This window comes from Sphingomonas quercus (assembly GCF_018863195.1).
GTDB lineage: Bacteria > Pseudomonadota > Alphaproteobacteria > Sphingomonadales > Sphingomonadaceae > Solisphingomonas > Solisphingomonas quercus.
Genome location: NZ_JAHKRT010000003.1, coordinates 114,764 through 172,129, shown reverse-complemented (window position 1 = coordinate 172,129; position 57,366 = coordinate 114,764). Strand labels below are relative to the sequence as shown.

Below are 57,366 nucleotides of genomic sequence, written 5' to 3'. Positions count from 1 at the left end.
GTCGCGATCTGCGATCCCGATCTGACTGTGACCTGCCCGCCCTATCTCACCGCCTGCTCAGGCGCGGACGCGCTGACCCATGCGGTGGAGGCCTATACCACGCTGGCGCGGCCGGCCGACCCGCTGCTCACCGAGCAGCACGTCTTCGTCGGCAAGAACCTGCTGTCGGACCAGTTCGCACAGCTCGCCGTGGTCAACATCTTCCGCTTCCTGGAACGCGCCTATCGCGACGGCGACGACATCGAGGCGCGCGAGGGGCTGATGCTGGCGGCGCTGGCGGCCGGCTGCGCGTTCGGCACGGCGGGGACGGCGGCGGCGCATGCGCTGCAATATCCCGTCGGCAATCTGACCCACACTGCGCATGGCGATGGCGTGGCGACGCTGCTACCTTATGTCATGCAGTTCAACCGCCCGGCCTGCGCCCCCGCTTTCGCCGAGCTGGCGCGGGCGATCGGCCTGCCGGCCGGACCGGTGGAGGAAACCTCGCAGGCGTTCATCGACGCGGTGGCGACCTTGCTGGCCGCGGTGCACATTCCCGGCTCTCTCGCCGAGCTCGGCCTCGAGGCCGATCAACAGGATTATGTCGCCAAGACTGCGTTGAACTCGGCGCGGCTGGTCAAGAACAATCCCCGCCCTCTCGATCTGTCGGCTATGCAGAGCATCACCCGGGCTGCCTTCGCCGGCGACCGGGCGGCGCTGCATTCCATTTGAGCTCCCCAAGTCAGGCCCTTCCCATGACCAGCAACAGCTTCACCTGCGCGACCACCGATGGCCAGTCCGGGCCGTTTCCCATTCCCACCGACCTGCTGATCGGCGACGCCTGGCGGCCCGCCGCCAGCGGCGAGCGCATCGACATCCTCAATCCCGCCACCGAGGCGGTGTTGACCTCGGTCGCCGATGCCAGCCCGGCCGAGGGCATAGCCGCCGTCGACGCCGCCGCCGCCGCGGCCGCGGCATGGGCGGCGACGCCGCCGCGCAAGCGCGCGGAGATCCTGCTCGCCTGCTTCCACGCGATGATGGCCGAGCAGGAATGGCTGGCGCAGCTCATCTCGCTGGAGAACGGCAAGGCGCTGTCCGACGCGCGCGGCGAGGTGGCCTATGCCGCCGAATTCTTCCGCTGGTATGCCGAAGAGGCGGTGCGCATCAACGGCGAGATCAGCATCGCGCCGTCCGGCGCCAACCGCATCATGGTGCAATATCAGCCGATCGGCATCGCGCTGCTGATCACGCCTTGGAATTTCCCGGCGGCGATGGCAACGCGCAAGATCGCCCCGGCGCTCGCGGCCGGCTGCACATGCATCGTCAAGCCGGCCGAGGAAACCCCGCTGACCGCGCTCGCCGTCGCCGAGATCATGCGCCGCGCGGGCGTGCCGGCCGGCGTCGTCAACGTCATCAACACCAGCGCCCCGGGCCCGGTATGCAGCGCCATCCTGCACGATCCGCGCGTGCGCAAGCTGTCCTTCACCGGGTCGACCGAGGTCGGCCGCATCCTGCTGCGCGAGGCGGCGGACCAGGTCATCAGCTCATCCATGGAGCTGGGCGGCAACGCGCCGTTCCTGGTCCTCGACGACGCTGATCTCGACGAGGCGATCGAGGGCGCGATGATCGCCAAGATGCGCAATGCCGGCGAGGCCTGCACCGCGGCCAACCGCTTCTATGTCCAGCGCGGCATTCACGACGCGTTCGTCGCCAAGCTGGTCGAGCGGATGGGCGCGCTGCGCCTCGGCCCCGGCGTGGACGGCGCCACCCAGTGCGGGGCGATGATCAATCGCCAGTCGATCGACAAGATCGAGGAGCTGGTATCCGACGCGCTTGGCCGCGGCGCCGAGGTGCGGCTCGGCTGCAAGACGCCGGACGGCGCGGGCTTCTTCTATCCGCCGTCGGTGATCGCCAATGTCCAGCCCGGCTCGAAGATCCTCGAGACCGAGGTGTTCGGTCCGGTGGCGGCGGTGATCCCGTTCGACGATGCGGACGAGGCTGTGGCGCTCGCCAACGCCACCGAATATGGCCTGGCCGCCTACGTCTATACCGGCGACCTCAAGAAGGGCCTGCAGATTTCCGAACGCATCGAGTGCGGCATGATCGCGCTGAACCGCGGCCTCGTCTCCGACGCGGCGGCGCCGTTCGGCGGCGTCAAGCAGAGCGGACTCGGCCGGGAAGGGGCCCATCACGGCATGCTCGATTACTGCGAAGCCAAGTATATCGCGGTGAGCTGGTAATCGAGATCCGCCGCCAACATAGTATATAAGAGAGGGATCCCGAGGCGAAATGTATGAGATATCCCGACGCAACCTGCTAGGCGGCACCGCTGCCGCCGTCGCTGCCATCGGCCTCGATCCGGTGCGCAGGGCGGCAGTGGCGGCCGTCCCGCCCGGCGGGCCGGACACCGAATGGCGCCATTACGGGGCCAATCAGGCCAATACGCGCTATTCGCCGCTCGATCAGATCAACGCCGACAATTTCGGCGATCTGCAGGTTGCGTGGAGTTTCAAGACGGACGTGCTCGGCGCCCGCAAGGAATATCAGTTCGAGGCGACGCCGCTGCTGATCAAGGGCCGGCTGTTCCTCACCGCCGGATCGCGGCGCGACTGCATCGCCATCGACGCGGCCACCGGCGAGCTCCTCTGGATGTATCGGAAGGAGGAGGGCAAGCGCGCCCAGAATGCGCCGCGCCAGCTCTCCGGCCATGGCTGCTCCTATTGGACGGATGGGACCAAGGAACGCATCCTGTTCGTCACCATCGGCTATCAGCTCGTCTGTCTCGACGCCGAGACGGGGGATCCGGATCCCGCCTTCGGCGTCAACGGGGTCGTCGACCTGAAGAAGGATTTCGACCAGGAGATCGACCTCGAAACCTCCGATGTCGGCCTGCATTCAACGCCGCTGATCGCGCGCGACACGGTTATCGTCGGGGCGGCGCACACCGCAGGTGACGTGCCCGCGGTTCGCCGCAACGTGAAGGGCTATGTGCGCGGCTTCGACGTGCGCACCGGCAAGCGCAAATGGATTTTCCACACCATCCCGCGCAAGGGCGAGTTCGGTTACGACAGCTGGATCAACGCCGGCGACGCCGAGGCGGCCGGCAATGGCGGTGTCTGGGCGGAAATGTCCGCGGACGAGGAACTCGGCCTCGCCTATCTGCCGGTGGAGCTGCCGACCGGCGACGAAATGGGCATCTATCGCCACGGCAATGCTCTGTTCGGCGAGTCCATCGTCGCGGTGGACATCGAGACGGGCGAGCGGCGCTGGCATTACCAGCTCGTCCATCACGGCATCTGGGACAGCGACATTCCCTGCGCGCCGATCCTGTGCGACATCCCGGTCAACGGCAAGATCGTCAAGGCGCTCGCCCAGCCGACCAAGTATAATTTCCTGTTCGTGCTCGATCGTACAAACGGCAAGCCGATCTGGCCGATCGTCGAGCGCAAGGTGGAGAAGGGCGACGTGCCCGGCGAATGGTATTCGCCGACCCAGCCGTTCCCGACCAAGCCGCCGGCTTATGGCGCGCAGGGCGTGTCGATCGACGATCTGATCGATTTCACGCCGGAGCTGCGCGCCCAGGCCGTCGAAATGGTCAAGCGCTACAAGATCGGCCCGCTGTTCACACCGCCGACGGTCAGCACCCCGGAGCGCTGGGGGACGATCAGCGTCCCCGGCGTGCAGGGCGGCACCAACTGGCCGGGCGGCTGCTACGATCCCGAAACCCACACCGTCTTTGTCTATTCGAAGACCCAGCCGTCGCTGATGGGCATCGTCCCCAACACCAACACCAAGGTCTCCGAGTTCGAGCAGGTCCACGGCGTCGCCGGCGCGGAGGTGCGCAGCCAGACGCTGATGGGCGCGGCGCCGCCCGGTGGGGCGAGGCCTGCGCCGCGCCCGCGCGCCAATGCCGCGCCGGCGCAGTCGCCCGGCCTGCTGACGGTGCAGGGGCTGCCGCTGATCAAGCCGCCCTATGGCCGCATCGCCGCCATCGATCTCACCAAGGGCGACCTGAAGTGGACGATCGCCCATGGCGAGACGCCGGACGATGTTCGCAATCACCCGGCGCTCAAGGGCCTCAAGATCCCGCGCACCGGCCGTGCCGGCAATGTCGGGCCGCTTGCCACCAAGACGCTGGTGATCTGCGGCGAGCCGGGTTTCTACACCAATGAATACGGCGTGCGCGGCGCCATGCTGCGCGCTTATGACAAGGCCACCGGGGTCGAGAAGGGCGCGGTCTACATGCCCGCGCCGCAGAGCGGTTCGCCGATGACCTATATGCTGAAGGGCCGCCAATATCTCGTCGTCGCTATCGGCGGCGGCAATTACAGCGCCGAATTGCTGGCGTTCCGTCTGCCGGGAGCTGCGTGATGAAGCGAATGTACTTGATGCTGGGCGCGGCGGCTCTGGCGCTGGGCGGCGCGGCGATCGTCGGCGCGCAGATGCCGGAACGCAACGTCTGGGGCGGAGCCTATACCGCCGAGCAGGCGGAGCGTGGCAAGGCCGCCTATGCCGAGAATTGCGCCGCCTGCCATGGCGAAACCCTGTCAGGCATCGACGTCGCTCCGGCGCTGGTCGGCTCGACCTTCCTCAGCAACTGGAACAACACCTCTGCCGCCGACCTGTTCGAGCGCATCCAGATGACCATGCCGCTCAACGCGCCCGGTACGCTCGGCGGACGGACGGTGGCCGACATCGAAGCATTCATCTTCCAGTCCAACGGCTTCCCGACCGGCCAGCTCGCCCTGCCGCCGACGCCGCAGATGATGACCAATGTGAGGATTTCCGCGCAAAAGCCCGGCGGATAAAAAGGCCGGCGAATTTGATTTCGCCGGCCAGTCGGGAGCTTGTGAGCGGGGCGGTCACACCGCCTGCAGGCCATGCGTCCTGATCTTGTTGATCAGTTCGCGGTGGCGGGGCAGGCTGGCGCGCAGCCTTTCGGTGTGGGTGATGTTCTCGCGCACGGCGCGATCGGCCTGCCGGGCATCGCCGGCCAGCGCTTCGGGCTCCACTTCGGTGCGGAAGTCCATGCCGTAGAGCACATATTGATAGCTGGCGGGGGGGAACACCTCTTCCACCCGGTCGAACTCGTCATGGAACCAGGGCGACTGGTATTTCCACAGAAGCAGCAGATCCTGCAGGCGATCGGGGACCGTCTCCGGGCGGACGTTATCGCGCCAGAAGTCGCTGTCCTCGCGCTTGGTCAGCACGTAATGGAGCTTGAGGAAGTCGATGATCCGCCCCCAGCGATAATGAGTGGTGGCGTTGAAGCGCGCGGCGACGACGTCCATGACCTCGCGGCAGACCGGCATCTGTTCGGCGATCATCTTGGCGGACAGCTCGATGAGCACGATCGCCGAGGATTCGAGCGGCTCGAGGAAGCCGGCCGCCAGCCCCACCGCCACGCAATTGCCCTTCCAGAAGGTTTCGCGGTGGCCGGAGCGGATGCCGATCTTGCGCACCGCGAGGCCGTCCGCCGCCGGCCCGATATAGGCGCGCAGCTGCCGCTCGGCCTCGTCATCGGAGATATGGCTGCTGGAATAGACATGGCCGGTGCCGCGCCGCGTCGGCAGGCCGATATCCCAGATCCACCCGGCCGGTTGCGCGGTGGAGATGGTGTGGCTGGCGATCGGGCTGATCTCGCTGTCATATGGAATCTGCACGGCAAGCGCGGTGTCGCAGAACAGCACGTCGCTGCAGCTCTTGAAGGGTACGCCGAGCGCTTCGCCGAGCAGCAGCGAGCGGAAGCCGGTGCAATCGACGAACAGGTCGCCCTCGATCTCGCCGGCCTGCTCGGTGAGGATGGCGCGGATATCGCCGTCCTCCTTCAGCAACACCTCGCGCACATCAGCGCGGACGTGGCGCACGCCCAGCTTCTCGCAGCAATGCTTCTGGAGGAAGGGCGCGAACTTGCCGGCGTCGAGGTGATAGGCATAGTTGGCCAAGGCCTCATATTCGGGCGTCGTGATCGTCTTCGGCGCGAGGCCGTCGTCGCACACCCGGCCCTGCGGGCAGACCATGTCGCAAAAGCTCCGTCCGTCGCCGCCGGCCAGCCAGTGCGGCACGAGATTGAGCTGGGAAAAGCCCTGCGGAAGCATCAACGGGTGATAATAGGCGTCGTCCGCCGTGCCGGTGGTCCAGCGGGCGAATTTGGCGCCCTGCTTGAAGCTGGCATCGCATTCGCGGAAGAGATCGGTCTCCGAAACCCCGATCCTCGCCAACGTCGAGCGCAAGGTCGGCCAGGTTCCCTCGCCGACGCCGATGATCGGGGTATTCGGGGATTCAACGAGGGTCACCGTGAAGCCGGCGGCGCTGCGGCTCAGATGCTTCGCGGCGATGACGCCGGCGGTGAGCCACCCCGCCGTGCCGCCGCCGACGATGACGATGTTCCTGACCGGATGCATTCAACCTCTCTCCCGGGAATATACCGGGAGCGCCGTCGCCGGCGCCCCCGGCCTGTAGCTAGAAGTGGAAACGCGCGCCGGCGGTGAAACGCCGGCCATAGCGAAACACCTCCAGCAACTGATTGTCGAAGCGACCGTGCGTGCTGTACGTTTCGTTATTCAGATTGAGCGCCTCGAAGAACACAGTCAATTGCTTCGTCACGTCATAGCTGGTGCTGAAGTCGATTTGCATGCTCGGGTTGACGAAGATGGGCTCCGATCCGAACAGCGTGCCGCTGGCCTGCGGCTGGCCGAACTGGAGCAGATATTCCCCGCGATAATTGAGCGCGACGCGCGCCTCGAACCCATATTTGTCGAAGAAGCCGACGAAGTTCGCCGAGTTGGCGAGGCCCGTCACCGCGAAGCCGGTCGTCGTGCGATCGAACTTGTCATAGGGCTTGTTGGTGTTGACCAGGGTGGCGTTGGCGGTGAGGCCGAAGCCGCTGTTGCCGAACACATGCTGGAGGGCGATCTCGACGCCGCGCACGGTGGCGTCCGGGCCATTGACCTGTTGCGTCACCGTGAACACGGCGGGCTGCCCGGTGGTCGGGTCGATCACCGGTGTCCCGCTCGGCGTGTTGATGGTCTGCCGGGAAGTGCCGCCGACGACGAAGTTCGACACGTTCTTCACGAAGAAATTGACCGACAGATAGGAATTGGCCCGGTAATACCATTCGGCGGCAAGATCGAAATTGTCGGCAAGATAGGGCTTGAGCAGCGGGTTGCCGCCCGATGCGGAGAGCGCGCCGGTACGCGGACCGGTCGGCACGCTCAGCACCGGGTTGAGCACGTTGAGCGCCGGCCGGGTCAGCGTCCGCGATGCGTCGAAGCGCAGATGCAGGCGATCGGTCAGCTCCAGCTTCATGTCGACCGCCGGCAGCAGATAGCCATAGTCGTTCTTGGTGGTGATCGGCGAGGCCGCGCTCAGCGTGACCGTCATCAGGGTCGGGTCGCCCGGGTTTACCCGCATGCTCACCGGCAGGAGCGAGAAGCCCGACGACGACAGGTTGGTGTGTTCGTTGCGAACGCCGGCGTTGAAGTGGAACGGCCGGCCGGCGATCTCCGTGTCGAATTTCGCGCGCAGGAACAGGCTCCACGTCTTTTCCCGGATGTCGCGGAGTGCGGCAGGGTTCACCGACAGGCTGAACTGGCCGCGATAGGTCGGCACGCCGCCATAGCTGAAGCCCGGGATATTCGTCGCCTGCGGATTGCCGAGCGCCTCCAGCGCGGCGAGATAGGCATAGCCGCTATAGACCAGCACGTCCGGCGGCAGCGATCCGGAATAGCCAGGGATGAAGTTCTTGCCGAGATTGACGGTGCCGGTGAACAGGCTGGGGCTCATCGCCACGCCGGCGAGCTGGCCGGTCGTCTGGTATAACTGGCCGAACGGCCCGTAGCCGGCATATGCCTGGCTGAAGTTACTGGTGCCGAAGCCCCACGGTGTCATCGTGTAGCGATCCTTGAGGTAATCGCCGCCGAACTTGATGGTGACGTCGTCCTGCTTCCATTCGGCGCTGAGGCGGACTTGCTTGACGTCGTCGGTGTTCTTGTTGCGGGCGCGACCGGCGACGTGCGAACCCATGAAGTCGGTCGGTGCCCAGCGCGTCGGGTCGCCGCCGATGCCGTAGTTATGCAGTTCCGGGATCGAATCGCTGCTGTCGCCGCCGACCCTGAGGCCGAAATTGGGATCCATGAGTTTGAACCCGTAGCCGACGTCCCCGCTCGCCGTGCCGCCCTTCTTGTTGCCGGGGTTGGTGAGGCTCTTTGCCCAGGAGCCGTCGGCTTCCACGGTGAGATTGTCGGTCGCCTCCCATTTGACGTTGAGGCCGACCTGATTCATCTGGGTGATGTCGCCGCCGTTGGTAGCGTCTAGATCAGTCTGCGACACGCCCGGCTGGGTGAAGTCGAGCATCGCGCCATTTTCATCAAGCTGGACGTTGCGCAAATTGGCCTGATTGAACCATACGCCGAATCCGTAATTATCGTTGTTGATCCTCTGGCGTGTGAAGTTGTCATCAAGAGTGATCAGCAGGCTGTCCGCCGGCTGCCATTGCAGCGCCAGACGGCCGTCGTAGCGGGTGTCGCGGACGTTGTTCTGATAGGCGCCATATTGCTGCGGGAACCAGCCGACGATGTTCCGGTTGGCGGCGGCAAGTGCGCCCGGCGCGGCGCAATTCGGGTCGGCCGATTTCGAGATCTGACACGGCGCGAAATTCTGCGCGATCCAGCCGGCGACGTAGACGCGGTTACTTTGCGTGTCGTGGCGGGTGTACATCGCATCGACGAGGATGCCGAACGTATCGTCCGCGAACGTATCGCTGATCAGCAGGCCGCCAGCCGGCACGACATGGCCGGCCCCGTCCTGGATCGAGCCCGAGCCAGAGGCGGCGATTCTGAGCCCGGGGCGATCGAACGGCTTGGCGTACTGGATGTTGAGGGTGGCGCCGATCGAGCTGGACGAGAGCGACACGTCCGGCGTCTTGTAGACGCTGAGCCCGCCGACGAAGTCCGAGCCGACGGTGCTGAAATCGACCGAACGGTTGCCAGTCGCGGTCGAGATGCGCCGCCCGTCGACCAGCGTCGTGTTGAAGTCACCGCCAAAGCCGCGCACCGTGATGCCGGTCGGTTCGCCGCGCGCGCCGTTGCGCTGGATCGAGACGCCAGGCAGGCGTTGCAGCGAGGCCGCGACGTTGGAGTCAGGGAATTTGCCGATATCCTCGGCGGAGATCACGTCGACGACTCCGGATGCCTCGCGCTTGGCATCCAGGTTGCGTTGCAGCGAGCCGCGGATGCCGGTGACCACGATCTCGTCCTGTGGCCCGCCGGCCGGCTGGCTCTGGGCCGTCGCCGGGGCGCCGAGCGTCAACGCCGCCAGGCTCGATGCGCCCATGAATACGGCTCTTCCTGCGCGACGCCCTCGGCGCGCGCGCCCGTTCTCCTGAAATGCTGTCATTGCCCTTCATCCCCTATTGCTCGACATCGCTGCTGTCCGAAAACGGCCAGCCTCCCGCGTCTCCGCAATCAATGTTGCGGCTGTTGTTCTTGAGCTGATGTGGAAGCCTTCGCAGTTGCGGAAGGAAACTTCCCCCTAGAAATCATATCTGATATGATAGATACAGACATTTATAGCGCCATCAAGGGTCTTTTGCGGCTGGTTTTGTATGCAAGAACGGATCATGGTGACGGGAAACGGCGTTAGTCTCGGGATGGTTTTGCCGGGTGGCCGCGCGGGGGGAGCGGGCGAAGAATAGCGGACGAATAGGGGAAGGACGCAGAGCGGTGACGGAATTGCAAATGTTGAACGCCGCGGACCATGGCGGCCTGCGGCTGCGGCGCCGGGATTCGACGGCGACCCATTTCGTCCAGATCGTCACCGGCGAGTTTGCCGCAGCGGCCACGGCCTGCCCGATCCTGCTCACCAAGAAGGCTGCAACCGGCGCCTTCTTCGCCGGGGCGATGTTCGGATTCAGGCCGGGCGAGAATCTGCTTGGCGCCACCACTGGCGGAAGGGACGTGTTCTGGCCGCTCGATCTGGAGCGGCAGGCCTTCTATATCGCTGGTGACGGCATCGCCATTGATCGCCACCACCCGCGCATCGACGAGGCGGACGGAGATCCGCTGTTCGACGAGGAGGGGCAACCCAGCCCCCGGTTGCGCCGCATCCAGCGCATCCTCGGCCAGCTCAAATCAGGGCTGGAGGAGACGGATCGCTTCATCGCGACGCTGCTCGCGCATCGGCTGGTCGAGCCGATCGACATCGGCATGCGCTTCGACGACGGCGAGCGGATCGAGCTGAACGGGCTCTATACGGTCAGCCTCGACGCGCTCCACGAGCTGGATGACGCCACTGCGCTGGCGCTGTTCCGCAACGGCTATTTACAACTCGCCTATTGCATGGCGGGCTCGCTCAAGCAGATTCCGCTGCTTGCCGAGCGGCGCAACGCGCGACTGGCGCACGGCGCCTGAGCGGGCGGATGCTGCGCGAGATCGACGCCACCGGGCCGCTCGATGCGGCCACCTTCCTGCGCAGCGTCGCTGAGCCTTGCGCGCCGGTCATCCTGCGCGGGCTATGCCGGACGTGGCCGGCCCGTCACGCGGGGGAGCGTTCGGCCGCAGAACTCTGCGCCTATCTGCGCCGCTTCGACAGCGGCGCGCCGGCCCAGGCATTCATCGGGCCGCCGGCACTGGCCGGCCGCTATTTCTATGGCGATGGCCCGGACGGCTTCAATTTCGCGCGCGAGACGCTGGATCTGTCGGAGGCGTTGCCGCGCATGCTCGCCGCCGCCGCCGATGCGACATTGCCCAGCGTCTATATGGGTTCGGTGCCGGTGGACAGCCAGGTGCCCGGCTTTGCCGAGGAGAACGGGCTGAGCCTGCTGCCCCCGGCGGTAAGGCCGCGCATCTGGCTCGGCAACGCATCGCTCGTCGCCTGCCATTATGACGCCTATGACAATATCGCCTGCGTCGTCGCCGGGCGGCGGCGTTTCACCCTCTATCCGCCGGATGCGATCGGCGACCTTTATGTCGGGCGGATCGACCATACGCTGGCCGGGCAGCCGGTGTCGCTGGCCGCGAGCGCCGCGGAGGGCGATCCGCGCTATCCACGCTTCCCGGCGGCGCGGGCGCGCGCGCTGATCGCCGATCTCGCCCCTGGCGACGCACTCTTTCTGCCCAAATTGTGGTGGCACGAGGTCGAGGCCGCTGACCCGTTCAATATGCTGGTCAATTATTGGTGGGACGGGTTCAGCACGGGTCCGGACGCGCCCTATACGACGATGCTGCTGGCGATGATCGCCATCGCCGAACGCCCGCCGGCTGAGCGGGCGGCGTGGCGCGCCTTTTTCGATCATTATGTCTTCCGCCCCGACGGCCACCCGCTGGCGCACCTGCCGGAGACGGAACGCGGGCTCCTCGGTCCTTTGCGGGCCGGCAATTACGGGCGTATCCGTGCAAAGGTGATGCAGTGGCTGCGCGGCGGCTGAGCGTCAGTTGCCCGTCCACGCCGGCACCTGTTTGGTGCGGGCGAGGAAATCCGCGACGCCCCGCCTGAAATCGGCGCTGCCATAGACCTCGGCGATCAGGTCCTCGACGTCCGGCAGCGCGCCGTAGGCCATGCGGCGGATCATTTCCTTGGTAGCGCGGGTGGTGATCGGCGCATTCTCCGCCGCCCGCACCGCCAGCGCGTCCGCCTCCGCGTCCAGCGCGTCGCGCTCGACGATGCGCAGCAGGAAGCCGGCCTCGAGCATCTCCTGCGCGGTGATCATTTCGCCGAGCAGGATCATGCGCTTGGCCCGCTGCACGCCGACCGCTCCGCCGATCCGCGCCACGCTGAGCGCCGAAAGGCAATTGCCGATGGTCCGGCCGAGCGGCGAGCCGAAGCGCGCGTCCGGCGTGGCGATGCGGAAATCGCAGCCGGACGAGATGTTGATGCCGCCGCCCACCGCCCAGCCCTCGACCACGGCGATGGTTGCGCAGGGGACGGCGTCCAGCGCGCCGAGGCATTCGTCGATGCCGCGCTCATACTCGACGCCCTGCGCGCCGCTTTCATAGTCCGCGAACTTCGAGATGTCGGTGCCGGAGATGAACGCCTTGCCGCCGACGCCGCGGAAGATGGCGACGCGGATGTCGCGATCGGCGGCGATATCCCGGCATGCGTCGCGCAGGTCCAGCCACATCTGGCTGGTCAGCGCGTTGTGCGCGGCGGGATTGTCGAACAGGATATGGGCCTGGTTGCCGCGCTTCTCATAGATCAGGCGTGGGGCGTTCATCAGGCGGACTCCGCTTCCGGGGCAAGAAATCCCTGTTCTATCAATTCGCTGCGGATGGCGTCACCATGCTCGTCGAGCAGCGGCGGCGGCAGGCGTACCTCCTGCGGCGTGCCGCGCATCTTCACCGGAAAGCCGAGCGCCTTGAACGAGCCTTCCACCGGATGCGGCACCTGCATCACCATCTCGCGCGCGACGGCCTGTTCGCTGGCCACTGCCTCGCCATAATCGAGGATCGGCGCGGCCGGCACGCCCGCGGCGAGCAGCGCGTCGATCCATTCCTGGCGGGTGCGGGTGAGGAAGGTCGGGGCGAGATCGGCCATCAGCGCGCCGAGATTGGTGACACGCACCGCGTTGCTAGAGTAGCGCGGATCGTCCTGCAGTTCGGGGCGGCCGAGCACCTGGAGGAAAGTCAGCCACAGGCCCTGATTGGCGGCGCCGATGACGAAATAGCCGTCCGAGGCGAGCACCGCCTGATAGGGCGCGGACATGCGGTTGGCCGAGCCGATCGGCGTCGGTGCGCGGCCGGTGCCCCACAGCTCGGCCGTCTCCCACACCGACAGGCCGAGCGCTGCCTCGAGCAGCGAGGCGTCGATATATTGCCCCTTGCCGCTCTTCTCCCGCCCGATCAGCGCCGAAAGGATGCCGTAGATCGAGAACAGGCCCGCGCCGAGATCGGCGACGGCGATGCTGTTCTTCGCCGGCTCCATGCCGGGAAAGCCGTTGGCGCTGAGCACCCCCGACATCGCCTGCGCGATCAGATCGAAGCCGGGGCGCTGGGACCAGGGACCCGTCTGGCCGAAGCCGGAGATGCTCGCATAGATCAGCCGCGGGTTGATCCCGGACAATATGTCATAGGAGATGCCCAGCCGCGCGGCGACGCCGGGGCGGGCATTCTCGACCAGTACGTCCGCACTCCGGACCAGCGCGTAGAGGACTGCGCGATCCTTCTCGTCCTTGAGGTTGAGGGCGATGCTGCGCTTGTTGCGGTTGAGCGCGAGGAAGCCGGGGCTGTCCTCGCCCTTGAGACGGAAGCCCATCGAGTGCCGCGTCGAATCGCCGGTCTTCGGCGGCTCGATCTTGATCACGTCGGCGCCCATGTCCCCCAACAGCATGCAGCAGAACGGGCCCGCCATGACCTGCGAGATATCAAGTACACGGATCCCAGCCAGCGGCAGCGTCGCCATATCGTCTCTCCTCCAGCACCGCGCCCGCGGTGTCGTCTTGGGGCTTCAACCTTATCGGTGGATCATATTGTATATGATTTGTGCCTTTGCTAACAGCTGTACGGAGAAAGAACAACCGGGCTCGTGCGGTCAACCGGCGGGCTCGCCTTAGGAGGGGCAAAGCGTTGCGCGCATCATCCCGTTTGCGCCGGTCCGCCGGGCTGGCTTCGCTGTTTTCCATTGCCGCGATGGCCGCGCAGGGCGTCGTCGCCGCGCCGGGCGACGATGACTGGTCGCGCTATGGTCGGGATGCCGGCGGCGCGCGTTATTCGCCGCTGGCGCAGATCGCCCCGCGCAATGTCACGGGACTGCGGCAGGCGTGGATCTATCATATGCGCCCCGCCACCGAAGCGCCGGCCGCGGGAGGCGCCGTTGCGGGTGCGGACGGCGCCTCGTCGCGGTCGAATGCCGGCTTCATCGGCTCGGAGGCGACGCCGATCGTCATCGCCGGCGTGATGTACCTGCCGACGCCCTATGGCCGGGTGGTGGCGCTGGACGCGGCGACCGGGCGCGAGCGCTGGGCATACGCCCTGCCCAATCGCGATCAGGCGTCGACGCGTGGCGTCGCCTATTGGCCGGGCGGGGCGGGGGTGGGCGCGCGCATCGTGTTCGGCACCCGCTCCGGCCTGCTCATCGCGCTCGACGCCGCGACTGGCCAGCCGGCGGCCGGCTTCGGCGAGAATGGCGTGGTCCGCCTGAAGACGCCGGACGTGATGAACGGCCTCACCGTGGCGCCCTACGGCATGACCAGCCCGCCGGCCATTTTCCAGGACCTGATCATCGCAGGCTCGCGCGTGCAGGAGATGCCGACGCGTGGCGCCGCCGGCGATGTGCGCGCGTTCGACGCCCGCACCGGCAAGCTGGTGTGGACATTCCACACCATCCCGCAGGCCGGGCAAAAGGGCGCCGACACATGGGAGCCGGGCAGCGCCGACAAGCGCTCGGGCACCAATGTCTGGACGTTCGTGCAGGTCGACGAGAAGAGCGGCATCGCCTATCTGCCGATCGGCGCGCCGACCTTCGATCGGTGGGGTGGCGATCGCAAGGGCGCCAACCTCTATTCCAACTCGGTTGTCGCGGTGGACGCGCGCACCGGCATGTATCTCTGGCATTTCCAGACCGTCCATCACGACATCTGGGATGTCGACCTGCCGGTGCTGACGCTGATCGACGTCCGCAAGGGCGGGCGGACCATCCCGGCGCTGGTGGCGATGAACAAGACGGCGATCATGTTCATCCTCGACCGCCTTACCGGCAAGCCGATCTACGACGTGCGCGAAGTGCCGGTGCCGACCGAGACGGACGTGCCGGGCGAGCAGCCCTGGCCGACCCAGCCGATGCCGGTCACGCCGCCGCCGCTCACCCGCCTGAGCTGGGAGCCCGGCGATATCGTCGACGCTACCCCGGAGCTGAAGGCGCGGTGCGAGGCCGTGGCGAAGGAGCTGAATGTCTCCGCCTCGAAGATGTTTCAGCCGCTGCGCGCGGACAGCGCCGTCAATTTCTTTCCGGGCAGCCTCGGCGGGGTGGACTGGGGCGGCGGCGCGTTCGATGCCAGGCAGGGCATCTACGTCGTCAACGTCAACGAGCTCGCCAGCCCGCAGCAACTCGCCCAGCAGCCGGACGGGACGTGGGGGATGAAGGCCGGCTACGCCTATTTCCTCGATCGCGAGACCGGCTTTCCCTGCCATCGGCCGCCCTGGGGCTCGCTGGTCGGCGTCGACGTGAACAAGGGCAAGATCGTCTGGAAACGCCCGCTCGGCGATACCGGCATTCCCGCGCTCAAGGATGCCGGCCTGATCAGTGCCGGCGGGCCGATCACCACTGCCAGCGGCCTGACGTTCATCGGCGGCACCAAGGATAAAAGGCTGCGTGCCTTCGAGACCAGGACCGGCAAGCTGCTCTGGGAGGCGGAGCTGCCCGGCCCGGTCAGCGCCACGCCGATGACCTATGCCGCCGGCGGGCGTCAAATGGTGGCGGCGGTCGCCACCGGCGGCGCATCATTCGCGCCGACCACCAGCGACGCGGTGGTCGCCTATGCGCTGCCTTCAGGAGGACGAGGACGATGATCGAGAGGCTCCCCATCGCCGTGGCGCTGGTCGCGCTGGCGCTGATCGGCGCCGGGGCGGTGGCGCAGGATGCCGCTCCGGCGCCACCGCCGCCAGGCCCCGGCCTGACGCTGATCAACGAGCGCTGCGGCTTCTGCCACCCGGTCGGCCAGGTGTTCCAGTTGCGCCGCACGCCGGACGCTTGGGCGGCGACCGTGCAGCAAATGGCGGCGCGGGGCGCCGAGCTGTCGCCTGAAGAGATCGGCGTGATCACCGACTATCTTGCGAAGAACTACGCGCCGCCGCCCGCCGCCAAATAGACGGCGGGCGCCGACGTCGCTTATTTCATCTCGCTATACATCGGAATTTCGCCCTTCACCTTGCTGTGCAGGCGATAAATGCTGGTGCTGGCGGTGATGTAGACGCTGTGGCCGTCCTCGCCGAAGGCGAGGTTGGCGGCGACCTCCGGCAGCTTGATCTGGCCGAGTATCTTGCCCTGCGGCGTGACGATGCGGATGCCGCCCGGGCCCGTCGCCCAGATGTTGCCGGCGCTGTCGATCTTCAGCCCGTCCGCGCCGCCCGGCCCGCCGCTGGCGGGAAAGCGCACCACCACCCGCGGCGCCGAGAGCTTGCCGCCGGCGCCGACGTCATAGGCGCGGATATACATGTCCGGCCGGCTGTAATTGGCGACGTAGAGCGTCTTGTAGTCCGGCGAGAAGCCGATGCCGTTGGGCAGCGGCATGTCGGTGATCACCGGCTCCAGCCGGCCATTGGCGTAGCGGAACACGGCGTTGAACGGCAATTGCTTGGCCGGATCCTTGTCCATGCCGTTGAACAGGCCGAACGGCGGATCGGTGAACCACAGCGCGCCGTCCTTGTCGTAGACGAGATCATTGGGGCTGTTCAGCCTTTTGCCCTGATAGTCGGAGATGAACGGCTGGATCCGGCCTTGGGCGTCGAGCCTGGCGATCCGCCGCGCGCCCATCTGCACCATCAGGATCGAGCCATCGGCCGCCGGCACCATGCCATTGGGGCCGATGCTGGCGCCGGGCGGATGATCGGCGAGGCCGCCGGCATTGTCGGCGATAAGCTCGACCTTGCCGTCGCGGGTCACCGTGCGCAGCTTGTCGCCCCGGACGTCGGAAAAATACAGTCGCCCGCGATGCCACACCGGGCCCTCGGTGAACTCGAACCCGGTGGCGACGCGCTCGATGGGAGTATTCGGCGCGATGATCGCGTCAAGGGCGGGATCGAGCCGCTCGATCGACGGCGGCGAAGCCGGCGGCGGGGCGGGGGGCTGCGCGCTGACCGGGGCGCACAGCAGCGCGGCAGAGGCGACGAGCAGGGCAGCCCGAAGGCGTGATGACATGGCGTGGCTCCTGATGGTGGTGGCGATGATGACGGTGTCGGGGATCAGCGCTGCGCTGCCCGCGCCCGGGGATCGTTGGCGGCGCGATAACGGGCCTTGGCGTCGAGATCGCGCGCTACGCCGATGACCATCAGCTCCAGCGGCGCCGCGCCGGTCTGGCGGATCGCCCGCGCCTCGCCGAGATCGACGGGCACGGCGTCGCCGGCCTTGATCGCGGCGGTTTCGGTGCCGACGGTGATCTCGCCGGCGCCGGCCATCACATAATAGACTTCGCTCATCTCGGCCTGGGCGTGGGCGGCGAGCGTGCCGCCCGGGGCCATCATGATGTGATCGACATAGGACCAGGGCGTCGAGAACACCGTCGGCTGCAAGGCGCGGCGGTACAGCACCGCGCCGGCAGCACCGGGAAGCGCGTCCGCCGCCGGCCGCAACAGGCTGCGATCGAGCCGCATGGTGATGAATTGCGGGATCGGATCGAGCGTGGCGCCGGTGTGGGGATCGCCCAGGTCGAAATTGTCGTAGATCTTGGTCATCCCGACATTGATGTTCATCCACTGCACCGGCTTGTCGGTGGGATTATAGATGCCGTGGGCGTGGCCCATCCGGTCGGGCGCGCCGGCCGGGGCGGCGATGCGCGAGGTGCGGCCGTCGACGGTGAACTCCGCCTCGCCGTCGAGGATGACGAACATCTCCTCGCACTGGTTATGGAAATGCTGGCCGATGCCGCTGTGCGGGGCGATCGTGCCGCGGTGAAGGAAGATGAAGTTTGTGCTCAGCGCCTTGTCGCCGAGCAGCGCGCCGAACTGCATCGAGCCCGGCCCGCCGTGAACGGCGGTGGCGGTACGCTGCGTCGCCGGCCCGCCGGTGTGGCCAATGCGCTCGCCGAGCGGCACGGCCGCCGAAGTGGCGGTGGCGATCGGAAGCGCAACCAAGGCGGCTGCGAGCACCCTCGGAATCATCTTCCCCTCCTGTCGGGCTGACTTGCCCTTGTCTGTTTGCCAAGCCATACAGGCATCGCATCGAGAATCATATATGATATTGTCAGACGCGATGCGGAGGGGAAACCGATGAGCGGATCGCGGCGATCCAGGGTCAGGCTCGGCCTGATCTTCCTGTTGTTCCTGATCAGCGCGATCGCGTTCCTCGATCGCACCAACATCTCCATTGCCGGCGTCGAGATGCGCCAGGATTATGGCATCGACCAGGTCAGGCTCGGCTGGGTCTTCAGCGCCTTTCTGATCGGCTACGGGCTGTTCCAGGTGCCCGCAGGGTGGCTGGCGGCGCGCTATGGGCCGCGCATCGTGCTGACCGGCGCGCTCGTCTGGTGGGGCGTGTTCACCGCGGCGACGGCGCTGATCCCGCCACAGGGCAGCGCCGCCCTGCTGCTGCTGGCGCTGACCCGGTTCGCGCTCGGCATGGGTGAGTCCGTGGTCTATCCGTCCGGCAACCAGTTCGTCTCGCGCTGGATCCCCGCGCAGGAGCGCGGGAAGGCCAATGGCTGGATCTTCGCCGGGGTCGGCGCCGGATCGGGCATCACGCCGCCACTGATCACCGCCATCATCCTGTGGGGCGGCTGGCGCGCCTCCTTCTACGTCTGTGCGGTGATCGGCATCGTCGCCGCGCTGGTGTGGTTCGTGGCGGCCCGTGACAGGCCGCAGGATCACGCCGCGGTCAATGACGCAGAGCGCGCCCATATCGAGGCGGGCCTGCCGCCGGCGGTGAGCGGGCCGCAGGCGCCGATCCCGTGGCGGGCGATCCTGTCCAGCCGCAATGTCTGGGGGCTGTTCATCAGCTATACGGCGTTCGGCTATGTGATCTGGATTTTCTTCAGCTGGTTCTTCATCTATCTCGCCGAGGCGCGGCATCTCGACGTCAAGTCGAGCGCGATATTCTCGATGCTGCCCTTCCTGTGCATGACGTTCGGCTGCCTGATCGGCGGCGTCGTCAACGATCGGGTGTCGGCGCGCTACGGCCCTTATTGGGGGAGGTCGGGGCTCGGCGTGGTGTCATTCATCCTCACCGGCATATTCCTCATCGCCGGCTCGATGGTCGACAATGCGCCGCTGGCGGTGGTGATCCTCGCCGGCGGGGCGGGGGCGATCTATCTTTCGCAGAGTTCCTTCTGGTCAGTGACGGCGGATATCTCGGGCGAGCATAGCGGCGTCGTCTCCGGCTTCATGAACATGGGATGCCAGATCGGCGGCGCCGTCACCTCGACGCTGACGCCGATCATCGCCGCGCAGTTCGGCTGGACGGCGGCGTTCCTCGCGGGCGCGGCGGTGGTGCTGGCCGGCGTGCTGGCCTGGGCGGTGGTCGACCCCGGCCGCCTGCTGGAGCGGCCGGAGCCGACGCTCAACGCGCCCGTGCCGGCTTGACGGCGAAGGGGCTGCGTCCGGCCATGTCGAAGAAGGTGGTGCCGAGCGGGGAGCGGCGGACATGGACGGCGTCGCCGACGGCGGGCGGCGCCGCCACCACCGTGGTGTTGTAGGCGGTGCCGTCCGCCAGCTGGAGCCGGTAATAGCCGTGGCGGAGCGGGGTCACCGTTGCGATCTCGGTGTCGTAATCGGCGCGGCGGCGCGGCGCCTCGCGCGCGGGCTCGGCCATTGCCGGGGGCGCGGTCCGGGCGGGGGCCGGCGTCGCGAAAGCTGGGCTCGGCGCGGGGCTCGCCGCCGCTCTGCCGGCGCGCTGATCATAGCAGGCAAGGCGCGCCGCGGGATCGTCGATACGCGCGCATCCTTGATCCTGCGCCAGGGCCGAAGCCGTTGAAACTAAGGTCATTCCACCGATCAGAACCAGCCTGGCCACAGCTCTCACGCACCGTCTCCTCGTCATCACGCGATTATCCAATTGACTAAGCCCATAATATCCTATCCTATATGATATCCAATAGGACTCAAAAAGAGTCGTTTCTCAGGGGAGGAACCATGGCGTCGTTGAAAACCGCTCTCTATTTGTGCGCGAGCGCGGCGATCGCTTCCGCGGCGCTGGCCCAGGCGCCACAGCCGGCGCCCGCCGGCCGGCCGCCGATGGAGCTGGGCTGGTCGCCGAAGCGGACGCCGCCGCGCCCCTATGATGCGCCAAACCGCCCCTGGTGGAAGCTGTCCGACGTGCTCGCCGCGCATAAGGGCGAGTCCAGCTGGACGCAGGCCATCGTGCGCAACCGCGACCTCGAGGCTGACTGGCATCAGCTTGCCGCCGGTCAGCGCACCACCCAGGTCATGTATCCTGACAATGCCACGGCGCTGATCGTGTGGGGCGGCCAGGTCCGCGTCACCATCAAGGGCCAGGAGCCATTCGTCGCAGTGAAGGGGGGCGAGGTCCATATTCCGTTCCGCCTGCCGTTCACGCTGGAGAGCGTCGGCAACGAACCGGCCCTGTGGTTCGAAGTGCATGGCGCGGGCGACCTGCCCATCTATCCGCTGGCCACCACGCCGGACAAGCCCAAGGACGTCAAGGGCTTCACCTATCAGCGCGTGTCGCTGAGCGGCGGGGACGGGCGTTATGGGCCGAACGACAAACCCTATCTCGACTACTACAAAGATGTCGTCGGCGGCGGTCAGCGGGCGGGCGCGTTCATCGCGGGCGATCATCTGTTCGTCAACAATATTCGCGGCCCCGGTGTTCCGACACCGCCGGCAAGCGATCTCGGACATTATCACTTCGGCTATGATGAATTCTGGTTCATCATGGAAGGCAATATCAGCTATCAGATCGAGGGTGTGCCGTTTTTCACGGCGTCCCCCGGCGATATCGTGATCGCGGCGCAGGGGCGCTGGCATCGCGCCAGCTCCGGTGGTCCGGTCGGCCAGATGGACACCCGCGTCGCGATCAATCCCTATCCGCGTGGCCTGCATAATTTCCAGCCGCGCTGACCGCTAGACCCGGGTCGGTACGGTCGCCCGACCCGCGGCTATGACAATAAATCATATAGTATATCAAAACCATAGCGACACGAAGGGGAGAAGATATGTTTGAGAAATGGTCTCAAAATCGGATCGGCGCGTCGGTGATCGCAGTCGCCGTGGCGATGCTGGCGGCGACGAATGTCCAGGCGCAGTCGGCGGATTCCTCCGCGCTGCCGCAGACCCAGGATTCCCGCGCCGACGCGGAGATCGTCGTCACCGGATCGGCGATCCGCGGCGTGGCGCCGGTCGGGTCCAACCTGATCTCGGTCGGGCAGGCGACGATCGAGAAGACGGCGCCGGTCAACGTTTCGCAGCTCGTCAACACCGTGCCGTCAGTGACCACGGCCGGATCGGTAGCACAGGGCGAGAACGCCTATTCCTATTACGCGCCGTCGATCCACAGTCTTGCCGGGTCTTCGTCTAACACCACGCTGGTGATCGTCGACGGCCTGCGCCTGCCCGGCGGCGGCACCCAGTTCAACCAGACCGATCCCAACATCATCCCGGTGAGCGCGATCCAGCGGGTCGAAGTGCTCGCCGACGGCGCCTCCTCGGTCTACGGATCGGACGCGGTGGCCGGCGTGATCAACTTCATCACCCGCCGCACATTCGACGGCTTCGAGGGGAACGCCCAGGTGGGCTTCGCCGACAGCTACAAGAATTACAGCGGCAACTTCATCTGGGGCAAGAAGTGGGACACTGGCGGCGTCTATGTCGCCGGCGGCTACACCTATCAGTCCGATCTTGCCAATAAGGACCGCAGCTTCAGCAGCCTCGGCGATTATCGCCCGGTCGGCGGCACCAACACCAACAGCTATCAGTGCAGCCCGGCGACGATGGTTGTGCCCGGCGTGACCGGCGTATTCCTCACCCCCGGCTCGACGTCGGCGGTGGCCAACACCATCGCCAATTCGCCGTGCAACAATTCGATCTACGCCAATCTGCTGCCGTCCCAGTTCCGTGCGAACGCGATGATGAAAGTCACCAACGACTTCTCGGACAAGATCACCGTCACGGCGATGATCAACTATAACCGGCAGGAGACGCATAACGACTCCGGCCCGGGCGGTCTTACCAATGCGACGGTGTACGGCCCAGGTTCGGGCAAGGGCGGGCAGATCAACCCGTTCTTCGTCGCGCCGGCCGGCGCCGCCACTGCGACGCAGGGCACGGTCAGCTGGCTCGCCTTGCTTCCGGACGGCAAATATGGCGAGGCGGAATCCCAGTCGGATTCGATCTATGCGACGCTCAACGCGGAATATCGCTTCACCGACAAGTGGACGCTGACGTTCAGCGACGCCTTCGGCTGGAATCGTTCGGCGCTGAACAACATCAATACGTTCTGCTCTGCCTGCGCCCTGCTGGCGCTGAACGGCACCGCGCAGCTCAGCGGCAGCACGACGACCAGCGACATCGCCGGCCAGAATGTGATCGCGCTCAACCTGCCGCTGACCAGCGCCAATGCGCTGGACGTGTGGCGGCCGTTCGACGGCAATAACCGCAGCTCCGATGCCGTTGTCCGCTCGCTCTATCGCAACAACAGTGAGAACACGAACTACAACACCTTCAACCAGACCAAGCTGGACCTGAACGGCTCGCTGTTCGATTTGCCGGCCGGGCCGTTCAAGATCGCCGTCGGTGCTGAATATCTGTGGCAGGAACAGACGCAGAAGATCACCGGGTCGAACAATACCGGGCCGACGACGACGGGTTCCAATTTCCGCGTCTATAATTATGATCGCAACGTGAAATCGGCCTATGCCGAGCTGTACATCCCGGTCGTCTCGCCCGAAATGGGAATCCCGCTGGTCCATAGCCTGGATCTCAGCATTTCCGGCCGCTACGACAAATATAACGACGTCGGAGACACCTTCAATCCGAAGTTTGCCGCCAATTGGCAGCCGGTTGCGGGCGTCAAGCTGCGCGGCAATTATTCCCGCGCCTTCGTGGCCCCGCCGCCTGCGGTGATCGGCGATCCGAGCCAGGGCTATCTTTACGCGTCGGGCAGCGTCGGCGTGCAGAACGGCCAGATCAACGTGCCGATCGCCAATTATCCTGAGGTGCGCAACATCCCGGGCGTCGCCTGCGGCGCCACCACCTGCACGATCGGCACGCCGACCATCCAGGGCATGCGGCGCCAGCTCGGCGGCGGCCTGTCCAACATGGGCCCGCAAAAGGGCCGCAGCTGGTCGGCCGGCATCGATCTTTCGCCGCGCTTCCTGCCCGGCTTCATGGCGGCGGGCACCTTCTTCCACAATAAGTTCATCGGCGGCGTCTCCTCGCCGAGCCCGACCGCCATCGTCAACTCGGCTGGCCTGCGCCCGCTGCTGACGATCTGCCCGAGCAGCTGCAGCCAGGCGCAGATTGACCAGTTCGCCAATATCGCGAACGGCGCCACCATCTCCGGCTCGGTGCCGCCGCAGGTCTATTTCCTTCTCGATCAGAGCACGCGCAACGCGCTTAACCTGACGGTGGAGGGCATTGACGGCCAGTTCAGCTATCGCACCGATATCGGCGAACTCGGTAACTTCAATATTGGCACCGGCTTCACCTATTTCACCAAGTTCCGCCAGAATTTCGGCGGCGGCACCAGCTTCAGCATTCTCAACACCTCGGGCTACAACACGGTGTTCCCATCGGTTCAGTTCAAGAACCGCGCTCAGCTGGGCTGGAGCAAGAGTGGCCTGTCGCTTGACGTGTTCTGGAACCACACCGGCGGCTATCGCAACTGGATCAGCACCACCGTCGACCCGATCACTGTCGACAGCGTCGGCAACCCGGTCGGCGGCGGCGACAAGGTGAAGTCGAACGATACTTTCGACCTGCATCTCCAATATGAGTTCCAGGGCGATAGCTTCATGCGCGGCTGGCAGATCTACGTCGATGCGCAGAATGTCTTCGACAAGGATCCGCCCTTCTACAACGGCAACACCTCCGGTATTCTCGGTGGCGCCTGGGGCTTCAACGGCTTCGTGTCCAACCCGATCGGCCGCCTGGTTTCGGTGGGCCTGCGTATCAAGATGTAATCACCCGTCTAAGTCGGGCGGTCATGCCGGTGCATGGCCGCCCGACGTCCCGCTATCTGGCGGACAGCTTGCCCAGCTCGGCCTGGATATTGGCAAGCACCGCGTCGGTCAGCAGGTCCGGCGCGTAGGGCTGTACCGCCTTCAGCGTCATCGGGCGCGCCTCGTCGATCTGGGGGTGGGTGGTGAGGCCGGGCGCATATTTGTCGAGCACCGCCTTCGCCGCCGGATCGTCGAGCAGCTTGCCGATCTCCGTCGAGGCGACGTTATAGCCCGGCGCTGCCGCCGGGGCGGCCGCAGGCGGCGTCTGGGTGGCGGCGAGCGCTGGAAAGGCGGCGGCCAGCAGGCCAAGCGCGATCGTGACGGCGGGCTTCATCGGCATTCTCCCCGACATGGTTCCTCGGCCGATGGGCAGCATAGGCCGCCCACTGCATCGACATCCTGTCAGACGGGCGGATGCTGTCTACCGCGATTATTGGGCGACGAGCAGGCTCGCCGGCACATCGGGCGCGCGGGGTGTCGCGACATGGTCCGGCTCGCTGGTCGTAGCCTCGCCGCGCGCGGTCCGCCCGGCATCGTCGGGCAAGGTCTTGCCCGTGGTGCGGTCGAGCCCCAGCGCGGTGACGATGTCGATGACGGTTACGGCGGCGACCGAGGCGAGCGCGCCCCAGGCGAAGCGATTGCGTGGCGCCTTGCCCAGGGCAAGCCCAAGCGCGGCGAGATCCGCCGCATCGCCCGCTACCCGGCCCCAGACGAGCGTTGCATGGGCGGGATTGGCGAGCAGGCCTGCCCCGGCGACCATTTCGCGCGCGCCAAAGGCGCGGACGATGCCGCTCGCCTCCTCGGCATCGAGGGCCTTGGCCAGGCGCCGGCCGGCGAGAAGCTCTGTCAGCCCGAGCGCGATCGAGAAGACGCCCAGGCCGAAGCCAAGCTGCTTATAGACCATGTTATCCTCCGGAAATGTGTCGGGCGTTCAACCCGCGCAGATCATCGCGCGTTCCCTCGAACGGCAAGAATATAGAGATCGTTGCGACGGCGAAGTTATGATGGATTCGTAACGACTAATCCACATCATATTTATTGCGGACAGCAATCTGATATCAAAAAATATAACTTGGCTCTCTCGCAACTCTGCCGTCCCTGCGAAGTTCTCTGGGCAACCAGGAGGTGGCGCAATGTTCATGCACAACAAACGACTTCAATATACGGTGCGGGTGTCCGAGCCCAATCCACGGCTGGCCTGCATGATGCTCGAGCAGTTCGGCGGCGCCGATGGCGAGCTTGCTGCCGCGATGCGTTATTTCACGCAAGGCCTTGGCGAGGAGGATGCCGGGCGCCGCGACATGTTGCTCGACATCGCCACCGAGGAGCTTTCGCATCTGGAGGTGATCGGCTCGATCGTGGCGATGCTCAACAAGGGCGCTCGCGCCCAGCTTTCCGAAGCGCAGCAGGAGGAGGCCGAGCTGTTCGCGATGGTCGGCCAGACCGGCACCAGCGCCAAGGAATCGCTCCTGTTCGGCGGCGGCCCGGCGCTGGTCGATTCGGCGGGCGTGCCGTGGACTGCGGCCTATGTCGATACGCGCAGTGAGCCGACCGTCGATCTGCGCTCGAACATCGCGGCGGAATCGCGTGCCAAGATCGTCTATGAACGGCTGATCAACATCACCGACGATCCCGGCATCAAGGAGGCGCTCGGCTTCCTCATGACGCGTGAGGTCGCGCACCAGAAGTCGTTCGAGAAGGCGCTCTATTCGATCGAGAACAACTTCCCGCCGGGCAAGCTGCCGGGCATCGAGGAATATGCCAATATCTATGTCAACGCCTCGCAGGGCGAGGGCGACATGACCGGTCCGTGGAATTCCGGTCCGCAATGGGAGCGCATCGACGATCTCAGCCAGACGATGCCGATCGATGGCCGCGACGGCACCGCGACGGTCGAGCTTGACGGCGACGATCAGGATGCGCTCGAACAGATGATGCTGCGCGGTAAATCGGACACGACGTCCGATCCCACGACCGGCGCCGATCTTGGCGCAGGCCCGGGCGCCGGCCGCACCAAGCAGCTCGATCCTGCGATCGAGGACTGAGCGTCATGACGACACTGACCGCCGGCCGCGACGAGGCGTTGCTCCGCGCCCGGGGCGAGGCGGCGGGCCATTGATGCGGCGTCCGTGAACGAGGTCATTGCCGCAGGCGCACTTGGCAGCCTGTGCGCGGGGATGGCGACCGCCCTTGGCGCCATCCCCGCGCTGTTCCTGAAGCGCATGGATGACGAGCGGCAGAATCTGCTGCTCGGCTTCGCGGCGGGCGTGATGCTCGCCGCATCCTTCTTCTCCCTGATCCTGCCGGCGATCGAGGTTGCCGAGAAGCAGGGCGCCGGGCCGACCCTTGCCTCGGCGCAGGTGGTGGCGGCGGTTCTGCTCGGCGCATTTGCGATCGCGCGCCTCAACGCCTGGCTGCCGCCGCCGGAGCGCATCGGCCTCGGCCCGCCCGGTATCGCCAGCCTGTCGCTGCGCCGGGTGTGGCTGTTCGTGGCGGCGGTGACGTTGCATAATTTCCCGGAAGGGATGGCGGTGGGCGTCAGTTTCGGCGGCGGCGATTTCGCGGCCGGGCGGGTGACCGCGCTCGGCATCGGGCTGCAGAACATCCCTGAAGGACTGGCGGTGGCGGTGGCGCTCCTGTCGGTCGGCTATCGCCGTGGCCAGGCGGCGGCGATCGCGGCGGCCTCCGGTCTGGTCGAGCCTGTCGCCGGGCTGATCGGGGTCAGCATCGTCTCGGTCGCCCAGGCGTTCCTGTCCTGGGGTCTCGGTCTGGCCGGCGGCGCGATGATCTATGTCGTCGCTTCGGACCTGATCCCCGAGGCGCATGCCCGCATCGGCGGCGGCGGGCGGGTGTCGGCCGGACTGATGGTCGGGCTGGCGGCGATGATGTTCCTCGATACGACATTGGGCTGATCCGGCGCGGATCAGGGGAGAGCGACGAATGGGGTTCATGCCGGGCGTGATCGAGGGGCGCGACGCCGGGGCCGACGCCCTCGCCGCGCTGATCGCCTTCCTCAAGGCGGGCGGCTATCGTTTCGTGACGCCGACGCCGGCCACCCATGCGCGGGTCCTGGCCCGGCCCGAAAACCAGCGCGCGCGTGATCTGCGCGGCATCTTCGGCTGGAGCCTGAACTTCGCCGCCGAACTGGTCGATGCGGCCCTGCTCGACCGGCTGCGCGAGGCGGGGATCGTCGTGGCGGGAGAAGGCGGCTTGCTCCGCAGCCGGGTTCGCGTGTCTTCGCTCGGGCAGGACCTGTTCGTCCATTCCGCCTTTCCCACCGACGGGCGTGACGCGGTGTTCTTCGGCCCCGACAGCTATCGCTTCGCGCGGCTGATCGCCGAGGAGCTGAGGCGCTGCCCGGAGCGGCCGGGGGGGCGGCTCGTCGATATCGGCACCGGCGCAGGCGTTGGTGCGATCGTCGCCGCGCGTCTCTGCCCGGCGGCCGAGATCGTCATGACCGACATCAACCCCGCCGCCCTCCGGCTGGCGCGCGTCAACGCGGCCGCCGCCGGGGTCGCGGCGAGCTTCGTCATCGCCGAGGACCTGTCGGCAATCGATGGCGCGCTCGATCTGGTCCTCGCCAATCCGCCCTATATCATCGACGTCGCCGGCCGCGCCTATCGCGACGGCGGCGGCATGCACGGCGGCGAGGTGTCGCTGGCGATGGCGCAGGACGCGGTGCCGCGCCTTGCCCCCGGCGGCCGCTTCATCCTCTATACCGGCAGCGCCATCGTCGATGGCATGGACCAGCTGCGCGACAGGCTGGGCGAACTGGCGGCGGCCGAGCGCTGTACGCTGCGCTATGAGGAGATCGACCCCGACGTGTTCGGCGAGGAACTGGAGAATGACGTCTATCGCGACGTCGATCGGATCGCGCTGATCGCCGCGGTGATCGCGCGTTGAGCCTGCCGGGCGCGCAGCCGCTCCGCCTGCTCGCCGGTCTGGCGGTCGGGCTGATCGCGGGGATGGCGACGAGCGGCCCGGCGCAAGGCGTTCTCGGCCAGATTCTCGAGCCGGTCGGAAGCTTGTGGCTGGATGCGCTGACCATGCCGGTAGTGCCGCTGGTGTTCGGCCTGCTGGTGACCGGCGTCGCTTCGGCGTCACGGAGCGCGGCCGCTGGCAAGACGGCGACGCGCGCGCTGCTGCTCTTCGCGGTGATGCTGACCGGCGCGTGCCTGTTCGCGGCGGCGCTTGCCGAGGGGATGCTGCATCTCTGGCCGGCGCAGGGCACGCTCGCTGTCGCCGGCATGCCGCCGGCCGGGCCGGATGCCGGCGCGTGGTATCGGTCGATCATCCCGGCCAACCCGATCAAGGCCGCCGTCGAAACGGCGATGGTGCCGCTGGTGGTCTTCGCCCTGTTCCTGGGCTTCGCAACGGCGCGCATCGGCGACGAGCTGGCCGAAGCGTTGCTCAAGCCGTTGCGCGCGCTGGTCGAGGCGATGCTGGTGATCGTGGGCTGGGTGCTCGTGGTCGGGCCGATCGGCATCGCCGCGCTCGCCTTCGGCGCGGGCGCGCGGCTCGGCGCCGGCATCCTCGGCACATTGGGCCAGTATGTCGTGGTGGTGGCGGCCTGTTGCCTGGCGGCGACCCTGCTCGCCTATCTATGGGCGGCGGCGGCGGGACGGGTTTCCCCGCTGCGCCTCGCGCGCGCGGCGCTGCCGGCGCAGACGGTGGCGCTCGGCACCCAATCCTCGCTGGCGACGCTGCCGGTGATGCTGGAATCCGCCGCCGCCCTCGGTGTGCCGCCGGCTGCCGCCGGCATCGTGCTGCCGCTGGCGGTGTCGCTGTTCCGGGCGGCGAGCGCGGCGGCGAATGTCGCGGTGGCGGTGTATCTCGCGCATATGCACGACGTCCCGATCGGCGCGGGGGAACTGGCGCTGGCGGCGCTGGTGGCGGTGCCGATCAGCCTCGGGGCGGTCGGCCTGCCGGCGCAGGTCTCCTTCTTCGCGACGATCGCGCCGGTCTGCATTGCGATCGGCGTACCGGTGACCGCCTTGCCGCTGCTGCTGGCGATCGAAGCGGTTCCCGACCTGTTTCGCACCCTCGGCAATGTCACCAACGATATCGCCGTGACTTCCATCGTCGGTATTAATCCACGTTAGTTCAAATACTTGCTGGGGAACGGGAATAGCGCCGGCCCGTTTATGCAATCCAGGCGCCGGTCCGCGGTGCCTTCAGAACAGAGGCCAGGGATGACAGCGCTGATGAAGCGGGCGGTTTTCGTTCGTTCGAGGGGTGTCGGCGCGCGCGGCATCAAGGTGACGGAGCGCAGCGTTTATCGCGGTCCTCATCTTTACAGCACGCGGCCGATGATCCGCATCCAGCTCGATCTGCGCGATCTCGAGCAATGGCCGACCGATCGGCTCCCTCATTTCACCGACCAGCTGCTCGCACTGCTGCCGGGGCTCGCCACGCATGGCTGCAGCTATCGACAGCCGGGCGGGCTGTTGCGGCGCATGCGCCAGGGCACCTGGCTCGGCCATGTCATCGAGCATGTCGCACTCGAATTGCAGACGCTCGCCGGACTCAAGGTGACGCGGGGCAAGACCCGCTCGGTCAAGGGCCGGCCGGGGGTGTACAATATGCTCTACGCCTATCGCGACGAGCAGGCCGGCCTTGCCGCCGGTGCTCATGCCATCCGCCTCGTCGCCGCGCTGTTGCCGTCGCCGTTGGGAAAGGTGGATGGGCTGGAGCTGCTCGACACGCCGGCCCTCGACGATGTGCGCGACGTCGGGGCGATCGCCGCCGACCTGAAGGCGCGGCTTCGCGCCGGTGCGCTGGGCCCGACCACCCGCGCACTGGTCGAGGCGGCGGAGCGGCGCGGGATCCCGGTGATGCGGCTTAACGAGCAGAGCCTGATCCAGCTCGGCCACGGCAGTCGTCAGAAGCGGATCCGCGCCAGCATCACCGGCGACACGTCCCAGATCGCGGTCGATATCGCCGGCGACAAGAGCCTGACCAAGCGCCTGCTCGCCGAGGCGGGGCTGCCGGTGCCGCGCGGCGTCGTCGTGCGCAGCGAGGACGAGGCGGTGCGCGAGGGACGGCGGCTGGGCGTGCCGGTGGTGGTGAAGCCGCTCGACGGCAATCATGGCCGTGGGGTGACCACCGGGCTGTTCGCCGAGGACGCGCTTCGCCAGGCATTCCAGCTCGCCGCGCGGCACAGCCGGCGGGTGATCGTCGAGCAGCAGGTGCCCGGCAATGATCATCGCATCCTGGTTATCGGCGGCAAGATGGTCGCGGTGGCCGAGCGGTTGCCGGCACAGGTGGTCGGCGACGGCTTCCATTCGATCCGCCAACTCATCGAATTCCTCAACGACGATCCGCGCCGCGGCGACGGCCATGAGAACATGCTGACGCGCATCGCCATCGACGGGGCGATGCTGGCGCTGCTTGCCAAGCAGGGCCGGACGCCGGACACGGTGCCGATGGCGGCCGAGCGGGTGGTGCTGCGTGACACGGCGAACCTCTCCACGGGCGGCACCGCCGTCGATCGCACCGACGTCATCCATCCGGCCAACATCGCCATCGCCGAGCAGGCGGCGGCGGTGGTCGGGCTCGACGTGTGCGGCATTGATTTCCTGTCGCCGGACATCTCCAGACCGGTGCGCGAGACAGGCGGCGGCATCGTCGAGGTCAACGCCGCGCCGGGGTTCCGCATGCATCTCGAGCCATCGAGCGGCACGCCGCGCGACGTCGCCGGCCCGGTGATCGAGGCGCTGTTCCCGCGCGGCAGCCGCAGCCGCGTGCCGATCTTCGCGATCACCGGTACCAACGGCAAATCGACCACCGTGCGCATGGTCGCCCGCATTCTCTGCAAGGACGGGCGCAATGTCGGCATGACGACGACCAGTGGCATCTATTTCAACGGCCATCTGATGATGGCCGCCGATGCCAGTGGCCCGAAGAGCGCGCGCGCCGTGCTGCGTAATCCGAAGGTCGACGTCGCCGTGCTGGAGACGGCGCGCGGCGGCATCCTGCGCGAAGGACTGGGCTTCGATGGGGCGGATATCGGCGCGGTGCTCAACGTGACCGCCGATCATCTCGGCCTCAAGGGCATCGACACCGTCGAGGAACTGGCCGACGTCAAGGGCGTGGTGGTGGAAAGCGTCGCCCGGCGTGGCCACTCGATCCTGAATGCCGACGATCCGATGTGCTGGCGCATCGCCCGCCATGCCCGCGGGCGGCTGGTATGGTTCTCGCTCTCGGGCGGGGCGGACATGTCCGAGGCGATGCGGCGGCATATCGCGGACGGCGGCATGGCCGTGCTGCGCGAGCCCGGTGCCGATGGCGGCACGATCGTCCTCCACCGGGCGGGCGAGCGGATCATGGTGATCGCCGCCGCCGAGATTCCCGCGACGCTCGGCGGCATCGCCGAATTCAATCTCGCCAACGCGCTGGCGGCAGTGGCAATGTGCGCCGCCGAGGGCGTGTCGCTGGCCTCGATCCGCGAGGGATTGCGCGACTTCACCACGTCGTTCGAGGATTCGCCTGGCCGGCTCAACGTTCATGATGCGCATGGCCGCCGCTTCATCCTCGATTACGCGCACAACCCGGCCGGGCTGTCCGCGCTCGGCCAGGTGATCGAGCGCCTGCGCGGGCGCCACAAGCGGGTAATCGGCATGGTCAGCATTCCGGGCGACCGCCGCGACGAGGACATCGTCGAGATGGGCCAGCTCGCCGCCGGCATTTTCGACGAGATCATCTTCCGCGAGGCGCCTGATGGTCGCGGACGGCCACCGGGCGAAACCAACGGGCTGATGTCCCAGGGCGCGATGCTTTCCGGCATGGCGACGGAGCGCGTCCACCGCATCGTCGACGAGCTCGAGGCCGTCACCACGACGCTCGCGATGAGCGAGGCGGGCGACCTGCTGGTGCTCATGCCGACCTCGGTCGAGGCGGTGTGGCAGCAGATCCTTGCCTTCGCGCCCGGGCCCGCCCCGGTGCCCGTCGCGCGGCGTCGCGCTCATGTCTGAGGGCCGCTGGATCCTCATCGTGCATGGCGGCGCCAAGACGATCGCCCCGCATCTCTATGAGCGCAACCGCGCCGGCTGCCTCGCCGCCGCGCGGGTCGGCGCGCTGGTGCTGCGCAGCGGCGGCAGCGCTGTGCTCGCGGCGGAATCCGCGGTGCGGCGGCTGGAGGATGATCCGGTGTTCAACGCCGGCTTCGGCTCGGTGCTGAACGGCGACGGCGAAGTCGAGATGGATGCCGCGATCATGGACGGCCACAAGCTCGCTGCCGGCGCGGTGGCCGGGGTGCGGCGCGTGCGCAATCCGATCAGCGTCGCCCGCGCCTTGCTGGATGAGCCGCCGGTGCTGCTCGCCGGGGAGGGGGCGGAGCGCTTCGCCCGCGGGCAGGGGATCACGCTGTGCAGCCCGTTCGAGATGATTTCCGAAGACGCGCTGGCATCCGAAGGCGACGGGGGCCATGACACCGTCGGCTGCGTCGCCATGGACGTCCACGGCCGTTTCGCCGCCGCCACCTCCACCGGCGGGCTGCCCGGCAAGCATCCGGGCCGGATCGGGGATTCGCCGATTCCGGGCGCCGGTCTCTATGCCGACGATGCCCTGGGCGGGGTGGCCTTTTCGGGCGACGGGGAGAGCATCCTGCGCACGATGCTGGCGGCCCACGTCATGCGCGGCCTCCAATATGGCTCAGCCGATCGGGCGGCCGCCCATTCGCTGGAGAAGCTGGCGCGGGTCGGCGGCGAGGCCGGCGCCATCGTGCTGGCGCGCGATGGCGGCGTCGGCATCGCCCATAACAGCAGGCATTTCGCGATGGGGGTTCATGCCAGCTGGCTGGACGCGCCGCGTTCCGGACTTCACCGCTACGAACTGGAGGATATGCTGGATGGCTGACGGCAGCGGCCCGCTCGTCATCATTGGCGGACATGAGGACAAGGAGGGCAAGAAGCGCATCCTCCGCGAGATCGCCGAGCGCGTGAAGGGGGGCAAGCTGGTCATCGCCACCGTCGCCAGCCACGAGCCGGAAGGCTATTTCGACGCCTATCGCAAGGCCTTTGCCGATCTCGGCACCGACAATCTCGTCGAGCTCTATGTCCATGAGCGCGGCGAGACGCTCGAGCATGAGACCTCGGCGATATTCGAAGGTGCCGCCGGCATCTTCTTCACCGGCGGGGACCAGTTGCGCATTTCCAGCCAGATCGGCGACACGCCGGTGGAAAAGATGGTGCGCGAGATCCATCGCCGCGGTGGCGTCGTCGCCGGCACCTCGGCCGGCGCCTCGGTGATGAGCGAGACGATGCTGGTCAAGGGCAGCAGCCAGGAATCGCATCGCATCGGCGATCTTCACATGGCGCCGGGTCTCGGCCTCGTCCGCGACGTCATCATCGACCAGCATTTCGCCGAACGCGGCCGGTTCGGGCGCCTGCTCGGCGCGGTCGCGCAGAATCCGCGCGTGCTTGGCATCGGCATCGACGAGGATACCGCGATCGTCGTCGAAGGCGCACGCTTCCGCGTGATCGGCGCCGGCGCTGTCTATATCGTCGACGGCACGCGGGTCACTTCCTCCAACATCGCCGAGGCAAGCGCGGACCGCACGCTGTCGATCCACGACGTGACGGTGCATGTGCTGAGCGACGGCGACGTCTTCGATCTCGATCGACGCCGTCCGCTGCGCCCCGCCTGATCGGATCCGCCTTCCTGTAGCGCAGACCGTGAGGCCGGATGTTCTGCGTCCGCCCGGCGTCAGGCGAGCGCCCGAACCTGGGTCTCTATGCTCTTCCACAGATTCTCATGGTGGGTCAGCATCGCCTGGACGAAGATATGCTCGGCCTCCGACACCCGACCGACCCGCTCGTAACAGGCGTCGATTGCCTGATGGCCCTGCTCGGCGATGCGCGAGCAGGCGCCGGCAGGGTCGTCATGGGTGCGCAGGACGTTCGCCCACAACAGCTCGAGCGCCAGCCGGTGGGCCATCACCTGCGCGTGGAGGCTGGTGAGATCGCTCAGGCCTCCGTCGCGCGTGGATTGCGTCATGGCCTGCCCCGGTCGTTCCTCATTCGGCGGCGACCATCAACGGCTGTGCGCGCGCCTCGCTGCGCGGCTTGGCGTCCGCGCCGAAGGTCTTGCGCCACGTCGCCAGCGCCTGGCCGACCACCTGATCCATGTTATAGTAGCGATAGGTCGCAAGCCGCCCGACGAAGGTCACGTCGGTCTGGGCGAGCGCCAGCGCCTCGTAACGCTTGAACAGGGCCTGGTTCTCGGCGCGGGGGATCGGATAATAGGGATCGCCCTCGGCCGCCGGGAATTCATAGGTGATCGAGGTGTGCTCGCTCTCCTGTCCGGTGAGGTGCTTATATTCGGTGACGCGGGTATGGGGCACCGCCTCGTCCGGATAGTTCACCACCGCCACCGGCTGGTGCCATTCCTGCGCGAGCGTGCGGTGCTCGAACCGCAGTGACCGGTAAGGCAGCCGCCCGTAGCGATAATCGAAATACTCGTCGATCGGCCCGCTGAAGACGAGGCGATCGTGCGGATAGGCGCCCCGCGCCTCGCGATAGTCGACGCCGAGCAGGATATCGATGTTGGGATGATCTAGCATCCGTTCGAACATCCGCGTGTAGCCCTCGGCGGGCATCGCCTGGAAGGTGTCGCTGAAATAGCGGTCGTCGTCATTGGTCCGCGTCGGCACTCGCGCCGTCACCGATTTGTCCAGCTCCGAGGGATCCATGCCCCATTGCTTGCGGGTATAGCCGCGGAAGAATTTCTCGTAGAGTTCCTGTCCGACCGCCGAGACCACGACATCGGCAGAGGTGCGGATGTCGGCCACCGGCTCGGCGCGCGCGGCGAGGAAGGCGGCCGCCTCCTGTTCGGTGCGCAGGTCCAGGCCGTAGAGACGATTGATGGTGGTGCGGTTGATCGGGATCGGCACGAGCTGCCCGTCGACCTGGGCCAGCACGCGGTGCTCATAGGGGCGCCACGCGGTGAACTGCGACAGATAGTCGAACACGTCCTTGCTGTTGGTGTGGAAGATGTGCGGACCATATTGATGGATGAGCAGCCCCGCATCGTCCAGCCGGTCGAAGGCGTTGCCGGCGATGTGCGGACGGCGATCGATGACGAGCACCCGCTTGCCGGATTGGGAGGCGAGCCGCTCGGCCATCACCGCGCCGGCGAACCCGGCGCCGACGATCATCACATCATAGGCACTGGGCCGTTCCGCCGGCCACACCGTCGGCGAGACGATCGGCTGAGCGTGCTCGGCGGCGAGCAGGGCCGCTTCGATGAGGCCATCCATTTGCCGGAAGGTGCGGTCCCAGCTGATCTCGGCGAGGAGCGCCTCGATCTCGGCGCGCCACGGCCCGTCGCTGTCGGCAAGGGCGAGGGCATTGTCGCAGGCCTCGGCGAAGGCATCCGCGCCGGATGCGATCTTGACCGCCTCGACCTGACCGTAATGGCGCACCACATCGGCGATCGGCGTCGATACCACCGGACAGCCGGCGGCGAGATATTCGGGCGTCTTGGTCGGGCTGATGAACCGCGTTGCCTCGTTGATCGCGAACGGCATCAGCGCGACATTCCAGCCGCGCAGATAGTCGGGCAGCTCGGCATAGCTCTTGCCGCCGGGATAGAAGAGGTTCGGGCGCCGCGGCAGGTCGGCCTCGCTGATCTTCACCACCGGCCCGACCATGACGAAGCTATAGTCCGGCCGCGCGTCGGCGACGGCGGCGAGCAGATCCAGGTCCATGCGTTCGTCGATGACGCCGTAAAAGCCGAACCGGGGGGCAGGAATCCCCGCCTGGTCGGCCGGCTCGGCGCCCGGCAGTCGCGCCGCCGCGAAATGCCCCACGTCCACGCTCGACGGGAACGGGTGGATGTTCGGATGGCGGTCGCGCTTCGCCTCGTAAAGGCTGTAGCCGCCGGTGAAGACGAGGTCGGCCCGCCGGATCAGCCGCGCCTCCAGCGGCAGCAATTCCGGCGGCGCGCCCTTGAAATTGGCAAGCTCGTCCATGCAGTCATAGACCACGCAATCGGCGGCGAGATGCTCCGACCAGGGCAGCATCATCGGCGTGTAATACCAGCACACCAGCGAGCCTTGCCGATCGGCCAGCAGGCCGTCCAGCAGGCCGCGCAGCGTCTGCGCTTCGTCGGCGCGATCGGCGGTGGCGGGAAGCTCCGGCACCGCCACGACGACGCCGGTGGTCTGGCACCGCCGCACCGCCAATGCCGGGGCAGTGACATGGTCCAGATATTTCGGCTCTTCCCAGAAGATCACACGATACTGGTGCGCAAACCGGCTCATCAAATGCTGCGGGCGCTGAAAGACGAAATCCCAACGTAGGTGACTAAAGCAGATCAATGTCGTGCCGGATCCGTCATACTCCTTCCCCGCGGTGAGAGGTGCCGCGGCGGCCGGGGTCTGCTGGTCCATGTGGGTTACCTTGCTGCGAGATGAATATTCGCAACGAAGCAAAATCAGCAACAGTTCCGCCATAATCGATTGAACTAATCTGTGTTTATACGAGATTTATTCGCGCGGTTGCGAAACGATTTGCCCGCTGGATCATTGACCGCCCCGGTAAACGCGTGAACCGGGAAAGGGGTGCGATGGCACCGCGACAATCGACCGGGCTGGCGCTGTGGGGCGGCCCGGAATGCACCGTCAACCGGATCGGCAACGACTTTTTCGACCAGATCCGCGCGACGGGTCACGAGGATCGCATCGACGATCTCGATCGCTTTGCCGCGGCCGGGTTCAGCGCCCTGCGCTACCCGTTGCTATGGGAACGGATCGCGCCGGAGCGCCCGGACCAGCGCGATTTCGCGTGGAGCGACGCGCGGATGTCCCGGCTGCGCGATCTCGGCATGCCGGTGATCGCCGGGCTGGTTCACCATGGCAGCGGCCCGCGCTACACCGACCTGCTCGATCCGGGCTTTGCGAGCGGCCTTGCCGATCATGCGCGCGCGGTCGCCGCACGCTATCCGTGGATCGAGGACTGGACGCCCGTCAACGAGCCGCTGACCACCGCGCGCTTCGCGGCACTTTACGGCCTCTGGTATCCGCATCAGCGTGACGAGCGCCTGTTCTGGCTGGCACTCATCAACCAGATCGACGCGGTGCGCCTGTCGATGCGCGCGATACGGCGGATCAACCCCGCCGCGCGTCTGATCCAGACCGACGATCTCGGCCGTACCTGGGCGACCGCCGAGCTCAAGGATCAGGCCGGCTTCGACAATGTGCGGCGCTGGATGGGATGGGATCTGCTCACCGGCCGGGTGAGGCCGGGCCATGACCTGTGGCGGCGGCTGCGCGATTTCGGGCTGGAGGAGCGCCTGCGCGTGATCGCCGACGATCCGTGCCCGCCGGACATCATCGGCATCAACCATTATCTCACCAGCGATCGCTTCCTCGATCACCGCGTCCGCCGCTATCCGGACCGGGCGCAGGGCGGCAATGGCCGCCAGCGCTTCGCCGACACCGAGGCGGTGCGCGTGCTCCAGCCGCCACCGCCGGGGCTCGGCGGCGTGCTGCGCGAGGCGTGGCAGCGCTACGGCCTCCCGCTGGCGGTGACGGAAGTCCATAATGGCTGCACCCGCGACGAGCAGATGCGGTGGATCGTCCACGCATGGCGCACCGCGCAGAGCCTGCGCGACGACGGCGTCGACGTCCGCGCGGTGACGAGCTGGGCCCTGCTCGGCAGCCAGGGATGGGACCGGCTGCTGACCGGCGGCGGGCGCTATGAGCCCGGGGCCTGGGACGTCAGCGGCGCTTTGCCGCGCGAGACGGCGATGCTCAAGCTGCTGCAAGGGTTGCAGGGCGGCGAAGCCGGGCACCCGGCGGTGGCCGGCGAGGGCTGGTGGCGGCGGTCGATCCGCCTCCATCATCCGGTGTCGCCGCGCCCGGCGCCGATGCGCGAACATCTGCCGGCCCGCGACCCGGCTCGCGCCCGCGCCGCCCCGCCGATCCTTATCGCGGGCGAGGCTTCGGCCGGGCAAGGCATCGCCGCCGCCTGCCGGCATCGTGATCTCGCCCATGTGCTGGTCGAGCGCATCGACGTCGCCTCCCTCGACCGGCTTCGGCCGTGGGCTGTGATCATGGCGGATGTGGCAGAGGACACCGTGAGCGCGGCCTGCGCCGAACGGGACATCAAGTTCGGCCGGCTGGCCGATGCCAACCTGCCGGAGCGGTGCGACGCCTTGCTCGACGCCCTGATCGACGACGTGTGACGCCCCGCGCGCGCAGGATACGGAACAATGATCGTGCGTTCGTGACGGCATGCCGCATTATTATTTCGATCTTCACAACGGAACCGGCCTCACCCGGGACGAGGAAGGGCTCGATCTCGTGGACGAGGCGGCGGCGCGCGCCGTCTCGCTGGAAACGATCCGGTCGATCCTGAGCGACGAGGCGAGGTCCGGATCACTCGATCTCGTCGGCCGCATCGACGTGCGCGGCGCTGCCGGGGAGACTGTAATGTCGATCAGCTTCGAGGATGCGGTCCAGGTGCGGCAGCCTGCCGGAGCCGCGCATGATTGAACGCCACATCGCTCGTCTGCGCGCGCGTCATTCAATCAGCGGGGCCGAGGAGCAGGCGATCCGCGGGCTCGTGTCCGAGACCCGCCGGGTCGCAAAGCAGACGGTGTTGATCCGCGAAGGCGCGTTGCTCGATTCCAGCACCTTGCTGCTCGATGGCCTGTTGTGCCGCTACAAGGACATGGAGGAGGGCCGACGCCAGATCACCGAGCTGCATCTGCCCGGCGACTTCGCGGACTTGCACAGCTTCACGCTCAAGCGGCTGGACCATAACATCCTGGCGATGAGCGACAGCCTCCTCGCCACCGTTCCCCACGAGCGAATCCAGCGGCTGATCAACGATCATCCCCGCCTTGGCCGCATCTATTGGTTCAGCACCAATCTCGACGCGGCCATCCACCGCGAATGGGTGCTCTCCCTCGGCACGCGCGGCGCCGCCGAGCGGACGGCGACGCTGTTCTGCGAATTGCAGGTCCGCATCGGCCTGATCGACGGCACCAGTCCGAAGGAGTTCATGCTGCGCATGTCGCAGAGCGAGCTCGCCGAATGCCTCGGCATCACCCCCATTCACGTCAATCGCACGCTGGCGCGGCTGCGCGAGGAGAAGCTGATGTCGTTCCGGCACAACCGCGCGGAGATCTATGATCTCGCCGGCTTGCGCCGCCTCGCCGATTTCGACGATGGCTATCTCTATCTCGATCCCGAGCCGCTCTAGACCATCCGCTTGAGGAGATCGTCCACGTTGCAGCTGGCGAAGCTGGTGAAATTGTCGGCCACGCCGAACGGCAGCAGCAGCGTGCGATCATGGACGACCGCGCCACAGCTATAGACGACATTGGGCACATAGCCGCTTCGCTCGCCCGGGCTCGGCCGCAGGATCGGCTCGGGCGTGCGCGCCAGCAGCCTCGACGGATCGGCCTTGTCGAGCAAACAGGCGCCCACGCAATAGTTGCGCATCAGGCCTACGCCGTGGGTGATGACCAGCCATCCCTCGTCAAGCTCGATCGGCGAGCCGCAATTGCCGACCTGGATGAATTCCCACGGATAGCGCGGCGTGACCAGCTTCGTGCCGCCATCCCATGTGGTGATGTCGTCGGAAGCCACGAACCAGAGATTCTCATTGTCCTGCCGGCCGATCATCGCGAACCGACCGTCGATCCGGCGGGGAAACAGCGCCATCCCCTTGCTGGCCGCCACCGATCCCTTGAGCACCGTCATCTCGAAGGTATTGACGCCGGTGCCGCGGAACAGCTCGCAACGCGCGTCCCGGCCGTCATAGGCGGTATAGGTGCCCAGAAAGCTCGGAGACCCGTCCTCCTCGGTGAAGCGCACCATGCGCAGGTCCTCGATGCCCTGGCGCTGGCTGGCGGTGACCGGGAACAAGACGCTTTCCGATGGATCTTCGCTGCCTTCGCAGATGACGCGCGTGGTGTCGCCGCTTTCGTCCGTGCCCTCGATGCGGGGCGAGGTGATCCACGGGCTGGGATCGTCGACATGGAAGCCGCCGCTCCTGCTCCAGCGGCCGGTGCGGAAGGTGACCGATGAGAGATGCCCCTCGCCGATGCCGCGCAGCGACAGGATGAAGTTGAAGCCGTCGGCCGGCGCGCCGTCCTGGTTCATGCGCTTGACGATGCTGGGGTTGAACAGCGCCGCCGCCTCGAACGAATATTCCGCGCTCAGATAGGCACCGATCAGCAATTGCTGCTCGGCATCGGCGGCGACCGGCTCGGGCAGCGCGTCATTCACCTCCTTGAAGCGGCGGAGCAGAGCGCCTTCGACGTCGCGATGGCGCTCGGACAGCGAGGCGATCGCCGCGTCGCATTCCGCGTGGCAGGCATTCCTGCCCAGCGTCAGGATACGGTCGATCACCGTGCGCGTGCGCGAGCGCGCCGGATCGCGAAAGGCCTCGGGATAATCGACGTTGAACGGCTTGATGACGGTGCGGGACGGGTCGGGCCGCAGATGCAGGCTCGAAAATTCGAACAGCCCGTCATTCATGCCCGCTCGACTCCATGTGGGACGACCAAGGCCGCCTGGTTGGGGTGCCATACTATCAAATGCCAGCCGGCGTTCCTCCGGCTCGTCGCATTACGACTTTGGTCGCGGCTGTTTCGCCCAGGGCGAGGGTCTAGCCGGGGCCAATCCGGCAAGGCTCCGACGATCGCTGCGGGGCGCTGCAACGACGAGAGCGAGGATTTCCCATGAAGGCGCGACTGCTGGCGACTGCGGCCCTGTGTTCGATGATGGCGCCGGCGGCGGCGCTGGCGGCGCCCTCCGCGCTGCCGAACGTGCCGGCCGAACAGGGCGCGGTGACGGTGCGCGGGGTCGGCGACGGCAAGGCCGACGACAGCGCCGCCCTCCAGCAGGCCATTGACGCGGCCTTCGCCAATGGCCGCGGCGGCATCGTGTTCCTGCCGTCGGGCCGCTATCGCATCTCGAAGACGATCTTCGTGCGTTCGGCGGTGCGCATCTTCGGCGTCGGGCCGACCCGGCCGGTGATCCTGCTCGGCAATCGCACGCCGGGCTTCGACAGCGGCGTGAAGACGATGCTGAGCTTCACCGGGGAGGATCAGTATCAGATCGGCGCCGTCGCGGTGCCGCCGCCGACGAGCGTGCCGTTCAATCCGCGCATCCAGGACGCGACGTCGAGCACCTTCTATTCGGCGATGAGCAATGTCGACATCGAGATCGGCGCCGGTAATCCGGCGGCGACGGGGGTGCGCTTCCGCGTCGCCCAGCACGGCTTCCTGCGCCATGTCGACATGCGCATCGGCTCCGGCCTCGCCGGCGTCTATCAGGCCGGCAACGTCATGGAGGACGTGCATTTCCACGGCGGCCGCTATGGCATCCTCACCGAGAAGACCTCGCCGGCCTGGCAGTTCACGCTGATCGACTCCACCTTCGACGGCCAGCGCGACGCGGCGATCCGCGAGCATGAGGTGGGGCTCACTCTCGTCAACGTGCGCATCGCAAACACCCCGGTCGGCATCGATATCGACGAGGGCTATGGCGACTGGCTGTGGGGCAAGGACGTCCGCTTCGAGAATGTCGCCAGGGCGGCCGTGATCATCTCGAACGAGGATAATGCCTATACCCAGATCGGTTTCGAGAATGCGCTCGCCAGCCGCACCCCGACCTTCGCGCGCTTCCGCACCAGCGGCAGGACCGTGGCCGGAGCGGGCACGGCCTACCGGATGAAGGATTTCGGCTACGGCCTGGCGCTGTCGGGCTATGGCGATGCCGGCACGTTCAGGACGAGGGCCGAGGCCGAACCCCTCAAGGCGCTTCCCGCCCCGCGCGAGGCGGCGATCCGCGATCTGCCGCCGATGTCCGAATGGACCAACGTCAAGGACCTCGGCGTCAAGGGAGACGGCAAGAGCGACGACACCGCCGCCATCCGGCAGGCGATCGCCAGCCATCGCGTGCTCTATTTCCCGATGGGCCATTATGTGGTCAGCGACACCCTGGCGATGAAGCCGGACACGGTGCTGATCGGCCTGCATCCCAGCCGCACCCAGATCGTGCTGCCGGACAACGCCCCGGCCTATGCCGGCGTCGGCCCGGCCAAGGCGCTGATCGAGGCGCCGTCGGGCGGCACCAACATCGTCACCGGGCTCGGCCTGTTCACCGGCGGCTATAATCCGCGCGCCAGCAACCTCATCTGGCGGGCCGGCGAGACCTCGCTGGTCGACGACGTCAAGATCCAGGGCGGCGGCGGCACCTACATGGCCGACGGCAAGCATCTCGACATGTCCAAGCCCGCCTATCGCTCGGACGGCCAGCATCCGAGCATCTGGGTGACGGACGGCGGCGGCGGCACCTTCGCCGACGTGTGGTCGCCGAACACCTTTGCTTCGGCCGGCTTCTACGTTTCCAACACCAAGACGCCCGGCCATGTCTATGAGCTGTCCAACGAGCATCATTACCGCAACGAGATCGTCCTCGACGGCGTCGAGAACTGGGAGTTCCTCGCGCCGCAGACCGAGCAGGAGGTGCGCGACGGCGTCGATACCGTGTCGCTGGAAGTGCGCAACTCGCGCAACATCCTGTTCGCCAACTACCACGCCTACCGCGTCACGCGGACGATCAAGCCGGCGCTGACCGCGGCGCGGCTATTCAACTCCTCCGACATCCGTTTCCGCAACGTGCATGTGAATGCCGAGAGCGGCTTCGCCACCTGCGACGCCAATGGCTGCACCACCTATCTGCGCGCCAGCAAGTTCCCCTTCGAGAACGCCATTCTCGACATGACCAACAATCTCGCGGTGCGTCAGCGCGAGTTCGCGAGCTTCGATGTCGGGGCCACGCCCGTCGCCGCGCCGGCCGCCTCGCTGGCGCCGGTCGAGAAGCTGGCCGACGGCTTCTATTCGATCTCCGGCGCGGCGGTGGACGCAGCCGGCAAGCTTTATTTCGTCGACCACCGCTTCCAGCGCATTTATGGCTGGAGCGACCGGGAGAAGCTGTCGATCGTGCGGGACCTTCCGGTCGACCCGGTGAACCTCGCCATCGATACCTCGGGCGCGCTGATGGTGCTGTCCTCGGACGGGCCGGAGGCGACCGTCTACAGCTTCAAGCCCGGTAGCCACGACCCGATCACGCTGATCAAGCCGACGCCGGTTGCCGCCCACGCCGACGCGCGTATCGCGCTGCCGGTCAACACCTGGGTCAATGGCGAATTCAGGGATCAGCTCGATCCCGCGACGATGCGCTTCACCACGCTGCACGACATGTATGTCCGGGATGCGGGCGCCGCCAAGGCGCGGGAATATGTCTCGCCGGACGGCAGCCTCGCACTGCCGGCCTACCGCGTGCTGACGCAGGGGCCGACCAATTTCCAGGGCTGGCGCTGGTCGGACAGCCTCGACAGTTACGGCTTCGTCACCGCCAGGGCCGGGGAGCGGGTATTCGTCGTCAACGGCTCGGAAGACCGCACCTATAGCGCCCGGGTGGGCGCGGCCGGCCAGCTTACCGATCTCAAGCCCTTCGCCAATCGCGGCGGCGAGGGCGTCGCGCGCGGTCCGGACGGCCGGGTCTACGTACTGAACGGCGAGGTGTTCGCCTATGACGCGGATGGCAAGTCGCTCGGCCGCATCCTGGTGCCCGAGCGTCCGATCCAGATCCTGTTCGGCGGCGCCGACGGCAAGACGCTGTACATCCTCACCCACCGCACGCTCTACGCGGCCAGGCCCTGACCGGGCCCGGCCGCTGAGGCGGTTCAGCCGAGGCCGGCGAGACTGCCCTGCACTTCGCGGATCGAGCGATCGATGGCGCCGAGGGCGTGGGCACGCTCGGTCTCGGGAAACGCCGCCGACGCCTGCTGCGTGGCCACCGAGGCGCGCATCTTCCTGAGGCTGGCGAGCCCCTCGTCGAGCGTGGCGCGCACCGATGCGGGGGCGGCGCTCGCGCACATCACCGTATAGGTCTGCTCGCCGCCGATGCCCTTGATGGCATGGGCGCTGGGCTTGGCGGCGGCCTTCAGATCGCAACCGCCGCCCTTGCCGAAGCTGGCGGGCAGCGTCAGCCCGCCCGGCAGGGCAGCGCCGGGGGCGACGCTGCGCCCGCCGACGATCAGCGCATAGGCTCCCGAACCGTCGGGCTTCACGGCGATCGTCACCGCCTGCTTGCCGGCAGCGGCGGGCGCTCGCCCGGGCTGCACCGCGCTTGCCGCCAGCGCCGCCCCGCCGCACAGCAGCATCAGCGAACCGCCGATCACGACAGCACGCATCGACCGTGGCTTCTGATCAAGCATCATCAATCGTCCTTTCAGGCTTGAGCGCGCGTTGAGGTTGCACACGGGCGGCGCGCCGACGCCCGCGGCCTTGGCGAGAAGCGCGGCATAGGGCGCGACCGCGGAGCGCCCGGCGCGGGCGAGAACGTGCGCGTCCGCTGCGAATTCCTGATCATCGTGGAAGGCCCGGCTGGCGATCCATGCGACGGGGTTCCACCAGTGGACAGCGAGCATGACCAGCGCCGCCCAGTTGGCGACCAGATCGCCGCGCGCGTGGTGCGCGCATTCATGGGCGAGCGCGAGTGCCTGCTCGCGCTCGTCATAGGCCAACGCGAAGTCACGCGGCACGGCGACGAAGCGGCGGAACACGCCGAAGGCGACCGGGCCGTCGACGTCGGCCGCGATGATCCGCACCTTGCCGACGCGGCCCGACGCGGTGCCTGTCGCGCGAAGCCGATGGCAAAAGGCGAAATGGCGGATCGCGTGGATGCCGAGCAGCGCCGCCGCGCCAGCGGCCCAGATTGCCAGCATAATGAACCAGCCGGAGGGCAGCGCCCACTGGCCGGAAACGTCGCTGCCGCCCGCCGTGCCGCTGGCCAGCACCAGCATCTTGCGGGCGATCGGGCCGGCCAGCGGCAGCTCCCCGGCGCCGTCGATGGCGAGGGGCGGCAGGATCATCCGCGCCGCCGGCAGCGCCCACAGCGCATAGGCCAGGCCGGGGCCGATCCAGCGGCGCACCGCCCCGCGAACGCCGAGGACGAGCAGCATCAGGGCGGTCGACGCGGCGAGCGTGGTCAGCAGCCAGGCGGCGAACGGGCTCACGCGCCGAGATCCTTGAGGAGCGCCCGGATCTCCGCCACTTCCTCAGCGCTCAGCTCGTCGCGCTGGACGAGGTGGGCGACGAGCCGCGTCGGCCGGCCGCCGAACAGGCCGTCGATCAGCCGCCGGGACTCCCGGGCAACATAATCCTCGCGCGCGACGAGGGGGCGGTAGAGGAAGCGGCGTCCGTCCGGCTCATGGGCGACGATCTTCTTGGCGACGAGGCGGGCCAGCAAGGTCCGGACCGTGTTCGCCGACCACCGACGCTCGTCCGGCACCCGCTCGACGACCTCCTGCGCGGTCAGGGGATGGTCATCCCACAGGACGGAAAGGACGACGGCTTCGGCTTCACTGATCCGTTCCACGCGGCGGCGCTCCCGACTCAACTACAGATGTAGTAATAATGCTACTACGTTTGTAGTCAAGGCCGCGCCGCATCGGCGGTTGCGCCTGTCGCGGCGGCCGGACAATATGACCGGGACACGCTCCAAAAAGCGGGCGGGCGAGGGGGCTTCGAATGATCCGCGACAGGCTGCTGGCTATCTGTTTCGCGCTCGCCCTGACGGCGCCGGCGGCGGCCGCCGACCCCGAGCCGGTGGCGGGGTCCGGGGGCATGGTGGTCAGCGCCCATGATCTCGCTTCGCAGGTCGGCGCCGAGATATTGCGGGGCAGCGGCAATGCCGTCGATGCGGCGGTGGCGGTGGGCTATGCGCTCGCCGTCGTCTACCCGCAGGCGGGCAATATCGGCGGTGGCGGGTTCATGACGCTGCGCCTCGCCGACGGCCGCGCGACTTTCATCGATTTCAGGGAGAAGGCGCCGCTCGCCGCCACCGCCACGCTGTTCCAGGACGCAGCCGGCAAGGTCGTGCCCGGCCGATCGACCGAGAGCTGGCTGGGCGTCGGCGTCCCGGGCACCGTGCTCGGGCTGGAGACGGCGCGGACGCGCTACGGTACCATGTCACGCGCAGCGCTGATGGCGCCGGCCATCAGGCTGGCGCGCGAGGGCTATGTGTTCGGGCAGGGCGACGCCGGCATCATGGCGCTGGAGGGCGACAAGCTCGCCCGCGATCCCGAGGCGCGGCGCATCTTCCTCCCGCACGGGCGCCCGCCGGCGAGAGGCGAGCGGCTGGTCCAGAAGGATCTCGCGGCCACCCTGTCGCTGATCGCCGCAAAGGGGCCGGATGCCTTTTACCGCGGGCCGATCGGCGCGGCCATCGCCGCCGCCTCGGCGCGCGGCGGCGGCATCATCACGCGGGAGGACCTTGCCCGCTACAAGGTCCGCGAGCTGAAGCCGATCGAGTGCGATTATCGCGGCTACCACGTCATCTCTGCGCCGCCGCCCAGTTCCGGCGGGGTCTCGATCTGCGAGGCGCTGAACATCCTGTCGGGCTATGATCTCGGCGCGATGGGCTTCCATTCGGCGGATGAGGTGCATGTCCTCGTCGAGACCCTGCGCCGCGTCTACGTCGATCGCAACAACAAGCTGGGCGACCCCGATTTCGTCGCGAACCCGACCGCCGAGCTGCTCGATCCGGCCTATGCGGCGCGATTGCGCGCCGGCATCGATCCGGCGCGGGCAACGCCTTCGTCCCGGCTGGGCCCGCCCGTGCCCGCCCCGGAAGGGCATAGCACCACTCAATATGACGTGCTGGACGCCGACGGGAACGCCGTCTCCGTCACCTATACTCTCAATGACTGGTTCGGCATCCATCGCGTCGCGCCGGGCACCGGCATCGTCATGAACAACGAGATGGACGATTTCACCTCCAAACCCGGCGCGCCGAACATGTTCGGCCTGGTCCAGGGCGCGGCCAACGCCGTCGGTCCCGGCAAGACGCCGCTCAGCTCGATGAGCCCGACGATCGTCACCAGGGACGGCAAGGTGGCGCTGATCATCGGCAGCCCGGGCGGATCGCGGATCATCACCATCACGCTGGAGGCGATCATCAACATGGTCGATCACGGCATGGACGTGCAGCAGGCGATCAACGCCCCGCGCATCCACGAGCAATGGCTACCGGACGTGGTCTCGCTCGAGCCGTTCGCGCTCTCGCCCGATACGCGCGCGCTGCTCGAACGACGAGGGCACAAGTTCAGCGACGAGGAAAATTGGGGGATCGCCGAGGGCATATCGGTCGGCGCGCCCCGTTTCACGCCCGGGCCGCGGACGGGCGCCGGTTTCCTCGCGGTGGGCGGAGCGATCGCACCCGGAGCGACGATGTTCGGCGCTCATGATGCGCGCGGTACCGGCGGCTCCGCGGTTGCCGTGCACTGACGATGGCGTCTTGAATAGAAGCGGGCGCTGTGGTTCGCCTGCCGGATGACCATCCGCACGCTTTTCGCCACCCGCTTCTATGACGGCCAGCTTGGTGATGCGGCTCTGCTCGCCGAGCTGGAGCAGGATGCCTATGAACTGGCGCGCGAGGACCGCGCCGGCCGGGCATGGTGCAAGGCTCACGGCTACCCGGGCTACACCTCCTATGCCTCGCTCAACGATCTGCCGGCGCGCTACCCGGCGTTCGAGCGGCTGAAGCGCAGCCTCGATCGGCATGTCGGCCGGTTCGTGGAGGAGGCGTTTCTCGATCTCGGCGGACGCAAGCCCCGGCTCGACAGTCTGTGGGCCAATGTCATGAAAGGCATGGCCGGCCATCACAGCGGCCATATCCACCCGCACAGCATCGTCTCGGGCACGGTCTATGTGCGGGTGCCCGAGGGCGCCGCCCCGCTCAAGCTGGAGGATCCGCGCCTGCCGATGATGATGGCGGCGCCGCTGCGCCGCGACGACGCGCCGGAGGACGCGCGCAGCTTCGTCTATGCCACCCCTTCGGCCGGCTCGATCTTCCTCTGGGAAAGCTGGCTCCGGCACGAGGTGCCCGCCGGTCGGGCGAAGTCGGATCGGATCAGCATCAGCTTCAACTATCGCTGAGCGGGGGAGATCGGCCATGGACAGTTCGACGCCTGCCCAGCTGCGCGCGCGGGTGGCGCTGGCCGTCGCGGTCGCGCTGGGCGCGCTGTGGATCGGCGCGGCCTTCGTGCCGGCGGTGTTGTGGGCCGGCGTCGTCGCCATCGCCGTCGAGCCGTTGCGCCTGCGCCTGATGGCCCTGTGGCCGGGCCGCCGGACGCTGGTCGCGGCGCTGATCACCTGCGCGGTGCTGCTGGTGGTGATCGTGCCGCTGATCATCGCCGTGTCGCGGGCGGTGCTGGAGGCGCAGGGCGCGATCCTGTGGTTGTCCGACGCGCGGAGCCATGGCGTGCCGGTGCCGCGCTGGGTGGCGGCGCTCCCGTTCGGCTCGGCGCAGGTGACAGACTGGTGGAATGCGCATCTGCTCACCGCCGCCGCCGCGAGCGAGCAATTCGGGCGCGTCGACGCCGACATGCTGCTCAGCCAGTCGCGGACGGTGACGCACAGCATCATCCGCCGCGTGGTCGTGTTCGCCTTCACCGTCGTCGTGCTGTTCTTCGTGTTGCGCGATCGCGACGCCATCGTCGATCAGCTGGGACGCGGCGCCCGGCGTGCATTCGGGCCGGCGGGCGAGCGCGTCGGCCAGCAGATCTTCGCCTCGGTGCGCGGCACTGTCGACGGGCTGGTGCTGCTCGGGCTGGCGCAGGGGATCATCATGGCGGTGATCTATGCCGCCGGCGGCGTGCCGCATCCGATCCTGATGGGGCTGATCTCCGGCGTCGCCTCGATGGTGCCTTTCGGGCTGATCGCGATCCTGCTGATCGCGCTGCTGCTGCTCGTCGTGCAGGGCGCGATGATGGCGGCGATCATCGTCGGCGGGCTGGGTATCGCGATCAACTTCGTGGCCGATCATTTCGTCCGCCCCGGCCTGATCGGCGGCACGACGCGGCTGCCGTTCGTGTGGGTGCTGATCGGCATCGTCGGCGGGGTGGAGACGATCGGGCTGCTCGGCCTGTTCGTCGGCCCGGCGGTGATGGCGACGCTGATGCTGCTGTGGCGCGAATGGGTCGCGTCAGGCGATATCGGCACCAGCGAGGGCTAGCGCGACCGCCCGGCACCGATATGCGCCACCGCAGCGGCGGCAAGGGGGATGCAGCGCAACGCGCGTTTCGGGAAGTGCCGGGTCAGTCGATGGCCGCCAGCATGTCGCGCCCGAAGCGAGCGATGTCGAAGCCCGGCTCCCCTTCCCGGTCGAAGCCACGGCGCACGATGACCAGCTTTCGCGAGGGGATGACGAAGACATATTGGCCGCGATTGCCGTTCATCAGATAGGTGCCCTCCGGCAAGCCCTGGGCCGGGCCGTAAAGCCAGAAGAACGCGCCATAGCCGGCGCCTGAAGGCGGCTGCGCGCCGGCCGGCGTGGCGACGAAGCGCGACCAGCCCTGCGGCAGCAATCGCTCGCCGCCCCACACGCCGTCATTGAGATAGAGCAGGCCGAGCCGGGCGAGATCGCGCGCGGTGGTCCACACCTGGCTCGACAGGACGTAATTGCCCTGCCAGTCGGTCTCGGCGAAGGTGTGGTTCATGCCGATGCGCCAGAACACCTCGGCATAGGGGAAGTCGATCGCCGCCTGCCCGTCGCCAAGCGCGGAGCGAACGCTGCGCACGGCGAGCAAGGTGTCGTTATTGGCATAGCGGAAGCGGGTGCCGGGGGTCGCCTCCAGCGGCATGGCCGTGGCCCATTGGGTGACGGCGCCGCCGCCGAGATAGACCTCGTCGGTGCGGTTGCCGGGTCCGTCCGTCCACAGGCCGCTGTTCATGTGCATCAGCTGCGCCAGGGTGATCGCCGCGCGCGGGTCGCCGGGCCGCCACTCGGGCACGCGGGCCGGCGCCTCCACTTTGATGCGGCCGAGCTGGACGGCCCGCCCGATCACCGTCGCCGTGATGCTCTTGGCCGCCGACCAGGTTCGCTGCGGCGTGTGCAGATCATAGCCGGAGCGATAGCGCTCGGCGACGATCCTGCCGTCCTTCACCACCATCACCGCCGTGGTGCGGGAGCCGGCGCCATAGACGCTCGGCTCGAACGCGCGCTCGGCGGCGGCGGCGAGGCGGGGCGGCGTCGGCGCGGTCGCGCCAACATCGCCGTCAGGCCAGGCGCGCTGATCCGGATTGCCAGCCGGCGGGCGAGCGGTGAGCTGCGGCAGCCGTGCCGCCATGTCGGCGCCGGCGCCGATCGGCAGCTGCGTGCAGCCGAGACGCGGTCGCCACGCGGCGATACGCGGCGGCAGGCCGGGGCTGTAGTCGACGCTGACCATATGGGCGGCGTGATCGACGCGGGCCGGCAAGGTGCGCACGATCGCCTGATATTGGCGGTAGATGCCCTCCAGATCGTCTGCGGCGACCTGCGCTTCGGTCTGTCCGGCATTGAAGATGCCGCTGCACAGGAACGCCGCCTTGTAGCCTGCGGCGAGCGCGCGCGCATGGACATCCTCCTGCGCGGTCGCGCTGCCCGACATCATCACCAGCGCCGCCGCCACCATCGCCCGCCGCATAGATGCTCCTCTCCTGTTCGGCATCTTGTCGCAGCGACCACCGCCGGACGCAACCGGGGTGCTTGCCGGTGCCTCGTCCGGCGGGCAGAGGCGTCGGCAATGAAGATTTTCTTCGATGGCGGCAGCAGGCCCCTTCCGAACGGGATGGAGATCGCCGTGGTGATCGGCGGTGAGGTGATCGTCCGGCGCGGGCTCGGCGCGGGCACGAGCATGGACGCCGAGTGGCTGGCGCTGATCGAGGCGATGCGCCTCGCCGGGCAGCGCGATATCGCCGATGCCGTATTGATCGGCGACGCCGCCGCGGTGATCGCCCAGGCCAATGGCGAGGCACGCTGCCCGCGATCCTGCCTCGGCCACCTGCAGCGGTTGCGGGCGATGCCCCGCCCGCCCGGCAGGGTGCGCATCCGTTACATCAAGCGAACCCAGAACCTCGCCGGCATCGCGCTGGCGCGGCTGCACGGCCGCTGATCATCCGCCGCGGCGGGCGGCGACGAAGAGATGATGCAGGACGATGCCGCTGGTCGTGGCGACATTGAGGGAATCGAAATCGCCGGCCATCGACAGGCGGACGCTATGACCCTGATCGAGGATTCGGGCGGATAGCCCGGGCCCCTCGGCGCCGAGCAGCACGGCGTTGCGCGGCGCCGCGCCAAGGTCGACAAGGTCGATCCGTCCGCGCGGGCTCAGCGCCACCATCCGCAAACCATGTCGGGCGAGCAGGCCGGGAATATCGGTGTCGGGGGCGAGCCGCGCGAACGGGACGAGCAGCGCGGCGCCGACCGAGACGCGGATCGCCTTCCGATAGAGCGGATCGCAGCAGGCGGCGTCGAGCAGCACGGCCCTGACCCCGAACGCTGCCGCATTCCTGAAAATGCCGCCCATATTGTCGTGATTGGCGATCGCCGACAGGACGAGGATGTCGGCAGCCTGCGGAAGGGCGGCGAGCAGCCGGCCGGCGTCGGGCGGGTCGACGCGCCGGCCGATCGCCAGCAGGCCGCGATGAAGCGGGAAGCCGGCGATGACATTGATGACCGCTTGCGAGGCGGCGAATACCGGCATGTCCTCGTCGAGCCGGGCGAGCAGGTCGGCCATGGTCGGCAGGCGGTGGGCTGCGATCAGCAGCGAGTCGAGCCGGCACCCCGATGAGCCGACAAGCTTTTCGATAACCACGCGCCCCTCGGCCACGAAGCCGCCGGCGCGGCCGACCAGATCGCGCTCGCGTATGTCGCGATAGGGCTCGATGCGCGGATCGGCAGGATCGTCAATGGCGATGATGCGGGGCATCGCTCAACGCCGGGTGGCGAACCAGATGACGTGGCGCGGCCCCTTGCCGTTGCTCCGCGCCTTGACGGCGATCTCGTCGACCGCGAACCCGGCCCGGACAAGCGTACGCGCGAAGGCGGGGTCCGAGGCGGCCGACCAGATCGCCAGCACGCCGCCGGGCCGCAGCGCCGCCTTGGCTGCGGCGAGGCCGGCCGGCGTGTAGAGACGATCATTGGCGAGGCGGACGAGCCCGTCCGGGCCATTATCGACATCGAGCAGGATGGCGTCATAGGCGCCCGCCTGTTCGGCGATGATCGGCGCGACATCTCCTTCGCGCAGCACCACGCGCGGATCGTCGAGACAGCCGGCGGTGAGCGCCGCCATCGGCCCGCGCGCCCACTCGATGATTTCCGGCACCAGCTCGGCGACGGTGACCCGCGCCTGCGCGCCGAGGCAGCCGAGCGCCGCGCGCAGCGTGAAGCCCATGCCATAGCCGCCGATCAGCAAGTGAGGCGCGGCGCGCTTGCCGAGCCTCGCGCAGGTCATCGTCGCCAGCGCCTCCTCCGAGCCGCTCATCCGGCTGCTCATCAGCTCGTTGCGATCGAGGACGATCATGAAATCGGCGCCGCGCCGGAACAGCCGCAGTTCGTCCCCGCCGGGAATGCGGGCGGTGCCGATCAATTCACGAGGCGTCATGTCTGCTCCGGCGAAAAGCCGTCCTTAGGCGCGCCGGGCGCGGCCTGCCAGCCGCCTGTGCGGAAAGCATCCTGGAACGGGCCGGTGATGGGGAGGGGGTGGGGCCGAGGTATGAACGCTCGGCCCCTGTCCACGTGTGCCGGTCAGCCTAAATCCGGCAGGTCGTTTCGCTTGGTAGGGGGACCCAAGCTGTTGAAAGAACGTCCCGTCGCGCCGGATGGTTCCCCCCGGCCGCGCGCGCTGGCTCAAATCTGCGGGCAGTAGCGGCGGAGATAGGCGAGGTCTTCCGGCCGTTCAGCCCTGATCTCGACCGAATATTCGGTATGTCCGCTCGGCAATGTCCTCGACATCGTGCATTTGGCGTCGATCGGCAGGCCGATTTTCCGCGCCTCGATGTGAATAATATCTTCGGCGTGAAGATAGCTGCGGGCCAGCACAGTGAGTGTCGTTGCAGTCATGAAATTATATAGGATGATCTGCGTCGGATTGGTCGCCGCCAGCGGGCTCCTTATGCGCGACCTGCGTTCGCACTAGAGCATTTCGAGCGGGCGCTGCCGGGTAGGGGCGGGGAAGGCGCGGTCGAGTTCGGCGAGGTCGTCGGCGACGAGATCGAGGTCGGCGGCGGCGCGGTTCTCCCTGACGTGATCGGCCGAGCCCGCCTTGGGTATGGCGATGACGCCCGGCCGCCGCAGCAGCCAGGCGAGCGCGACCTGCGCCGGCGTCACCCCACGGCGCGCGGCGACTGCCTTCAGCGTGGCATTGCCGAGCAGCCGACCTTGTTCGACCGGGCTATAGGCCATCACCGCCATGCCATGATCGGCAAGCCACGGCATCAGCGCATATTCCGCCCCGCGCCGCGACAGGTTGTAGAGGATCTGGTTGGCCGCGCATCCGCCGCCGCCGGCCTCGACCAGCTCGGCCATGTCCCCGACGTCGAGATTGCTGACGCCCCAGTGCCGGATCCTGCCCGCCGCCTTCAGCGCCTCCATCGCCTCTACCGTTTCGGCAAGCGGGACGGCGCCGCGCCAGTGCAGAAGATAAAGGTCGATATGATCGGTGCCTAGCCGCCTCAGGCTCGCCTCGCAGGCCCGCGGCAGGCGATCCCGGGAGGCGTTCTGCGGGTAGGCCTTGCTGACCAGGAACAGCCCGTCGCGCCGGCCCGCCACCGCCTCGCCGACAAGTCGCTCGGCCTCGCCCTCCCCATACATTTCGGCGGTGTCGATCAGGGTCATGCCCAGCTCGATGCCGGTGCGCAGCGCGGCGATCTCGGCGGCGCGGCGGTCGCGACGCTCGCCCATCATCCACGTCCCCTGACCGAGCGCCGGAACGGCCTCGCCGCCGCATATGTCGGTTGTCTTCATGACGTGCTCAACGCGGCGGGGGCGGGTTGGTCCCTCCCGGCTCGCCGGGCAAGGCGAAGGCCATCAGCACCGGCGGAATGGTGTGATCCTCCAGAAAGCCGCCCCCGCTCACCGTGAAGGCGACATATTGCCGGCCGCTCCGCCCGAGATAGGTCATCGGCAGCGCGTGGACCGCGGCGCCGACATTGGCCGACCATAATTCGGTGCCGGTGCGCGTGTCGAAGGCGCGGAAGCGGTCGTCGATGGTGCCGCCGACGAACACCAGCCCGCCGCCTGTGGTGATGCCGCCGCCGAGCAACGGCGTGCCGAGCCCCTTGATGCCGCGCGCCTCCAGCTCCGGGAAGCTGCCGAGCGGCACCCGCCAGGCGATCAGCCCGCTGTTCATGTCGACCGCGACCAGCTCGCCCCACGGGCCTGCCGAGCAGGGCCAATGCCTGGCGTCGTCCCAGAATTTGTAGCGCTTGACGGTAGGCGCGCCGCCGTTCGGATCGGGCGTCGACTGGAAGACCTCGCCGAGGCTCATCGTCGCCGTGATCAGATAGCCGGTGGCCGGATCGAACGTGCCGCCATGCCAGTTGATCCCGCCCAGCGTGCCGGGGAACATGATCGACGGCCGCTCCGCGAACGGCAGATAGGTGCCGCCGATGCGCAGCCCGCCGTCGCGCGCCAGCATCGCCTCGCACATCTGCTTGTGCTCCGGCGTGATGTCGGCGATCTCACTCGGGTCGAAACGCGCGCGCGCCAGTTGTGGCGTCAGCGCCGGAAAGGGCTGGGTGGGCCACGGATGCTCGCCGGCCGGGAAGCCGTCCTGCGGCACCGCCCGCTCCTCGATCGGGTAGATCGGCTGGCCGGTGCGCCGGTCGAGCACGAACAGCATCGCCTGCTTGGAAAGCTGGGCGACGGCGGGGATGATGTAGCCGTCGCGGCGGATGTCGAGCAGCACCGGCGCGGCGTTGAGATCATAGTCCCAGACGTCGTGATGGGTCGTCTGGAAATGCCAGCGGCGCTTGCCGGTGGCGGCGTCGAGCGCCACCAGCGAGTTGGCGTAGAGATTGGCGCCGGGCCGATCCGCGCCCGAATAGTCGAAAGTCGCCGAGCCGATCGGCAGGAACACCGTGCCGCTCGCTTCGTCGACGCTCAGCATGCCCCAGACATTGGCGCCGGAACGGCCGCGCCAGCTCTCCCCCTCCCACGTCTCACTGCCGGGCTCGCCCGGGCGCGGGATGGTGTGGAAGGTCCACACCAGAGCCCCGGTGCGCGCGTCCCACGCCCGCACGTCGCCGGCCGGGCCCATCGCCGGCTGCTCCTGCACGTGCACACCGGCGATGATCAGGTTCTTGTACAGGGCCGGCGGCGAGGAGAGGCCGACGCGCTCGCTCGGGCCGGCATGATCGAGCCCGGTGCGCAGGCTGATCGCGCCCGCCTTGCCGAAGCCCTTGAGCGGCCGGCCGGTGGCGGCGTCGAGCGCGACCAGATAGCCCTGGTTGGTGCCGAAATAGATCGCCGCCGGCATCGTCGCGTCGGCGCGGCGATAGGCGAGGCTGCGCACGCCCGGACCGCCCAGCGCGTCGGGAATGTCATAGGACCAGATCGGCGTGCCGCTGTCCGGATCGAGCGCGACGGCGCGACCGTCCGGCGTCGTCAGGTACATCCGGCCATCCGCCACCACCGGCGTGATCTGGGTGGTGAGGCGCCGCCGGATCGGGGCGGCGCCGGGTCTCGCCGGGGCGGGGGCGGGCGCGGTGCCCGCCGGCCGCATCATCGACCAGCTCCAGGCAAGTCGCAGCGCGCCGACATTGCTGCGGTTGATCTGATCCAGCGCGGAATGCCGCTGGGCGCCGGCATCGCCGCCCATCAGCGGCCATTGCGCGCGCGGATCGGCGGCCGGGATCGCCGAGGCGGGCACGGCGACGGCGATGGCGATCGGCGCCGCGCCGGGACCCGTCGCAGCATTTGGCGCAGCCGCGACGGCGGCCGGCGCGGACGGCTTGCCGAACTGATCGCTGAGATAGGCGACGACCGTGCCGATATCCTCATCCGAGCCTCGCGCCCCCCGCGACACCATCTCCATCACCAGCGAAGTCCATTTCTCGCGCGTCTCGCGGCGGCTGGTGATCCATTCCATGCCGTGGCAGCCGCTGCACATGCGCTGCACGGTCGCGCGCCCGGGAGCGTCGGGCAGGGCCGCGGGCGCCGTGGAGGCCGGTTGCGCGATGGTTCGCCCGCCCGGAGACAAACCCAGCGCAAGGGCGAGGACGGCGCCGGACGCGCCGAGCAAAGCCTTCATGGAAACCCCTCCCGCACATCCAACTGCGCTGATTTTCCGCCGTTGATGGCGCTCCACGAGAGAGATTGCAATTACTTTTTTAAATTTGACTGGAATGATATTCACATGCCATATCGGTGAGGTCGCACGGCATCATAATTCCGGCGGCGGAGAGAGGGAGCAAGGCCCATGCATTCCAGACGCGATTTCGGCCGGCTGGCCGCAGCGGCGATCCTCTCGGCGCCGTTGATCGGAACCGCGCGCGCGCAGGCGGGCACGCCGAATGTCGTCGGCGGCGTGCGGCTCGGGGTGTGCGTCGGCAGCTATCAGGATATTCCGCGCGGGGACGATCAGTCGGCCTATATCGAGCGACTGGCGCAGGCGGTGGCGGCAAGCGGCGCGGCGCCGGGCGGGCTGCTCGAATATCATAACCGCCAGCTCGAGCCGTCGACGCGGCTCTACGAACAGGCGCGGCGCGGCCAGCCGGCGCCGCCGCCGCTCAGCGACGCGGAGTTCCGGACGTTGCGCGAGGACCGCCGCCAGTGGCGGATCAACACGCCGGTCAGCTATTTCGAAGGCGTGCGGCGCAGCTTCGAGCGCGCCGGCCTCGCCTCCTTCGCCTACTCGTTCAACTTCACGCCGGACATGACGGACGGCGAGATCGACAGCGTGTTCGCCGCCACCCGCGCGCTCGGCTGCCCGGTGATCAGCACCAATGCCACCCCGGTCGAGATGGGCCGGCGGCTCGCCGCCTTCGCCGCCCGCTACCGCATCGACCTCGGCTTCCACAATCATTCCAATTATCAGGACCCCAACCAGGTGGCCTCGCTGGAAAGCTTCGCAACGCTGCTGGCCATCTCGGATCGCTGCAAGGCCAATCTCGATGTCGGGCATTTCACCGCTTCCAACCTCGACGCGGTCGCCTTCATCAAGGAACATCACCCCAAGATCACCCACCTCCACATGAAGGACCGCAAGCGCAACAAGGGCCCCGGCACGCCCTGGGGGCAGGGCGATGCGCCGCTGAAAGAGGTTCTCCTGTTGCTGAAGGCGGAGCGCTATCCAATCCCCGCCCTTGTCGAATATGAGTATCCCGGCAGCGGATCGATCGAGGAGGATCGCAAATGCCTGGACTATATGCGCGCGGTCCTCGCATGACCGGGGAGGGGGAGGTCCATCGCAAGGCGGTGTTCTGGATCGGCATCCTCGCCCTGTTCGCCGCCGGGGTCAGCGCGGCGTTGCGCGCGGCGACAGCGGCGCAGCTCAAGGCGACCTATCTCGACACGATCGACCCGGCCCGCTCGGTGACGCTGATCGCCGAGGCGCTGGGCTCGGCCTTTCTCGGTTTCTGCCTGGCGCTGGTCGTGACCAGCCTGTTCCTCGACCGCATCGGCATGAAGCGGATGATCATGGTCGCCGCCGCCAGTTTCGTGATCGGACCGCTGCTGGTCATCCTGTGCGGCAGTTTCGGCCCGGCCGGCGCCTATC

General features: G+C 67.7%; 48 protein-coding genes (2 of these 48 only partly in view). 28 read left to right on the top strand and 20 right to left on the bottom strand.

Features of this window, described 5'->3' with window-relative positions:
- The 4 genes in view from KOF26_RS06715 to KOF26_RS06700 are tightly spaced (at most 49 nt apart) and all read left to right on the top strand, a layout consistent with a single transcriptional unit that may run on beyond the window.
- Positions 1-711: the 3' portion of an iron-containing alcohol dehydrogenase gene (locus KOF26_RS06715; protein ID WP_216322203.1), read on the top strand. Its footprint begins 525 nt before the window's first position; the window shows 711 of its 1,236 coding nt (coding positions 526-1,236); its start codon lies beyond the left edge, outside the window; it ends in the stop codon at positions 709-711.
- Positions 712-734: 23 nt separating this feature from the next.
- Positions 735-2,219, top strand: a complete 1,485-nt coding sequence (locus KOF26_RS06710; RefSeq protein WP_216322190.1) for an NAD-dependent succinate-semialdehyde dehydrogenase — start codon at positions 735-737, stop codon at positions 2,217-2,219.
- Positions 2,220-2,268: 49 nt separating this feature from the next.
- Complete coding sequence (locus KOF26_RS06705; RefSeq protein WP_216322187.1) at positions 2,269-4,350, top strand: PQQ-binding-like beta-propeller repeat protein; 2,082 nt, start codon at positions 2,269-2,271, stop codon at positions 4,348-4,350.
- Positions 4,350-4,787 (top strand): c-type cytochrome, encoded by a 438-nt coding sequence (locus KOF26_RS06700; protein ID WP_216322184.1) that lies wholly within the window; start codon positions 4,350-4,352, stop codon positions 4,785-4,787. The genes KOF26_RS06705 and KOF26_RS06700 overlap by 1 nt, the downstream gene beginning before the upstream one ends.
- 54 nt (positions 4,788-4,841) lie before the next feature.
- Here KOF26_RS06700 and KOF26_RS06695 read toward each other — a convergent pair whose 3' ends face one another.
- The gene (locus tag KOF26_RS06695; RefSeq protein ID WP_216322181.1) at positions 4,842-6,383 is read right to left on the bottom strand and encodes a tryptophan halogenase family protein; all 1,542 of its coding nucleotides are present in this window, start codon (positions 6,381-6,383) and stop codon (positions 4,842-4,844) included.
- A 58-nt stretch (positions 6,384-6,441) separates the two neighbouring features.
- On the bottom strand, positions 6,442-9,312 hold the full coding sequence (locus KOF26_RS06690; protein WP_253201203.1) for a TonB-dependent receptor: 2,871 nt from the start codon (positions 9,310-9,312) through the stop codon (positions 6,442-6,444).
- Positions 9,313-9,716: 404 nt separating this feature from the next.
- Here KOF26_RS06690 and KOF26_RS06685 point away from each other — a divergent pair, with 404 nt between their 5' ends.
- Complete coding sequence (locus KOF26_RS06685; protein ID WP_216322177.1) at positions 9,717-10,388, top strand: SapC family protein; 672 nt, start codon at positions 9,717-9,719, stop codon at positions 10,386-10,388.
- Between the two features lie 8 nt (positions 10,389-10,396).
- Positions 10,397-11,404: a cupin-like domain-containing protein gene (locus KOF26_RS06680; protein WP_216322174.1), complete on the top strand. Its 1,008-nt coding sequence runs from the start codon at positions 10,397-10,399 to the stop codon at positions 11,402-11,404.
- Between the two features lie 3 nt (positions 11,405-11,407).
- Here the strand turns inward: KOF26_RS06680 and KOF26_RS06675 are convergent, their stop codons facing one another.
- The gene (locus tag KOF26_RS06675; RefSeq protein ID WP_216322170.1) at positions 11,408-12,190 is read right to left on the bottom strand and encodes an enoyl-CoA hydratase; all 783 of its coding nucleotides are present in this window, start codon (positions 12,188-12,190) and stop codon (positions 11,408-11,410) included.
- Positions 12,190-13,374 carry a CaiB/BaiF CoA transferase family protein gene (locus KOF26_RS06670; protein WP_216322167.1) on the bottom strand — a complete coding sequence of 395 codons (1,185 nt, stop codon included), beginning with the start codon at positions 13,372-13,374 and terminating at the stop codon, positions 12,190-12,192. The genes KOF26_RS06675 and KOF26_RS06670 overlap by 1 nt, the downstream gene beginning before the upstream one ends.
- Before the next feature lie 227 nt (positions 13,375-13,601).
- On the opposite strand from KOF26_RS06670, the gene KOF26_RS06665 reads away from it, so the two are divergent.
- On the top strand, positions 13,602-15,479 hold the full coding sequence (locus KOF26_RS06665; RefSeq protein ID WP_216322165.1) for an outer membrane protein assembly factor BamB family protein: 1,878 nt from the start codon (positions 13,602-13,604) through the stop codon (positions 15,477-15,479).
- On the top strand, positions 15,476-15,778 hold the full coding sequence (locus KOF26_RS06660; protein ID WP_253201201.1) for a hypothetical protein: 303 nt from the start codon (positions 15,476-15,478) through the stop codon (positions 15,776-15,778). The genes KOF26_RS06665 and KOF26_RS06660 overlap by 4 nt, the downstream gene beginning before the upstream one ends.
- A gap of 20 nt (positions 15,779-15,798) precedes the next feature.
- On the opposite strand, the gene KOF26_RS06655 is transcribed toward KOF26_RS06660, so the two are convergent.
- Both KOF26_RS06655 and KOF26_RS06650 read right to left on the bottom strand, forming a co-directional pair.
- Positions 15,799-16,827: an SMP-30/gluconolactonase/LRE family protein gene (locus tag KOF26_RS06655; RefSeq protein ID WP_216322162.1), complete on the bottom strand. Its 1,029-nt coding sequence runs from the start codon at positions 16,825-16,827 to the stop codon at positions 15,799-15,801.
- Between the two features lie 44 nt (positions 16,828-16,871).
- A complete protein-coding gene (locus KOF26_RS06650; protein ID WP_216322158.1) occupies positions 16,872-17,786 on the bottom strand; it encodes a cupin domain-containing protein in 915 nt (304 codons plus the stop codon).
- 108 nt (positions 17,787-17,894) lie between these two features.
- Between KOF26_RS06650 and KOF26_RS06645 the strand changes: the two genes are divergently transcribed.
- Complete coding sequence (locus KOF26_RS06645) at positions 17,895-19,202, top strand: MFS transporter (RefSeq protein WP_216322155.1); 1,308 nt, start codon at positions 17,895-17,897, stop codon at positions 19,200-19,202.
- Here the strand turns inward: KOF26_RS06645 and KOF26_RS17055 are convergent.
- A complete protein-coding gene (locus tag KOF26_RS17055) occupies positions 19,180-19,431 on the bottom strand; it encodes a hypothetical protein (protein ID WP_253201200.1) in 252 nt (83 codons plus the stop codon). The genes KOF26_RS06645 and KOF26_RS17055 overlap by 23 nt on opposite strands.
- 320 nt (positions 19,432-19,751) lie before the next feature.
- Here KOF26_RS17055 and KOF26_RS06635 point away from each other — a divergent pair, with 320 nt between their 5' ends.
- Positions 19,752-20,699, top strand: coding sequence for a cupin domain-containing protein (locus tag KOF26_RS06635; RefSeq protein WP_216322152.1), 948 nt, complete (start codon positions 19,752-19,754; stop codon positions 20,697-20,699).
- Positions 20,700-20,833: 134 nt separating this feature from the next.
- Positions 20,834-23,758: a TonB-dependent receptor domain-containing protein gene (locus KOF26_RS06630; RefSeq protein WP_363181967.1), complete on the top strand. Its 2,925-nt coding sequence runs from the start codon at positions 20,834-20,836 to the stop codon at positions 23,756-23,758.
- Positions 23,759-23,810: 52 nt separating this feature from the next.
- Here KOF26_RS06630 and KOF26_RS06625 read toward each other — a convergent pair whose 3' ends face one another.
- Entirely contained in the window at positions 23,811-24,131 is a 321-nt protein-coding gene (locus KOF26_RS06625) for a hypothetical protein (protein ID WP_216322147.1), read from the bottom strand.
- Between the two features lie 96 nt (positions 24,132-24,227).
- Positions 24,228-24,701 (bottom strand): hypothetical protein, encoded by a 474-nt coding sequence (locus KOF26_RS06620; RefSeq protein WP_216322145.1) that lies wholly within the window; start codon positions 24,699-24,701, stop codon positions 24,228-24,230.
- 229 nt (positions 24,702-24,930) lie between these two features.
- On the opposite strand from KOF26_RS06620, the gene KOF26_RS06615 reads away from it, so the two are divergent.
- From KOF26_RS06615 to KOF26_RS06585, 7 genes are all read left to right on the top strand, one after another.
- Positions 24,931-25,842: a manganese catalase family protein gene (locus KOF26_RS06615; protein WP_216322142.1), complete on the top strand. Its 912-nt coding sequence runs from the start codon at positions 24,931-24,933 to the stop codon at positions 25,840-25,842.
- A 132-nt stretch (positions 25,843-25,974) separates the two neighbouring features.
- Positions 25,975-26,709 carry a ZIP family metal transporter gene (locus KOF26_RS06610; RefSeq protein WP_216322141.1) on the top strand — a complete coding sequence of 245 codons (735 nt, stop codon included), beginning with the start codon at positions 25,975-25,977 and terminating at the stop codon, positions 26,707-26,709.
- Positions 26,710-26,737: 28 nt separating this feature from the next.
- Complete coding sequence (locus tag KOF26_RS06605; protein ID WP_216322138.1) at positions 26,738-27,700, top strand: methyltransferase; 963 nt, start codon at positions 26,738-26,740, stop codon at positions 27,698-27,700.
- Complete coding sequence (locus KOF26_RS06600) at positions 27,697-28,899, top strand: dicarboxylate/amino acid:cation symporter (protein ID WP_253201199.1); 1,203 nt, start codon at positions 27,697-27,699, stop codon at positions 28,897-28,899. The genes KOF26_RS06605 and KOF26_RS06600 overlap by 4 nt, the downstream gene beginning before the upstream one ends.
- A 102-nt stretch (positions 28,900-29,001) precedes the next feature.
- Positions 29,002-31,770 carry a cyanophycin synthetase gene (gene cphA, locus KOF26_RS06595; protein WP_253201197.1) on the top strand — a complete coding sequence of 923 codons (2,769 nt, stop codon included), beginning with the start codon at positions 29,002-29,004 and terminating at the stop codon, positions 31,768-31,770.
- Positions 31,763-32,653 carry an isoaspartyl peptidase/L-asparaginase family protein gene (locus KOF26_RS06590; protein WP_216322132.1) on the top strand — a complete coding sequence of 297 codons (891 nt, stop codon included), beginning with the start codon at positions 31,763-31,765 and terminating at the stop codon, positions 32,651-32,653. The genes cphA and KOF26_RS06590 overlap by 8 nt, the downstream gene beginning before the upstream one ends.
- Positions 32,646-33,443, top strand: a complete 798-nt coding sequence (locus KOF26_RS06585; protein WP_216322129.1) for a cyanophycinase — start codon at positions 32,646-32,648, stop codon at positions 33,441-33,443. The genes KOF26_RS06590 and KOF26_RS06585 overlap by 8 nt, the downstream gene beginning before the upstream one ends.
- Positions 33,444-33,502: 59 nt before the next feature.
- On the opposite strand, the gene KOF26_RS06580 is transcribed toward KOF26_RS06585, so the two are convergent.
- Together KOF26_RS06580 and glf are read right to left on the bottom strand one after the other, a co-directional pair.
- The gene (locus KOF26_RS06580; protein ID WP_216322127.1) at positions 33,503-33,793 is read right to left on the bottom strand and encodes a hypothetical protein; all 291 of its coding nucleotides are present in this window, start codon (positions 33,791-33,793) and stop codon (positions 33,503-33,505) included.
- Positions 33,794-33,812: 19 nt separating this feature from the next.
- Complete coding sequence (gene glf / locus KOF26_RS06575; RefSeq protein WP_216322124.1) at positions 33,813-36,059, bottom strand: UDP-galactopyranose mutase; 2,247 nt, start codon at positions 36,057-36,059, stop codon at positions 33,813-33,815.
- Positions 36,060-36,364: 305 nt separating this feature from the next.
- Here glf and KOF26_RS06570 point away from each other — a divergent pair, with 305 nt between their 5' ends.
- The 3 genes from KOF26_RS06570 to KOF26_RS06560 are packed head-to-tail and all read left to right on the top strand — an operon-like array spanning position 36,365 to position 39,006.
- On the top strand, positions 36,365-37,984 hold the full coding sequence (locus KOF26_RS06570; RefSeq protein ID WP_216322121.1) for a glycoside hydrolase family 1 protein: 1,620 nt from the start codon (positions 36,365-36,367) through the stop codon (positions 37,982-37,984).
- Between the two features lie 49 nt (positions 37,985-38,033).
- Positions 38,034-38,294, top strand: a complete 261-nt coding sequence (locus tag KOF26_RS06565; RefSeq protein WP_216322118.1) for a DUF6894 family protein — start codon at positions 38,034-38,036, stop codon at positions 38,292-38,294.
- Positions 38,287-39,006, top strand: coding sequence for a Crp/Fnr family transcriptional regulator (locus tag KOF26_RS06560; protein ID WP_216322115.1), 720 nt, complete (start codon positions 38,287-38,289; stop codon positions 39,004-39,006). The genes KOF26_RS06565 and KOF26_RS06560 overlap by 8 nt, the downstream gene beginning before the upstream one ends.
- Here KOF26_RS06560 and KOF26_RS06555 read toward each other — a convergent pair.
- The gene (locus KOF26_RS06555; protein WP_216322112.1) at positions 39,003-40,289 is read right to left on the bottom strand and encodes a glycoside hydrolase family 130 protein; all 1,287 of its coding nucleotides are present in this window, start codon (positions 40,287-40,289) and stop codon (positions 39,003-39,005) included. The genes KOF26_RS06560 and KOF26_RS06555 overlap by 4 nt on opposite strands.
- Positions 40,290-40,492: 203 nt before the next feature.
- Between KOF26_RS06555 and KOF26_RS06550 the strand changes: the two genes are divergently transcribed.
- Positions 40,493-43,483, top strand: coding sequence for a glycosyl hydrolase family 28-related protein (locus tag KOF26_RS06550; protein WP_216322109.1), 2,991 nt, complete (start codon positions 40,493-40,495; stop codon positions 43,481-43,483).
- Positions 43,484-43,506: 23 nt separating this feature from the next.
- Here the strand turns inward: KOF26_RS06550 and KOF26_RS06545 are convergent, their stop codons facing one another.
- Both KOF26_RS06545 and KOF26_RS06540 read right to left on the bottom strand, forming a co-directional pair.
- The gene (locus tag KOF26_RS06545) at positions 43,507-44,841 is read right to left on the bottom strand and encodes a M56 family metallopeptidase (RefSeq protein WP_216322106.1); all 1,335 of its coding nucleotides are present in this window, start codon (positions 44,839-44,841) and stop codon (positions 43,507-43,509) included.
- Positions 44,838-45,203 (bottom strand): BlaI/MecI/CopY family transcriptional regulator, encoded by a 366-nt coding sequence (locus KOF26_RS06540; protein WP_216322103.1) that lies wholly within the window; start codon positions 45,201-45,203, stop codon positions 44,838-44,840. The genes KOF26_RS06545 and KOF26_RS06540 overlap by 4 nt, the downstream gene beginning before the upstream one ends.
- A gap of 152 nt (positions 45,204-45,355) precedes the next feature.
- On the opposite strand from KOF26_RS06540, the gene ggt reads away from it, so the two are divergent.
- The 3 genes from ggt to KOF26_RS06525 are packed head-to-tail and all read left to right on the top strand — an operon-like array spanning position 45,356 to position 48,842.
- Positions 45,356-47,113: a gamma-glutamyltransferase gene (ggt, locus tag KOF26_RS06535; RefSeq protein WP_253201196.1), complete on the top strand. Its 1,758-nt coding sequence runs from the start codon at positions 45,356-45,358 to the stop codon at positions 47,111-47,113.
- A 45-nt stretch (positions 47,114-47,158) separates the two neighbouring features.
- Positions 47,159-47,764 carry a TIGR02466 family protein gene (locus KOF26_RS06530; protein ID WP_216322100.1) on the top strand — a complete coding sequence of 202 codons (606 nt, stop codon included), beginning with the start codon at positions 47,159-47,161 and terminating at the stop codon, positions 47,762-47,764.
- 16 nt (positions 47,765-47,780) lie between these two features.
- On the top strand, positions 47,781-48,842 hold the full coding sequence (locus KOF26_RS06525; RefSeq protein ID WP_216322096.1) for an AI-2E family transporter: 1,062 nt from the start codon (positions 47,781-47,783) through the stop codon (positions 48,840-48,842).
- A gap of 82 nt (positions 48,843-48,924) precedes the next feature.
- Here KOF26_RS06525 and KOF26_RS06520 read toward each other — a convergent pair whose 3' ends face one another.
- Positions 48,925-50,292 carry a serine hydrolase domain-containing protein gene (locus tag KOF26_RS06520; protein WP_216322094.1) on the bottom strand — a complete coding sequence of 456 codons (1,368 nt, stop codon included), beginning with the start codon at positions 50,290-50,292 and terminating at the stop codon, positions 48,925-48,927.
- A 99-nt stretch (positions 50,293-50,391) separates the two neighbouring features.
- Between KOF26_RS06520 and KOF26_RS06515 the strand changes: the two genes are divergently transcribed.
- The gene (locus tag KOF26_RS06515) at positions 50,392-50,760 is read left to right on the top strand and encodes a reverse transcriptase-like protein (RefSeq protein WP_216322091.1); all 369 of its coding nucleotides are present in this window, start codon (positions 50,392-50,394) and stop codon (positions 50,758-50,760) included.
- Here the strand turns inward: KOF26_RS06515 and KOF26_RS06510 are convergent, their stop codons facing one another.
- The 5 genes from KOF26_RS06510 to KOF26_RS06490 form a co-directional block, all read right to left on the bottom strand.
- On the bottom strand, positions 50,761-51,576 hold the full coding sequence (locus KOF26_RS06510; RefSeq protein WP_216322088.1) for a TrmH family RNA methyltransferase: 816 nt from the start codon (positions 51,574-51,576) through the stop codon (positions 50,761-50,763).
- Between the two features lie 3 nt (positions 51,577-51,579).
- Positions 51,580-52,251, bottom strand: a complete 672-nt coding sequence (locus KOF26_RS06505) for a polyamine aminopropyltransferase (protein ID WP_216322085.1) — start codon at positions 52,249-52,251, stop codon at positions 51,580-51,582.
- Between the two features lie 245 nt (positions 52,252-52,496).
- Positions 52,497-52,709 carry a hypothetical protein gene (locus KOF26_RS06500; RefSeq protein WP_216322082.1) on the bottom strand — a complete coding sequence of 71 codons (213 nt, stop codon included), beginning with the start codon at positions 52,707-52,709 and terminating at the stop codon, positions 52,497-52,499.
- A gap of 72 nt (positions 52,710-52,781) precedes the next feature.
- Positions 52,782-53,612 carry an aldo/keto reductase gene (locus KOF26_RS06495; RefSeq protein ID WP_216322079.1) on the bottom strand — a complete coding sequence of 277 codons (831 nt, stop codon included), beginning with the start codon at positions 53,610-53,612 and terminating at the stop codon, positions 52,782-52,784.
- 7 nt (positions 53,613-53,619) lie between these two features.
- Positions 53,620-55,899, bottom strand: coding sequence for an outer membrane protein assembly factor BamB family protein (locus KOF26_RS06490; RefSeq protein WP_216322076.1), 2,280 nt, complete (start codon positions 55,897-55,899; stop codon positions 53,620-53,622).
- Positions 55,900-56,067: 168 nt separating this feature from the next.
- Here KOF26_RS06490 and KOF26_RS06485 point away from each other — a divergent pair, with 168 nt between their 5' ends.
- Positions 56,068-57,036: a sugar phosphate isomerase/epimerase family protein gene (locus KOF26_RS06485; protein ID WP_216322073.1), complete on the top strand. Its 969-nt coding sequence runs from the start codon at positions 56,068-56,070 to the stop codon at positions 57,034-57,036.
- Positions 57,033-57,366: the beginning of an MFS transporter gene (locus KOF26_RS06480; protein WP_216322070.1), read on the top strand. It continues 971 nt past the right edge of the window; only the first 334 of its 1,305 coding nucleotides appear in the window; its start codon is at positions 57,033-57,035; its stop codon lies beyond the right edge, outside the window. The genes KOF26_RS06485 and KOF26_RS06480 overlap by 4 nt, the downstream gene beginning before the upstream one ends.

Excerpts from the sequence above, each read along its gene's own strand:
- KOF26_RS06710 (WP_216322190.1), top strand. The coding sequence starts at position 735 with ATGACCAGCAACAGCTTCACCTGCGCGACCACCGATGGCCAGTCCGGG.
- KOF26_RS06705 (WP_216322187.1), top strand. The coding sequence starts at position 2,269 with ATGTATGAGATATCCCGACGCAACCTGCTAGGCGGCACCGCTGCCGCC.
- KOF26_RS06700 (WP_216322184.1), top strand. The coding sequence starts at position 4,350 with ATGAAGCGAATGTACTTGATGCTGGGCGCGGCGGCTCTGGCGCTGGGC.
- KOF26_RS06695 (WP_216322181.1), bottom strand. The coding sequence starts at position 6,383 with ATGCATCCGGTCAGGAACATCGTCATCGTCGGCGGCGGCACGGCGGGG.
- KOF26_RS06690 (WP_253201203.1), bottom strand. The coding sequence starts at position 9,312 with ATGGGCGCATCGAGCCTGGCGGCGTTGACGCTCGGCGCCCCGGCGACG.
- KOF26_RS06685 (WP_216322177.1), top strand. The coding sequence starts at position 9,717 with ATGTTGAACGCCGCGGACCATGGCGGCCTGCGGCTGCGGCGCCGGGAT.
- KOF26_RS06680 (WP_216322174.1), top strand. The coding sequence starts at position 10,397 with ATGCTGCGCGAGATCGACGCCACCGGGCCGCTCGATGCGGCCACCTTC.
- KOF26_RS06675 (WP_216322170.1), bottom strand. The coding sequence starts at position 12,190 with ATGAACGCCCCACGCCTGATCTATGAGAAGCGCGGCAACCAGGCCCAT.
- KOF26_RS06670 (WP_216322167.1), bottom strand. The coding sequence starts at position 13,374 with ATGGCGACGCTGCCGCTGGCTGGGATCCGTGTACTTGATATCTCGCAG.
- KOF26_RS06665 (WP_216322165.1), top strand. The coding sequence starts at position 13,602 with ATGGCCGCGCAGGGCGTCGTCGCCGCGCCGGGCGACGATGACTGGTCG.
- KOF26_RS06660 (WP_253201201.1), top strand. The coding sequence starts at position 15,476 with ATGATCGAGAGGCTCCCCATCGCCGTGGCGCTGGTCGCGCTGGCGCTG.
- KOF26_RS06655 (WP_216322162.1), bottom strand. The coding sequence starts at position 16,827 with ATGTCATCACGCCTTCGGGCTGCCCTGCTCGTCGCCTCTGCCGCGCTG.
- KOF26_RS06650 (WP_216322158.1), bottom strand. The coding sequence starts at position 17,786 with ATGATTCCGAGGGTGCTCGCAGCCGCCTTGGTTGCGCTTCCGATCGCC.
- KOF26_RS06645 (WP_216322155.1), top strand. The coding sequence starts at position 17,895 with ATGAGCGGATCGCGGCGATCCAGGGTCAGGCTCGGCCTGATCTTCCTG.
- KOF26_RS17055 (WP_253201200.1), bottom strand. The coding sequence starts at position 19,431 with ATGGCCGAGCCCGCGCGCGAGGCGCCGCGCCGCCGCGCCGATTACGAC.
- KOF26_RS06635 (WP_216322152.1), top strand. The coding sequence starts at position 19,752 with ATGGCGTCGTTGAAAACCGCTCTCTATTTGTGCGCGAGCGCGGCGATC.
- KOF26_RS06625 (WP_216322147.1), bottom strand. The coding sequence starts at position 24,131 with ATGAAGCCCGCCGTCACGATCGCGCTTGGCCTGCTGGCCGCCGCCTTT.
- KOF26_RS06620 (WP_216322145.1), bottom strand. The coding sequence starts at position 24,701 with ATGGTCTATAAGCAGCTTGGCTTCGGCCTGGGCGTCTTCTCGATCGCG.
- KOF26_RS06615 (WP_216322142.1), top strand. The coding sequence starts at position 24,931 with ATGTTCATGCACAACAAACGACTTCAATATACGGTGCGGGTGTCCGAG.
- KOF26_RS06610 (WP_216322141.1), top strand. The coding sequence starts at position 25,975 with ATGGCGACCGCCCTTGGCGCCATCCCCGCGCTGTTCCTGAAGCGCATG.
- KOF26_RS06605 (WP_216322138.1), top strand. The coding sequence starts at position 26,738 with ATGGGGTTCATGCCGGGCGTGATCGAGGGGCGCGACGCCGGGGCCGAC.
- cphA (WP_253201197.1), top strand. The coding sequence starts at position 29,002 with ATGAAGCGGGCGGTTTTCGTTCGTTCGAGGGGTGTCGGCGCGCGCGGC.
- KOF26_RS06590 (WP_216322132.1), top strand. The coding sequence starts at position 31,763 with ATGTCTGAGGGCCGCTGGATCCTCATCGTGCATGGCGGCGCCAAGACG.
- KOF26_RS06585 (WP_216322129.1), top strand. The coding sequence starts at position 32,646 with ATGGCTGACGGCAGCGGCCCGCTCGTCATCATTGGCGGACATGAGGAC.
- KOF26_RS06580 (WP_216322127.1), bottom strand. The coding sequence starts at position 33,793 with ATGACGCAATCCACGCGCGACGGAGGCCTGAGCGATCTCACCAGCCTC.
- glf (WP_216322124.1), bottom strand. The coding sequence starts at position 36,059 with ATGAGCCGGTTTGCGCACCAGTATCGTGTGATCTTCTGGGAAGAGCCG.
- KOF26_RS06570 (WP_216322121.1), top strand. The coding sequence starts at position 36,365 with ATGGCACCGCGACAATCGACCGGGCTGGCGCTGTGGGGCGGCCCGGAA.
- KOF26_RS06565 (WP_216322118.1), top strand. The coding sequence starts at position 38,034 with ATGCCGCATTATTATTTCGATCTTCACAACGGAACCGGCCTCACCCGG.
- KOF26_RS06560 (WP_216322115.1), top strand. The coding sequence starts at position 38,287 with ATGATTGAACGCCACATCGCTCGTCTGCGCGCGCGTCATTCAATCAGC.
- KOF26_RS06555 (WP_216322112.1), bottom strand. The coding sequence starts at position 40,289 with ATGAATGACGGGCTGTTCGAATTTTCGAGCCTGCATCTGCGGCCCGAC.
- KOF26_RS06550 (WP_216322109.1), top strand. The coding sequence starts at position 40,493 with ATGAAGGCGCGACTGCTGGCGACTGCGGCCCTGTGTTCGATGATGGCG.
- ggt (WP_253201196.1), top strand. The coding sequence starts at position 45,356 with ATGATCCGCGACAGGCTGCTGGCTATCTGTTTCGCGCTCGCCCTGACG.
- KOF26_RS06530 (WP_216322100.1), top strand. The coding sequence starts at position 47,159 with ATGACCATCCGCACGCTTTTCGCCACCCGCTTCTATGACGGCCAGCTT.
- KOF26_RS06525 (WP_216322096.1), top strand. The coding sequence starts at position 47,781 with ATGGACAGTTCGACGCCTGCCCAGCTGCGCGCGCGGGTGGCGCTGGCC.
- KOF26_RS06520 (WP_216322094.1), bottom strand. The coding sequence starts at position 50,292 with ATGCGGCGGGCGATGGTGGCGGCGGCGCTGGTGATGATGTCGGGCAGC.
- KOF26_RS06515 (WP_216322091.1), top strand. The coding sequence starts at position 50,392 with ATGAAGATTTTCTTCGATGGCGGCAGCAGGCCCCTTCCGAACGGGATG.
- KOF26_RS06510 (WP_216322088.1), bottom strand. The coding sequence starts at position 51,576 with ATGCCCCGCATCATCGCCATTGACGATCCTGCCGATCCGCGCATCGAG.
- KOF26_RS06505 (WP_216322085.1), bottom strand. The coding sequence starts at position 52,251 with ATGACGCCTCGTGAATTGATCGGCACCGCCCGCATTCCCGGCGGGGAC.
- KOF26_RS06500 (WP_216322082.1), bottom strand. The coding sequence starts at position 52,709 with ATGACTGCAACGACACTCACTGTGCTGGCCCGCAGCTATCTTCACGCC.
- KOF26_RS06495 (WP_216322079.1), bottom strand. The coding sequence starts at position 53,612 with ATGAAGACAACCGACATATGCGGCGGCGAGGCCGTTCCGGCGCTCGGT.
- KOF26_RS06490 (WP_216322076.1), bottom strand. The coding sequence starts at position 55,899 with ATGAAGGCTTTGCTCGGCGCGTCCGGCGCCGTCCTCGCCCTTGCGCTG.
- KOF26_RS06485 (WP_216322073.1), top strand. The coding sequence starts at position 56,068 with ATGCATTCCAGACGCGATTTCGGCCGGCTGGCCGCAGCGGCGATCCTC.